Source organism: Pseudomonas sp. PVC-3-1, assembly GCF_057444315.1.
Map to the genome: position 1 here is coordinate 6,097,930 of NZ_CM172023.1, position 55,915 is coordinate 6,153,844.

At 63.4% G+C, this 55,915-nt stretch carries 51 protein-coding genes, 1 tRNA gene and 1 riboswitch (2 of these 53 running past the window's edge); of the genes, 34 read left to right on the top strand and 18 right to left on the bottom strand.

Annotated features, from left to right (window positions below):
• On the bottom strand, positions 1-539 hold the start of the coding sequence (locus AC2T4A_RS28110) for an alkyl/aryl-sulfatase (protein WP_486742321.1). The gene continues 1,435 nt to the left of window position 1, outside the view; the window shows 539 of its 1,974 coding nt (coding positions 1-539); the start codon lies at positions 537-539; its stop codon lies off the left edge, out of view.
• Positions 540-636: 97 nt separating this feature from the next.
• Here AC2T4A_RS28110 and AC2T4A_RS28115 point away from each other — a divergent pair, with 97 nt between their 5' ends.
• A complete protein-coding gene (locus AC2T4A_RS28115) occupies positions 637-1,545 on the top strand; it encodes a LysR family transcriptional regulator (RefSeq protein WP_416747418.1) in 909 nt (302 codons plus the stop codon).
• Between the two features lie 480 nt (positions 1,546-2,025).
• Here AC2T4A_RS28115 and AC2T4A_RS28120 read toward each other — a convergent pair whose 3' ends face one another.
• Positions 2,026-2,283 (bottom strand): DUF1145 domain-containing protein, encoded by a 258-nt coding sequence (locus AC2T4A_RS28120; protein ID WP_045209740.1) that lies wholly within the window; start codon positions 2,281-2,283, stop codon positions 2,026-2,028.
• Positions 2,284-2,549: 266 nt separating this feature from the next.
• A riboswitch (guanidine-I (ykkC/yxkD leader) is annotated at positions 2,550-2,648 on the top strand.
• Positions 2,649-2,706: 58 nt separating this feature from the next.
• On the opposite strand from AC2T4A_RS28120, the gene AC2T4A_RS28125 reads away from it, so the two are divergent.
• The 13 genes from AC2T4A_RS28125 (at position 2,707) to AC2T4A_RS28185 (ending at position 18,534) form a co-directional block, all read left to right on the top strand.
• On the top strand, positions 2,707-3,771 hold the full coding sequence (locus AC2T4A_RS28125) for a putative urea ABC transporter substrate-binding protein (protein ID WP_416747416.1): 1,065 nt from the start codon (positions 2,707-2,709) through the stop codon (positions 3,769-3,771).
• Between the two features lie 113 nt (positions 3,772-3,884).
• Complete coding sequence (locus AC2T4A_RS28130; protein WP_486742322.1) at positions 3,885-4,700, top strand: ABC transporter permease; 816 nt, start codon at positions 3,885-3,887, stop codon at positions 4,698-4,700.
• A complete protein-coding gene (locus AC2T4A_RS28135; protein ID WP_486742323.1) occupies positions 4,697-5,503 on the top strand; it encodes an ABC transporter ATP-binding protein in 807 nt (268 codons plus the stop codon). The genes AC2T4A_RS28130 and AC2T4A_RS28135 overlap by 4 nt, the downstream gene beginning before the upstream one ends.
• 10 nt (positions 5,504-5,513) lie before the next feature.
• Positions 5,514-6,233: an urea amidolyase associated protein UAAP1 gene (locus AC2T4A_RS28140; protein ID WP_478377205.1), complete on the top strand. Its 720-nt coding sequence runs from the start codon at positions 5,514-5,516 to the stop codon at positions 6,231-6,233.
• An 11-nt stretch (positions 6,234-6,244) separates the two neighbouring features.
• Positions 6,245-6,880 carry an urea amidolyase associated protein UAAP2 gene (locus tag AC2T4A_RS28145; protein ID WP_416747408.1) on the top strand — a complete coding sequence of 212 codons (636 nt, stop codon included), beginning with the start codon at positions 6,245-6,247 and terminating at the stop codon, positions 6,878-6,880.
• A gap of 265 nt (positions 6,881-7,145) precedes the next feature.
• Positions 7,146-10,961 (top strand): 5-oxoprolinase/urea amidolyase family protein, encoded by a 3,816-nt coding sequence (locus AC2T4A_RS28150; RefSeq protein ID WP_486742324.1) that lies wholly within the window; start codon positions 7,146-7,148, stop codon positions 10,959-10,961.
• Between the two features lie 213 nt (positions 10,962-11,174).
• Complete coding sequence (gene atzF / locus AC2T4A_RS28155; RefSeq protein WP_486742325.1) at positions 11,175-12,983, top strand: allophanate hydrolase; 1,809 nt, start codon at positions 11,175-11,177, stop codon at positions 12,981-12,983.
• A 242-nt stretch (positions 12,984-13,225) separates the two neighbouring features.
• Entirely contained in the window at positions 13,226-14,299 is a 1,074-nt protein-coding gene (locus tag AC2T4A_RS28160) for a DUF2157 domain-containing protein (RefSeq protein WP_416747402.1), read from the top strand.
• Entirely contained in the window at positions 14,296-15,132 is an 837-nt protein-coding gene (locus tag AC2T4A_RS28165; RefSeq protein WP_486742326.1) for a DUF4824 family protein, read from the top strand. The genes AC2T4A_RS28160 and AC2T4A_RS28165 overlap by 4 nt, the downstream gene beginning before the upstream one ends.
• 98 nt (positions 15,133-15,230) lie before the next feature.
• Entirely contained in the window at positions 15,231-15,458 is a 228-nt protein-coding gene (locus AC2T4A_RS28170) for a cysteine-rich CWC family protein (RefSeq protein WP_486742327.1), read from the top strand.
• The gene (locus tag AC2T4A_RS28175) at positions 15,458-16,153 is read left to right on the top strand and encodes a pseudouridine synthase (RefSeq protein ID WP_486742328.1); all 696 of its coding nucleotides are present in this window, start codon (positions 15,458-15,460) and stop codon (positions 16,151-16,153) included. Before AC2T4A_RS28170 ends, AC2T4A_RS28175 begins: the two co-directional genes overlap by 1 nt.
• Positions 16,154-16,360: 207 nt before the next feature.
• Complete coding sequence (locus AC2T4A_RS28180) at positions 16,361-17,413, top strand: L,D-transpeptidase (RefSeq protein WP_478377212.1); 1,053 nt, start codon at positions 16,361-16,363, stop codon at positions 17,411-17,413.
• Positions 17,414-17,787: 374 nt separating this feature from the next.
• Positions 17,788-18,534, top strand: a complete 747-nt coding sequence (locus tag AC2T4A_RS28185) for a murein L,D-transpeptidase catalytic domain family protein (RefSeq protein ID WP_416747393.1) — start codon at positions 17,788-17,790, stop codon at positions 18,532-18,534.
• A gap of 143 nt (positions 18,535-18,677) precedes the next feature.
• Here the strand turns inward: AC2T4A_RS28185 and AC2T4A_RS28190 are convergent, their stop codons facing one another.
• Together AC2T4A_RS28190 and AC2T4A_RS28195 are read right to left on the bottom strand one after the other, a co-directional pair.
• Positions 18,678-21,551: an HD domain-containing phosphohydrolase gene (locus AC2T4A_RS28190; RefSeq protein WP_486742329.1), complete on the bottom strand. Its 2,874-nt coding sequence runs from the start codon at positions 21,549-21,551 to the stop codon at positions 18,678-18,680.
• Positions 21,552-21,554: 3 nt separating this feature from the next.
• Complete coding sequence (locus AC2T4A_RS28195; protein WP_486742330.1) at positions 21,555-22,388, bottom strand: substrate-binding periplasmic protein; 834 nt, start codon at positions 22,386-22,388, stop codon at positions 21,555-21,557.
• A 500-nt stretch (positions 22,389-22,888) separates the two neighbouring features.
• Between AC2T4A_RS28195 and AC2T4A_RS28200 the strand changes: the two genes are divergently transcribed.
• The 3 genes from AC2T4A_RS28200 to AC2T4A_RS28210 all read left to right on the top strand — a co-directional run bounded on the left by AC2T4A_RS28200 (position 22,889) and on the right by AC2T4A_RS28210 (position 24,649).
• Positions 22,889-23,782: an alpha/beta fold hydrolase gene (locus AC2T4A_RS28200; RefSeq protein ID WP_486742331.1), complete on the top strand. Its 894-nt coding sequence runs from the start codon at positions 22,889-22,891 to the stop codon at positions 23,780-23,782.
• Between the two features lie 151 nt (positions 23,783-23,933).
• Positions 23,934-24,007: transfer RNA gene (locus tag AC2T4A_RS28205), tRNA-Gly, on the top strand.
• Positions 24,008-24,220: 213 nt separating this feature from the next.
• Entirely contained in the window at positions 24,221-24,649 is a 429-nt protein-coding gene (locus AC2T4A_RS28210) for a hypothetical protein (protein WP_486742332.1), read from the top strand.
• A 7-nt stretch (positions 24,650-24,656) separates the two neighbouring features.
• Here AC2T4A_RS28210 and AC2T4A_RS28215 read toward each other — a convergent pair whose 3' ends face one another.
• The 5 genes from AC2T4A_RS28215 to AC2T4A_RS28235 form a co-directional block, all read right to left on the bottom strand.
• A complete protein-coding gene (locus tag AC2T4A_RS28215) occupies positions 24,657-25,682 on the bottom strand; it encodes a phage integrase (RefSeq protein ID WP_486742333.1) in 1,026 nt (341 codons plus the stop codon).
• Positions 25,682-26,977, bottom strand: a complete 1,296-nt coding sequence (locus tag AC2T4A_RS28220) for a hypothetical protein (protein ID WP_486742334.1) — start codon at positions 26,975-26,977, stop codon at positions 25,682-25,684. Before AC2T4A_RS28220 ends, AC2T4A_RS28215 begins: the two co-directional genes overlap by 1 nt.
• Positions 26,978-27,607: 630 nt before the next feature.
• On the bottom strand, positions 27,608-27,997 hold the full coding sequence (locus tag AC2T4A_RS28225; RefSeq protein WP_480448070.1) for a hypothetical protein: 390 nt from the start codon (positions 27,995-27,997) through the stop codon (positions 27,608-27,610).
• Positions 27,990-28,205, bottom strand: a complete 216-nt coding sequence (locus AC2T4A_RS28230) for a hypothetical protein (protein ID WP_480448071.1) — start codon at positions 28,203-28,205, stop codon at positions 27,990-27,992. The genes AC2T4A_RS28225 and AC2T4A_RS28230 overlap by 8 nt, the downstream gene beginning before the upstream one ends.
• 22 nt (positions 28,206-28,227) lie before the next feature.
• Entirely contained in the window at positions 28,228-28,443 is a 216-nt protein-coding gene (locus AC2T4A_RS28235; RefSeq protein ID WP_003146175.1) for a hypothetical protein, read from the bottom strand.
• Between the two features lie 692 nt (positions 28,444-29,135).
• Between AC2T4A_RS28235 and AC2T4A_RS28240 the strand changes: the two genes are divergently transcribed.
• From AC2T4A_RS28240 to AC2T4A_RS28255, 4 genes are all read left to right on the top strand, one after another.
• Positions 29,136-30,689 (top strand): type I restriction-modification system subunit M, encoded by a 1,554-nt coding sequence (locus AC2T4A_RS28240; RefSeq protein WP_486742335.1) that lies wholly within the window; start codon positions 29,136-29,138, stop codon positions 30,687-30,689.
• Positions 30,690-30,691: 2 nt separating this feature from the next.
• Entirely contained in the window at positions 30,692-31,900 is a 1,209-nt protein-coding gene (locus AC2T4A_RS28245; RefSeq protein WP_486742336.1) for a restriction endonuclease subunit S, read from the top strand.
• 15 nt (positions 31,901-31,915) lie between these two features.
• A complete protein-coding gene (locus AC2T4A_RS28250) occupies positions 31,916-35,098 on the top strand; it encodes a type I restriction endonuclease subunit R (RefSeq protein ID WP_486742337.1) in 3,183 nt (1,060 codons plus the stop codon).
• A gap of 207 nt (positions 35,099-35,305) precedes the next feature.
• Positions 35,306-35,773: a hypothetical protein gene (locus AC2T4A_RS28255; protein WP_480448073.1), complete on the top strand. Its 468-nt coding sequence runs from the start codon at positions 35,306-35,308 to the stop codon at positions 35,771-35,773.
• A 411-nt stretch (positions 35,774-36,184) separates the two neighbouring features.
• Here the strand turns inward: AC2T4A_RS28255 and AC2T4A_RS28260 are convergent, their stop codons facing one another.
• On the bottom strand, positions 36,185-36,355 hold the full coding sequence (locus AC2T4A_RS28260) for a hypothetical protein (protein WP_371318959.1): 171 nt from the start codon (positions 36,353-36,355) through the stop codon (positions 36,185-36,187).
• Between the two features lie 281 nt (positions 36,356-36,636).
• Here AC2T4A_RS28260 and AC2T4A_RS28265 point away from each other — a divergent pair, with 281 nt between their 5' ends.
• From AC2T4A_RS28265 to AC2T4A_RS28280, 4 genes are all read left to right on the top strand, one after another.
• Positions 36,637-36,870, top strand: coding sequence for a cold-shock protein (locus tag AC2T4A_RS28265; protein WP_486742338.1), 234 nt, complete (start codon positions 36,637-36,639; stop codon positions 36,868-36,870).
• Between the two features lie 225 nt (positions 36,871-37,095).
• A complete protein-coding gene (locus AC2T4A_RS28270; RefSeq protein ID WP_486742339.1) occupies positions 37,096-38,940 on the top strand; it encodes a sensor domain-containing diguanylate cyclase in 1,845 nt (614 codons plus the stop codon).
• A 115-nt stretch (positions 38,941-39,055) separates the two neighbouring features.
• The gene (locus AC2T4A_RS28275) at positions 39,056-39,352 is read left to right on the top strand and encodes a type II toxin-antitoxin system RelE/ParE family toxin (protein WP_486742340.1); all 297 of its coding nucleotides are present in this window, start codon (positions 39,056-39,058) and stop codon (positions 39,350-39,352) included.
• Positions 39,349-39,645, top strand: a complete 297-nt coding sequence (locus AC2T4A_RS28280) for an addiction module antidote protein (protein WP_486742341.1) — start codon at positions 39,349-39,351, stop codon at positions 39,643-39,645. The genes AC2T4A_RS28275 and AC2T4A_RS28280 overlap by 4 nt, the downstream gene beginning before the upstream one ends.
• 39 nt (positions 39,646-39,684) lie before the next feature.
• Here the strand turns inward: AC2T4A_RS28280 and AC2T4A_RS28285 are convergent, their stop codons facing one another.
• Both AC2T4A_RS28285 and AC2T4A_RS28290 read right to left on the bottom strand, forming a co-directional pair.
• Positions 39,685-40,905, bottom strand: coding sequence for a cytochrome c biogenesis protein DipZ (locus AC2T4A_RS28285; protein WP_486742342.1), 1,221 nt, complete (start codon positions 40,903-40,905; stop codon positions 39,685-39,687).
• Positions 40,906-40,985: 80 nt separating this feature from the next.
• Entirely contained in the window at positions 40,986-41,258 is a 273-nt protein-coding gene (locus tag AC2T4A_RS28290; RefSeq protein WP_486742343.1) for a DUF2790 domain-containing protein, read from the bottom strand.
• A gap of 224 nt (positions 41,259-41,482) precedes the next feature.
• Between AC2T4A_RS28290 and AC2T4A_RS28295 the strand changes: the two genes are divergently transcribed.
• The 4 genes from AC2T4A_RS28295 to AC2T4A_RS28310 all read left to right on the top strand — a co-directional run bounded on the left by AC2T4A_RS28295 (position 41,483) and on the right by AC2T4A_RS28310 (position 44,902).
• Positions 41,483-42,223 carry a response regulator gene (locus AC2T4A_RS28295; RefSeq protein WP_138521520.1) on the top strand — a complete coding sequence of 247 codons (741 nt, stop codon included), beginning with the start codon at positions 41,483-41,485 and terminating at the stop codon, positions 42,221-42,223.
• A complete protein-coding gene (locus AC2T4A_RS28300) occupies positions 42,220-43,530 on the top strand; it encodes an ATP-binding protein (protein WP_478377225.1) in 1,311 nt (436 codons plus the stop codon). Before AC2T4A_RS28295 ends, AC2T4A_RS28300 begins: the two co-directional genes overlap by 4 nt.
• A gap of 124 nt (positions 43,531-43,654) precedes the next feature.
• Positions 43,655-44,293, top strand: coding sequence for a hypothetical protein (locus AC2T4A_RS28305; RefSeq protein WP_486742344.1), 639 nt, complete (start codon positions 43,655-43,657; stop codon positions 44,291-44,293).
• A gap of 93 nt (positions 44,294-44,386) precedes the next feature.
• Positions 44,387-44,902: an HvfX family Cu-binding RiPP maturation protein gene (locus AC2T4A_RS28310; RefSeq protein ID WP_478377231.1), complete on the top strand. Its 516-nt coding sequence runs from the start codon at positions 44,387-44,389 to the stop codon at positions 44,900-44,902.
• A 515-nt stretch (positions 44,903-45,417) separates the two neighbouring features.
• Here the strand turns inward: AC2T4A_RS28310 and AC2T4A_RS28315 are convergent.
• The 5 genes from AC2T4A_RS28315 to AC2T4A_RS28335 form a co-directional block, all read right to left on the bottom strand.
• The gene (locus AC2T4A_RS28315; RefSeq protein WP_486742345.1) at positions 45,418-45,840 is read right to left on the bottom strand and encodes an organic hydroperoxide resistance protein; all 423 of its coding nucleotides are present in this window, start codon (positions 45,838-45,840) and stop codon (positions 45,418-45,420) included.
• 12 nt (positions 45,841-45,852) lie between these two features.
• Complete coding sequence (locus AC2T4A_RS28320; RefSeq protein ID WP_486742346.1) at positions 45,853-46,626, bottom strand: HvfC family RiPP maturation protein; 774 nt, start codon at positions 46,624-46,626, stop codon at positions 45,853-45,855.
• Entirely contained in the window at positions 46,619-47,464 is an 846-nt protein-coding gene (locus AC2T4A_RS28325; RefSeq protein WP_416751547.1) for an HvfB family MNIO-type RiPP peptide maturase, read from the bottom strand. Before AC2T4A_RS28325 ends, AC2T4A_RS28320 begins: the two co-directional genes overlap by 8 nt.
• 61 nt (positions 47,465-47,525) lie before the next feature.
• Complete coding sequence (locus AC2T4A_RS28330) at positions 47,526-48,050, bottom strand: HvfA family oxazolone/thioamide-modified RiPP metallophore (RefSeq protein ID WP_416751545.1); 525 nt, start codon at positions 48,048-48,050, stop codon at positions 47,526-47,528.
• Positions 48,051-48,572: 522 nt separating this feature from the next.
• A complete protein-coding gene (locus AC2T4A_RS28335) occupies positions 48,573-48,950 on the bottom strand; it encodes a RidA family protein (protein ID WP_017519416.1) in 378 nt (125 codons plus the stop codon).
• Positions 48,951-49,400: 450 nt separating this feature from the next.
• On the opposite strand from AC2T4A_RS28335, the gene AC2T4A_RS28340 reads away from it, so the two are divergent.
• The 5 genes from AC2T4A_RS28340 (at position 49,401) to AC2T4A_RS28360 (ending at position 55,543) form a co-directional block, all read left to right on the top strand.
• Positions 49,401-50,729, top strand: coding sequence for an OprD family porin (locus AC2T4A_RS28340; protein WP_416751543.1), 1,329 nt, complete (start codon positions 49,401-49,403; stop codon positions 50,727-50,729).
• Between the two features lie 368 nt (positions 50,730-51,097).
• Positions 51,098-51,442: a hypothetical protein gene (locus AC2T4A_RS28345; RefSeq protein ID WP_416751541.1), complete on the top strand. Its 345-nt coding sequence runs from the start codon at positions 51,098-51,100 to the stop codon at positions 51,440-51,442.
• A gap of 203 nt (positions 51,443-51,645) precedes the next feature.
• Entirely contained in the window at positions 51,646-53,316 is a 1,671-nt protein-coding gene (locus tag AC2T4A_RS28350) for a sensor domain-containing diguanylate cyclase (RefSeq protein WP_486742347.1), read from the top strand.
• Between the two features lie 384 nt (positions 53,317-53,700).
• Positions 53,701-54,504, top strand: a complete 804-nt coding sequence (locus AC2T4A_RS28355; RefSeq protein ID WP_416751537.1) for a gamma-glutamyl-gamma-aminobutyrate hydrolase family protein — start codon at positions 53,701-53,703, stop codon at positions 54,502-54,504.
• Positions 54,505-54,769: 265 nt separating this feature from the next.
• Complete coding sequence (locus AC2T4A_RS28360) at positions 54,770-55,543, top strand: SDR family NAD(P)-dependent oxidoreductase (RefSeq protein WP_486742349.1); 774 nt, start codon at positions 54,770-54,772, stop codon at positions 55,541-55,543.
• On the opposite strand, the gene chrA is transcribed toward AC2T4A_RS28360, so the two are convergent.
• A protein-coding gene (gene chrA / locus AC2T4A_RS28365) for a chromate efflux transporter (RefSeq protein WP_416751532.1) crosses the window boundary here: on the bottom strand, positions 55,540-55,915 show its end. The gene runs 821 nt beyond the window's last position; the window shows 376 of its 1,197 coding nt (coding positions 822-1,197); the start codon falls outside the window, past its right edge; its stop codon occupies positions 55,540-55,542. The genes AC2T4A_RS28360 and chrA overlap by 4 nt on opposite strands.

Sequence of the window (55,915 nt, forward strand, 5' to 3'; positions counted from 1 at the left end):
TTCACCCCACCGAAATGGTCGGCGTGGGCGTGGCTGTAGATGATCGCGCGAATCGGCTTCTGCCCCAGCTCCTGGCTCACCAGGGCGTAGGCAGCCTTGGAGGTCGCCGGGGTGGTCAGGGTGTCGATGACGATCCAGCCGGTCTTGCCTTGGATGAAGGTGATATTGGCCAGGTCATAGCCGCGCACCTGGTAGATACCGTAGGTGACCTTGAACAGACCGTAGCTGAGGTTCAGCTGCGCCTGGCGCATCAGGCTCGGGTTGACGCTGGCGATGTCCTTGGCGGCCTTGATGAAGTCGTAGTCGCCCAGCTGCCAGGCGACGCTGCCGTCATCGTTCTTGATGATGAGGTTATCGGGGCGCTTGATCAGCCCCTTCTCCACCCGATCGAAATCGGCGCGATCACCGAAGGGCAGTGACTGGCGCACCTGCTCCTGGGCGGCCTGGGTGAAGGAAGTCGCGGGCTTGGGCTGTTCGGCGGCGAGCAGCAGGCCAGGACAGAGGCTGGCGACCAGCACGGCAGCGGAAAGACGGGACATCGGAGGACTCCGGAATTTGTTGTTGTGCTCGCACTATGCCGGCCGTCGCGCTAATAATTCCAATGCATTCCAATTTCACTATCAATGCAGGAAGCGCATGAGCGATCTCCGCCAGCTACGCCACTTCGTCGCCCTCGCCGAACACGGCCACTTCGCCCGTGCCGCCGATGCGGTGAATCTTAGTCAACCCGCTCTGTCGCGAAGCATCCAGACGCTGGAAGGCCAGTTGAGCTGCCAACTGGTGGACCGCAACCCGCGCGGCGTGACCCTCACGGCCCACGGCCGACTGGTGCTGGAACACGCCCGCCGCCTGCTGGCCGGTGACCGCGCGCTGAAGAATGCGGTGCTGCAACTGGCGGACCTGGAAACCGGCGAACTACGCCTGGGCGCCGGCCCCTTCCCCGGTGCGCGGCTGCTGCCACAGGTATTGGCGCGCTACAGCGGCGCGCACCCCAAAGTGTCGATCCTGCTCTCCATCGAGAACTGGGGCGAGCTGCAGCAACGCCTGCTGGACGACGAGTTGGAACTGTTCGTCGCCGATTACCGCGAACTGGAGGGTGACACTCGTCTCGATATCCTGCCGCTACGAGAGCATCGCGGCGTGCTGTTCTGCCGACCAGGGCACCCCTTGCTCGGAACCCCGCCGACGGTCGAGAGCGTACTCGACTACCCGTTGGCCGGCCCGCGCCTGCCGCGTGACGCCCACGAAGGCTTGGCGCGCACCTTCGGCCGCGAGCAGCCGCTGAGCGTGCAATGCGATGACGTACTGATGCTCAAGGAGCTGGTGAAAGGCAGTGACGTACTGTGCCTGGCGACCTGGGACGTGGTCGCCGCGGATGTGCGAGCCGGAAACCTCGCCACTCTGCCCTGGCCCAGCGGCGAAGTAGCTGGGCGCGGCTCCGCCTACGCCCTGGTGCGCCATGCCAGCCGCAGCCTCTCGCCTGCGGCCAGCCAGTTCGTCGAGTTGTTGCTGGAGGAGGATGCGGCGTTCAACACCGTGTCTTGAGCGCAATCAGCGGGCAGCAGGAAAGGCTCGGCGCAAATGCTTCCTCCTCACCCCGGCCCTCTCCCTCAGGGAGAAAGAGCCGCCCGTACCATCTGATGCCGAGGTTTCACCCTGCACCGAACGGTCTCTCTCCCGCTTGAGGAGCGGGGCGCGCCGCCAGGGTCGGGGTGAGGGGCTCTGGCTCGACCTTCACCGACGCCACCCGTGTTGTGGGCCGCCGTAGTAAACCGTTGGCGGTGCCGGCTGGTAGTAGCGAGGCCCATCCCGCCAACCGCCGTGACCGTGTCCCGGCGGCGGAAGAATCACGCAGCCAACCAGCGGTAGAAACAACAGTGCAGCAGCAAAGATACGACGCATGGCGCCTCCATCAAGCGAGCCGGCCGCCCCGCCGGGATGCGGGGAGTACATTCTTCCGGTCTCGCAAGATCAGACATGCATGTCAGAAGGCGGTGCCACAGGCGAAGGTAAAGCTTGGGTAAATCAGCCGTTTACAGTTTCCAAACGGCGAAGCTTGCGGCTCTGCAGGTGCAGCACGCCAAACAGCAGGACCTGCACCTTCTCGGTGACCGAACGCCGGCGCGCCAGCAACAGCACCTCGCCCACATGCACCACCAGCAGGATCGCGGAGAGCCACAGCAGCGGGCGATGCAGCTCGCCGAAGGGATAGATCAGGTTGAGCACGGCGGCGACCCAGAACATGGTCAGCGCACCCTTGGCAAAGCTCAGCAACTCGGACATGGCGATGGATTCCTCAAGGTGAAGGTCGCAGCAGTCTGCCGCCGGCCACGCCCGCCACGCTCCTGCCTTTCGACTGGCCCGCGCACCAGGAAGCGGCGCCACGCTTCATTTGAGGGCAGGCGCATGCCCTCGCGTGCACCGAAAAACATCCACCACTCCACCGCAGCCCTTCTGCCCCGGCACTTTCGCCAACTTGGCACGCTGCTCGCTTTGACTCGGCTGTGCAGGAACGATCCGAAGCACTCGGACAGCGGCACCACAATCTGACAATGGATGACTAGGGTTCCGGCTCGCGAGGCGAGTGACTGGTCCGAGAGTCATCGACCTCCAGCGAGGTTACACGGCGGGACAAAAGCCCGGGAGACGAGAGCGACACGTGCCGCCCGACTCCTGCCCGCCCGACAACCGACCTGGAGACTCTCCATGCGCAAGCCCCTCCTCTCTGCCCTATTCGCCGCCGGTCTCGCCGCCTTCTCTCTCTCGGCCTCCGCCGCGCCGAAGAACAGCTTCAACCTCTGCTGGACCATCTATGCCGGCTGGATGCCCTGGGAGTACGCGGCCAGCCACGGCATCGTCGACAAGTGGGCGAAGAAGTACGGCATAGAGATCAAGGTCACCCAGCTCAACGACTACATCGAGTCGATCAACCAGTACACCGCCGGCCAGTTCGATGGTTGCACCATGACCAACATGGACGCCCTGACCATCCCCGCCGCCGGTGGCGTCGACTCCACCGCGCTGATCGTCAGCGACTTCTCCAACGGCAACGACGGCATTGTCATCAAGGGCGAAGGCAAGACCCTGGCCGACCTCAAGGGCATGAACGTCAACCTGGTGGAGCTTTCCGTCTCCCACTACCTGCTCGCCCGCGCCCTGGAGAACGCCCGCCTGAGCGAGAAGGACGTGAATACGGTGAACACCTCCGACGCCGACATCGCCGCCGCCTTCAACACCGACGACGTACAGGCCGTTACCACCTGGAACCCGATGCTCGCCGAGGCCCGCGCCAAACCGGGCACCACCGAAGTGTTCAACTCCAGCCAGGTCCCCGGCGAAATCATGGACATGATGGTGGTCAACAGCGCGGTGCTCAAAGACAACCCGGCGCTGGGCAAAGCCCTGACCGGCGCCTGGTTCGAGACCGTCGCGCTGATGCAGGGCGACAGCGCCGAAACCCGCGCCGCGCTGGAACACATGGCCAAAGCCTCGGGCACCGACCTCGCCGGTTACCAGAGCCAGCTCGCCACCACCAAGCTGTTTGCCACGCCGAAGGAAGCACTGGCCTTCGCTACCAGCCCGAAACTGCCGGCGACCATGGACAAGGTCGCGGCCTTCTCCTTCGCCCACGGCCTGCTCGGCGAAGGCGCCAAGAGCGCCGACGCGGTGGGCATGAGCTTCGCCGGTGGGCTGTCCACCGGGGATGCGAAGAACCTCAAGCTGCGCTTCGACCCGACGTACGTGCAGATGGCGGCGGACGGCAAGCTCTGACGCTCTTCGTAGGAGCGAGCTTGCTCGCGAACGGCGTTTCGCTTGGCGCTAAGGCGCCGTGCGGTTCGCGAGCAAGCTCGCTCCTACAGGTTATCGACCAACAGGTACGAAGCATGCGCCTGATCAACCGAACCCCCGACCGCAGCGGCCGCCTGTTCCTGGTACTGCTGCCCTTCGCCCTGCTGCTGTTCGCCTACTTCACCGGGTCGGCGTCACGGCTGGCGGAGAACCCCAACGACAAGCTGCTGCCCAGCGCCGCGCAGATGGCCGACGCAGTCAAACGCCTGGCCTTCAACGAGGACAAACGCACCGGCGAAGTGCTGTTCTGGAAGGACACCGGCGCCAGCCTGCAACGCCTCGGCCTGGGCCTGGGTATTGCCGCCCTGCTCGGCCTGGTGCTGGGCATCGCCGCCGGCAGCGTGCCGCTGTTCGGCGCGCCGCTTTCGCCGCTGCTCACTGTGCTGTCGATGATCCCGCCACTGGCAATCCTGCCGGTGTTGTTCATCGTCTTCGGCCTCGGCGAGCTGTCCAAGGTGGTGCTGATCGTCATCGGCGTCGCCCCCTGCATCGCCCGCGACATCGAACAGCGCGCCCGGGAAATCCCCCGCGAGCTGCTGATCAAGGCGCAGACCCTGGGCGCCAACACCTGGACGCTGATCCTGCGCGTGGTGCTGCCGCAACTGATGCCGCGCCTGCTGATTTCCCTGCGCCTGATGCTTGGCTCGGCCTGGCTGTTCCTCATCGCCGCCGAGGCGATCGCCTCCACCGACGGCCTGGGCTACCGCATCTTTCTCGTACGCCGCTACCTGGCCATGGACGTGATCCTGCCCTACGTGGTGTGGATCACCGCGTTGGCCTGGCTGATGGATTGGGGTCTGCGCGCCCTCACCCGCCGCGCCTTCCCCTGGTACGAAGGAGGCAAGGCATGAGCTTCATTCAAGTCCGCAACGTCTGGCAGGAGTACGACGGCAACGTGGTGCTCGAACGCCTGAATCTCGAGGTGAAGGAAGGCGAATTCTGCACCCTGGTCGGCGCCTCCGGCTGTGGCAAGTCCACCTTCCTGCGCCTGCTGCTCGGCCAGGAGCGCCCCAGCCGTGGCGAGCTGCTGCTCGAAGGCCAGCCGCTGCCGGGCGAGCCCGACCCGAGCCGGGGCGTGGTGTTCCAGCGCTACTCGGTGTTTCCACACCTGTCGGTGCTGGACAACGTCGCCCTCGGCCTGGAACTGCCGCGCTCGCCGCTGCTCGGCCGGCTGCTGGGCAGCGCCAAGCGCGAAGCCCGCGAACAGGCCGCCGCCCTGCTCGAACGAGTCGGCCTCGGCCATGCGCTCAAGCAGTATCCCAGCGCCCTCTCCGGCGGCATGCAGCAGCGCCTGGCCATCGCCCAGGCGTTGGTGATGAAGCCGCGCGTGCTGTTGCTCGACGAGCCCTTCGGTGCGCTCGACCCCGGCATCCGCAAGGACATGCACGCCCTGCTGCTGGAGCTGTGGCAGGAAACCCGCCTCACCGTGTTCATGGTCACCCACGACCTCGCCGAGGGCTTCAGCCTGGGCACTCGCCTGCTGGTTTTCGACAAGGTCCGCCACGACCCGCAGGCGCCCACCGCCTACGGCGCCCGCATCACCTACGACATCCCGCTCAACGCCGACCGCAAGGCCGCCCGCGCCGCCCTGCCCGAACCGCTCGCCGCGCGCCTGGAAACGGCCGCCGCTGCGCTGATCACGCCGGCCTACTAAGGAGCCCACCATGAATGACCTGCGTACCACCCTCTACGAAGAAACCGTCCCCGGCGGCGGCCACACCTCCTTCGTCCTCAAGCGCGGCCAAGTGCTGCGCCTGACCGACCTGGAAGGCGGCGGCAACGTCAGCCTCCTGCTGTTCAACGCCGCCGAGAAGAGCGAGCGGCTGAACCTGCCCGACAGCCTCAAGTGCCAGCACACCGCCAAGCTGACCGCTGGCCATTGCCTGTACTCGGACATGGGCCGCGTGCTGGCCGCCATCACCGCCGACAGTTGCGGCTGGCACGACAGCTTCGGCGGCGTGCTGAACGCCGCCGAGGTGCAGGAGAAGTACGGCGACGGCCGCTACCAGGAACTGCGCAACGGTTTCCACCGCAACGGCGTGGACAACCTGCTGGTGGAAATGGGCAAGTGGGACATGCGCCTGCAGGACCTGCTGATGTGCCTGAGCCTGTTCAGCCGCGTGGCCGTCGATGCCGACGGCTGCTTCCGCTTCAGCCCCGATAACTCCAGGGCAGGCGACTACGTGGAGCTTTACGCGCCAATGGACACCCTCGTCGTCCTCACCGCCCTGCAACATCCGCTGGACCCAAACCCGCAGTACGCCCCCAAACCCATCGGCCTGACCTGGCAGCAGGTCGCGTCCGACGGCATCAGCGTGCTCTGCCGTACGTCCCGCGCGGAGAACGGCCGCGGCTTCCACAACACCGAACGCCAGTACCTGTAAGGAGCGCGAGCATGCCCATCGTCCCCAGCGACAAACACCCCGAAGCCTGCGTCTCGCGCACCCTGATCGCGGCTGGCGAACCCAGCCTCACCGAACTCAAGGCCGGACAGACCCTGCGCATCCTCGACCTGGAAGGCAACCAGGCGGTAGACACGCTGTTCTTCAGCGCCGCCAACCCGCGCGAGCGCTACGACGTGCAACGCACCCTGCGCAAACAGGGGCAGGTCTACCTCAGCGCCGGCAGCGTGCTCTGGTCCAACCTCGGCAACCCGATGCTGACCATCACCGCCGACACCTGTGGCCGCCACGACACCCTCGGCGGCGCCTGCGCCCAGGAAAGCAACACCGTGCGCTACGCCCTGGACAAGCGCTACATGCACAGCTGCCGCGACAACTTCCTGCGCGCCAGCCTGCACGACGGCCGCCTGAGCAAGGCCGACATCAGCCACAACATCAACTTCTTCATGAACGTGCCGGTCACCGCCGAAGGCGGCCTGACCTTCGAGGACGGCATCTCCGGCGCCGGCAAGTACGTCGAACTGATCGCGCACATGGACGTCATCGTCCTGATCTCCAACTGCCCGCAGCTCAACAACCCCTGCAACGGCTGGAACCCGACGCCGGCGGAGCTGCTGGTATGGGACTGACCGCGCGTCTGCGCCGCTGGTTGTTCCTGCTCGCCCAGAGCCGCAGCGCCCAATGCAGCCCGACGCTGAGAACCTGTAGGAGCGAGGGGGACGCCATCGTTATTGCTCGCGAACGAACTCCGCCCCCGCGCCGGAGTTAAGCGGGGTTCGCGAGCAAGGGCTAGGCGCCCCCCTCGATCCTACGAAAAGCGCTTCAGCGCCATGGACGACCGTGGTGCACACCGAATCATGGCGGGACGGCCCGCCACCCCATGGGGACGCCCTCATGTTCGACAAGCTCCTGATCGCCAACCGCGGTGCTATCGCCTGCCGCATCCTGCGCACCCTGCGCGAGCTGCAACTGGACGGCGTGGCCGTGTACTCCGACGCCGACATGGCCAGCCTGCACATCCAGCAGGCAACGCAGGCCATCAGCCTCGGCGAGGGGCCCGCGTCCACTACCTACCTGGTAGTGGAAAAGATTCTCCAGGCCGCCCACGACAGCGGCGCCCAGGCTATCCACCCCGGCTACGGCTTCCTTTCCGAGAATGCCGCCTTCGCCGAAGCCTGCGAAGCCGCCGGCATCGCCTTCGTCGGCCCGACGCCGGAGCAACTGCGGGTATTCGGCCTCAAGCACACGGCCCGCGCCCTGGCCCGCGAACAGGGCGTGCCGATGCTCGAAGGCACCGACCTGCTGCCCGACCTCGAAGCCGCGTTGCTCGCCGGTGAAGAGGTCGGTTACCCGGTGATGCTGAAAAGCACCGCCGGCGGCGGCGGCATCGGCATGCGCGTGTGTCGCTCGGCAGACGAACTGCGCGACGCCTTCGACGCGGTGAAACGCCTGGGGCAGAACAACTTCAGCGACTCGGGCGTATTCATCGAGAAGTACATCGAGCGCGCCCGCCACCTGGAAGTACAGGTGTTCGGCGACGGCCAGGGCGAGGTGATCGCCCTTGGCGTGCGCGACTGCTCGGTACAACGACGCAACCAGAAGGTGCTGGAAGAAACCCCGGCGCCCAACCTGCCCGCCGGCATGGCCGAGGCCCTGTGCGCGGCGGCGATCCAGCTGGCGAAAGCCGTCAGCTATCGCAGCGCCGGCACCGTGGAATTCGTCTACGACAGCCAGGCGCAGCGCTTCTACTTCCTCGAAGTGAACACCCGCCTGCAAGTGGAGCACGGCGTCACCGAACAGGTCTGGGGCGTCGACCTGGTGCGCTGGATGATCGAACTGGCCGCCGGTGACCTGCCGCCCCTGGCCGAGTTGGCCGCCGCGCTGAAGCCCAGCGGCCATGCGATCCAGGCACGCCTTTACGCAGAAGACCCCGGCCGCGACTTCCAGCCCTGCCCCGGCCTGCTCACCGCCGTGCAGTTCCCGGCGGCCGACGGCAAGGCCCTGCGCATCGACACCTGGGTCGAGGCCGGCTGCGAGATTCCGCCCTACTTCGACCCGATGATCGCCAAGCTCATCGCCTGGGCGCCGACCCGCGAGCAGGCCAGCGCCGGACTCGACCGCGCCCTCGAAGGCAGCCAGCTCTATGGCGTGGAATGCAACCGCGACTACCTGCGGCAGATCATCAAAGACGCGCCCTTCGCCAGCGGCTCGCCCTGGACGCGCTGCCTGGAAGGCCTGCGCTACCGCGCGCAGACCTTCGAAGTACTCAGCGCCGGCACCCAGACCAGCGTGCAGGACTACCCCGGCCGCCTCGGCTACTGGGCCGTGGGCGTGCCGCCGTCCGGGCCGATGGACGATCGCGCGCTGCGCCTGGGCAATGTCCTTCTTGGCAATGCCGAAGGCGCTGCCGCGCTGGAAATCACCATGAGCGGCCCGACCCTGCGCTTCAACACTGACGCGGTCGTGGCCGTCACCGGCGCGGCGCTGCCGATCAGCCTGGACGGCGTCGAACAGCCGATGGATACCGCACTGCTCATCGCCGCCGGCTCTACGCTCAGCCTAGGCACCGTCGGCGGCGCCGGCGCCCGCAGCTACCTGTGCCTGCGCGGCGGCCTGCAGGTGCCGGATTATCTGGGCAGCAAGAGCACCTTCACCCTCGGCCAGTTCGGCGGCCACGGTGGCCGCGCCCTGCGCGCCGGTGATGTGCTGCACCTCGACACGCTGGAAGACGCGAGCCACGGCGACAGTCTGCCAGTGGCACTGCGCACCGACCTCCCGGCCGTGCGCAGCATCCGCGTGATCTACGGCCCCCACGGTGCGCCGGAATACTTCACCGCGGCCTACATCGAGACCTTCTTCGCCACCAACTGGGAAGTGCACTTCAACTCCAGCCGCACCGGCGTGCGCCTGATCGGCCCGAAGCCGGAATGGGTGCGCGAGAGCGGCGGCGAAGCCGGCCTGCACCCGTCGAACATCCACGACAATCCGTACGCCATCGGCGCGGTGGACTTCACCGGCGACATGCCGGTGATCCTCGGCCCGGACGGTCCGAGCCTGGGCGGCTTCGTCTGCCCGGTGACGGTGATCGAGGCCGACCTCTGGCAGCTTGGCCAGCTCAAGGCGGGAGACAAGGTGCGGTTCGTGCCCGTCGATATCTCCACCGCCCGCTCGCTGAGCCGCTCCCAAACCGCCGAATACCGGACTCCCTGTAGGAGCGAGCTTGCTCGCGAACGCATTCTGCCGGAGGTCCAGGAGCTGGGCGGGTTCGCGAGCAAGCTCGCTCCTACAGGAGAGTCCAGCTCCGGCAGCGCCGTTTTCCCCTCACCCCAACCCTCTCCCGGAGGGAGAGGGGGCAGTGCGGAGCTACCGGCGATTGCAGTGCTATCCGGCCAAGCGGACAGCCCCCTCTCCCGCGTGCAGGAGAAGGCGGGGAGTGAGGGTAGCCCGAGCACCGCGCTCACCTCCCCCATCGTCCTCGACCTCGGCCAGGACGACACACGCCTGGTCGCGCGCCTCGCCGGCGACACTCACCTGCTGCTGGAAATCGGCCAGCCCGAGCTGGACCTGGTCCTGCGCTTCCGCGCCCACGCGCTGATGCAGGCGCTGGAAGCCGAAGACCTCGACGGCGTAATCGACCTCACCCCCGGCATCCGCTCGCTGCAGGTGCACTACCAGCCGGAAACCCTCTCACTGGAAACCTTGCTGGAAACCGTCGCCGGCCTGTGGGACGCCGTCTGCGCCGCGCAGGACCTCAAGGTACCGTCGCGCATCGTGCACCTGCCGCTGTCCTGGGACGATCCGGCCTGCCAGCTGGCCATCGAGAAATACATGACCACCGTGCGCAAGGACGCGCCCTGGTGCCCGAGCAACCTGGAGTTCATCCGCCGCATCAACGAACTGCCGGACCTCGAGGCGGTGTATCGCACCGTGTTCGAGGCCAGCTACCTGGTGATGGGCCTGGGCGACGTCTACCTCGGCGCGCCGGTGGCCACACCACTGGACCCACGCCACCGCCTGGTGACCACCAAGTACAACCCCGCGCGCACCTGGACGGCGGAGAACTCCGTCGGCATCGGCGGCGCCTACCTGTGCGTCTACGGCATGGAAGGCCCCGGCGGCTACCAGTTCGTCGGCCGCACCCTGCAGATGTGGAACCGCTACCGCGAGGTCGCGGCGTTCGACGGCAAGCCCTGGCTGCTGCGCTTCTTCGACCAGATCCGCTTCTACCCGGTGTCGGCGGACGAACTGCTGCGCATCCGCCGCGACTTCCCGCTGGGCCGCTATCCGTTGCGCATCGAAGAAAGCGAGCTGCGCCTGGCGGACTACCAGCAGTTCCTCGCCGAGGAAGCCGCGAGCATTGCCGAATTCCGCAGCCACCAGCGTGCCGCCTTCGATGCTGAGCGCGAGCGCTGGATCGCCTCGGGCCAGGCACATTTCGAAAGCGAAGAGGCCGCCATCGACAGCGGCGAGGACGCCCCGCTCGGCGCCGGCCAGCACGCCGTCGAAAGCCACATCGCCGGCAACCTCTGGCAGGTGCAGGTGGAAGCCGGCGCCAGCGTGAAGGCGGGCGACATCCTGGTGATCCTCGAGTCCATGAAGATGGAAATTCCTCTCACCGCCCCGCGCGACGGCGTGGTGCGCGAAGTCCGCGTGCAGCCCGGCTCACCAGTGCGCGCCGGGCAGCGGGTGGTGGTGATGGAGGAGGCGTGAGCTGACACCGCAGATGTTGCGAAGCCCCCTCTCCCTAACCCTCTCCCTAAAGGGAGAGGGGACAATTCGGAGCGGGGTTGAAGCATTGATTCATCCTGGGACCACGGCCTGTCCGTGGTTCGAACCCGACACCGCGCCGGAGCGCTCTTCCCCCTCTCCCTTCAGGGAGAGGGCCGGGGAGAGGGCTGCCGGCCCCGCACAGGAACCCCAACCATGCCCATCACCTTCGACCTCCGCCTCGCCGCCCTGCGTGCCGCCTACCGCGAAGGCCGCGCCACGCCGCGCCAACTGATCGCCGGACTGCGCAACAAGGCCGCCGCACTGAACCCGGACTACCACCTGTTCATCCACTTGCTCAGCCTGGAAGAACTGGAACCCTACCTGGCCGCCCTGGACGACAAGTCGCCGGACAGCCTGCCTCTCTACGGCATCCCCTTCGCCATCAAGGACAACATCGACCTCGCCGGCGTCCCCACCACCGCCGCCTGCCCGGCCTTCGCCTACACGCCGAAAACCTCTGCGACGCTGGTGCAACAGCTGATCGACCTGGGCGCCATTCCGCTGGGCAAGACCAATCTCGACCAGTTCGCCACCGGCCTCAACGGCACCCGTTCGCCCTACGGCGAATGCCGCAACAGCGTACTGCCGGAGTACCCGTCCGGCGGCTCCAGCGCTGGCTCTTCGCTGGCGGTGGCTCTGGGGGTGGCGAGCTTCGCCCTGGGTACCGACACCGCCGGATCCGGCCGCGTGCCAGCGGCGCTCAACGGTCTGCTCGGTCTCAAGCCGAGCAAGGGCCTGCTGTCCAACCACGGCCTGGTGCCGGCCTGCCGCACGCTGGACTGCATCACCTACTTCACCGCCAGTGCCGCCGAGGCCAGCGAGCTTCTGGCTCTGACTGCCAAGCTCGATCCGCAGGACGGCTACAGCCGCGCCAACCCGGCGTGGAACGACGTCAGCGCCTTCGGTGCGCCCAAGCCATTTCGCTTCGGTGTTCCCCGCGCCGATCAATTGGAATTTTTCGGCTGCCACGAAGGCCCGGTGCTGTTCACCGACGCCCTCGACCAGCTCAAGGCGCTGGGCGGCGAGGCTCGGGAGATCGACTTCGCCCCCTTCCTCGAAGCCGCGCGCCTGCTCTATGAGGGGCCGTGGGTCGCCGAGCGCTACAGCGTGGCCGGCGAGCTGATCGAGCGCGACCCGCAGGCCGTGCTGCCAGTGATCCGCGACGTGCTGGCGAAAGCCCCCGGCGCCACCGCCGTGCAGGCGTTCCGCGCACAGTACCGGCTGCAGGAACTCAAGACGCAGTGCGATGCAATCCTCGCCGACCTCGACTGCGTGCTCACCCCGACCATCGGCCGCCCGGTGACGCTGGAGGAGTTGCACGCCGAACCGGTGAAACGCAACTCCGACCTGGGCTACTACACCAACTTCATGAACCTGCTGGACTACGCCGCCGTGGCGGTACCCAGCGCAATCATGGACAACGGCCTGCCCTGGGGCGTGACGCTGTTCGGCCGCGCCTTCACTGACCAATACCTGCTTGGCGTGGCTGACGCCCTGCAGCGCCAGCACAACCTGCCACTCATCGGCGGCAACGCCATCGCCCCGGCGTCCTCCGCCAACGCCGCGCGCAACGACCGTGCGCGCCTGGTGGTATGTGGCGCGCACCTCGACGGCCTGGCACTGAACTGGCAGCTGCGCCAGCGCGGCGCCCGCCTGCTGCGCACCACCCGGAGCGCACCGGCCTACAAGCTCTATGCCCTCGCCGGCGGCCCGCCGCTGCGCCCCGGCATGCTGCGCGTGGCCGACGATGGCGTGGCTATCGAGGTGGAAGTCTGGGAACTTCCCAGTGCCGAACTGGGCTCCTTCCTCACCGGCATTCCTGCACCGCTGGGGCTGGGCAAGGTGCAACTGGAGGACGGCAGCTGGGAAACCGGCTTCATCTGCGATGCCTGGGGCCTGGACGGCGCCGAGGACATCAGCCATTTCGGCGGTTGGCGGGCGTGGCTGCACAGCCACAGCTGAGCGGCTTTTCGTAGGAGCGAGCTTGCTCGCGAACAGTCTCCGCCACCGAGGTTTGTTCGCGAGCGAGCTCGCTCCTACAGGTCCGCGGCATCGTGGATGTGTGGGCGTAGAGGGTGGGCACCGCGCAGGAGCGGACTCCGTCCGCGATAGCCCGACCACGCGCAAATGGTTATCGGCAAACCCATGGAACCCCGCCGCGCCACCAGCTAGAGTCCCAGCATCACCCGCCGCAAGGACCGGCCATGCCCGACCTCAGCCACCAGCAGGCGCAGCACCGCGTCAACGATATCCTGGCGTTCGACCGCGAGCTGCGCCGCCTGCATGACGAAGGCGCGCTCGTCCTCGATACCACCCAGCGCGACCGCCTGCACGACCACCAGCAACGCCTGCTCGCCGATTACCGCGCGCGCTTCGACATCGACCGCGACAGCCAGGACCATCGCCTCTCGCTGGGCATGCGCATCGCCTCGTTCCTCGGCGCGCTGGCGCTGGCCGCGAGCCTGTTCTTCCTCTTCTACCAGTTCTGGGGCCTGTTCAGCGAAGGCGTACAGGTCGTCATCCTCATCAGCGCCTCGCTCATCAGCCTGTTGCTGACCCTGATCCTGCAGCGGCGCGACGCCTCCGGCTACTTCGCCAAACTCGGTGCCATGCTGGCCTTCGCCTGCTTCGTATTGAACGTCGTGATGGTTGGGCAGATCTTCAACATCACGCCGTCGGACAAGGCCCTGCTACCCTGGGCCGCCTACGCCCTGGTGCTCGCCTACACCTGCAACACGCGCCTGCTGCTGGCCGCCGCGCTGATCTGCGTGATGGGCTACGTCGCCGCACGGGTCGGCACCTGGAGTGGCGTCTACTGGCTGGATGTGGGCGAGCGCCCGGAGAACTTCTTCCCCGCCGCCCTGCTGATCTTCTTCGTTCCCTCGCTCATCGCGCAGAACCGCTTCGACGGCTTCGCCGCGATTTACCGGGTGCTTGGCCTGCTCGGGGTGTTTCTGCCGATGCTGGTGCTGGCCAACTGGGGCAGCGGCAGCTACCTGCCCCTGGGCTTCGCCACGGTGGAGAGCCTCTATCAGGTACTCGGCTTTATCGTCTCGGCGCTGGTCATCTGGCTTGGCGCGCGCCGCGAGTGGCCGGAAGTGGTGAATACCGGCCTGACCTTCTTCGTGATCTTCCTCTACACCAAGTTCTTCGACTGGTGGTGGGAGATGATGCCCAAGTACCTGTTCTTTCTCGTCCTGGGTCTGTGCGCGGTGCTGATCCTGCTGGTGCTGCGACGCCTGCGCCGGGCCCACGGCCTGCTGGGAGCTCGCCCATGAACTGGACACGCACCCATGCCCTGGCCGGCGGTGTCGGCCTGATCCTGCTGGTCAACGCGGTGGCCCTGGGCGGCGTCGCCTGGAACCGCTCCGGCGAGCCGGACAGCGTGCTGCCGCTCAGCCAGCGCGAGCTGCTGCGCAATAGCGACTGGTACAAGGAAAACAGCGGCCTGAGCCTGCGCCTGCGCTGGCGCACGCCCAGCCGGGACGAAGAGGCGCGGCAATACAGCCGTGGCTGGCAGCCCGCCCTCGATGGCCAGAAGATGGCCGAACTCGGCTTCGCCATGCCCGAACAGGTGGATGACAACAGCGCCCGACGCTTCGGCCGCCAGCAATCGCGCGATGCCCTGCTGGTGCTGGAGCTCAACGGGCCGCTGTACGAGCGCGAAGTGCAGCTGACCCGCAAGCGCCTCGATGAGGCGCGCCAGGCCGCCGATGCCGCGCCGCAGAATGCCCGGCTGGCGGACGAGCGCGACTTCATCCGCCGCGAGCTGGACAGCGAGGAGAAGACCGACACGCGCCTGCTGCTCAAGGACGTCGGCCTGGACCTGCAAACGCTGCGCGCACGCTATCCCGATCGGCAGCGCTACCTCATCGTCCACGGCCAGGTACGCCCCGTCTCCAACTACTACCAGCACATCTGGACACTCGGCGGCACCGCCACTGCCATCGGCACCGACAGCCTCAACGTGCCCTACCAGTGGCGCGAGCGCCTGGACCAGATCACCGCGCAGCCTCACCGGGCAGCAGACGGGCGCGCCCAGCCCTTCGTCGCCGAAGTCGCCTTCGGCCAGCGCCTGGAACCCTGGATCAAGAGCATCGACATGCCCTGACCGGCCCCCGCCGCGCCGATCCGAATCCGCTTGCGCGATGCCGGTCGGCGCTGCACCCTGTGCGCCCGCCTCACGGCCATTTCCCGCCCTGACCGGCCATGAACGACACCATTCCCGATCCCAGCCGCTGCCCGCTCTGCGGCCAATCCAATCGTTGCACCCAGGCCGACCCGGCGCTGCAGGGCCAGAGCTGCTGGTGCTTCGGCACGCGCATTGACCGCAACATCCTGGAGCGCATTCCAACCGAACTGGTCGACCGCGCCTGCCTGTGCCCCCGCTGCGCCGCCGGGCTTTCGCCGCAGAGCCAGGACGACGAGAACGCCTGATGCGCCTGGATCGCTTCATCGCCAACCTGCCCCACCTGAACCGTCAGCAAGCCCGCCAGTTGCTCGCCGAAGGCCGCCTGCGCGTGGATGGCAACGTAGTGCGCGATGGTCGTCACGAGGTGCGTGAGTTCTCCCGGGTGGAGTTGAACGAAGACCTGCTGCAGGCCGGCAAGCCGGCGCGCTACTTCATGCTGCACAAGCCCGCCGGCTGCGTCAGCGCCACCCGCGACGCCGAGCACCGCACGGTGCTCGACCTGCTGGACGAGCCGGACAAGCATGAGCTGCACATCGGCGGCCGCCTGGACTACAACACCACCGGCCTGCTGCTGATCACCAACGACGGCCAGTGGTCGCGGCGCATGACGCTGCCGGGGCGCAAGCTGCCCAAGGTCTACTACGTGGAGACCGAAGACCCGATCGACGAGCGCTACGTCGCGACCTTCGAGCAGGGCCTGTACTTCGCCTTCGAAGACCTCACCACCCTGCCCGCCCAACTGGAAATCCTCGACACCCGCGCTGCCCGGTTGACCCTGCACGAGGGCCGCTACCACCAGGTCAAACGGATGTTCGGCCACTTCCAGAACAAGGTCACCCGCCTGCACCGCGAGAGCATGGGCAGCCTCCAGCTCGATCCGGCGCTGCAACCGGGTGAATACCGCGCGCTGACCCCACAGGAAATTGCCGAGCTCGGCTGATCTGCACCGTGTAGGAGCGAGCTTGCTCGCGAACAATCTTGCCGGCGAGCACGGCGTCCGGGCAGTTCGCGAGCAAGCTCGCTCCTACATACCGTGCTCCGTTCAACGTTCCGAAAAGCCTTACGCAAACCGTTCAGCCCGGCGGTTTGCAGCCGCCGTCACCGCTTGGCTAAGCTCCCTGCCATGCCCGCGTTCCAAGGAAAGGTAATGAAGAAACTGTCGGTTGCCCTGCTGATCGCCCTGAGTGCCAGCGTCGCCTTCGCCAATCCGAGCAAGCCCTCACCGCTCTCGGACCTGCAGGCCGCACTGAAAACGCTCAAGCCCGGCCAGTTCCTCTGGTATCCGGAAATCTCCCCGGCAGGCCCGGTCACCCTGGTGGTCAGCCTCACCGAGCAGCGCGCCTACGTGTACCGCAACGGCATCGCCATCGGCGTGGCCACGGTGAGCACCGGCAAGAAGGGCAAGGAAACCCCCACCGGCGTGTTCTCCATCCTGCAGAAGAAGGTCGAGTACCACTCCGACCTCTACAACAGCGCACCCATGCCCTACATGCAGCGCCTGACCTGGGATGGCATCGCCCTGCACGCCGGCAACCTGCCCGGCTACCCGGCCTCCCACGGCTGCATCCGACTGCCCATGGCCTTCGCCAAGAAGCTCTACGAAGTCACCGGCTTCAGTACCACCACGGTGATCATCTCCGACGCCAAGAGCTCGCCCGTGGAGGTCTACCACCCCGGCCTGCTCGCGCCCATCGTCAGCGACGGCCGCCCCGCCGGCCCGCACGACGACAGCGGCATGGTGGTGCCGTTCTGGAGCGATCCGGGCGCAGAAAAGGGCCCGGTCTCCGTGCTGGTCAGCCGCGCCGACCGTCGCCTCTATGTCTACCGCGGCGGCCTGCAGATCGGCACCGCGCCGGTGGCCTTCGAGCACCCGGAAGAAAGGACCGGCGTCGCCGCCTTCTCCCTCATGGAGAAACCCTCCCAGACCGAGATCGACAGCGAGAGCCCGAACCTGCGCTGGACCAGCGTGCAGGTCAGCGACCCGCAGCGCGGCCTGACCCCCGCCGAGCAACTGGGCAAGTTCAGCCTCGACCGCGAATTCCTGCGCAGCCTGCTGGCCAGCATGGACGTCGGCAGCACCCTGGTGATCACCGACCTACCCTCCACCCGCGACATGCGCAGCAACCCTGACTTCACCGTGATCACCACCAACGACCGCAAGGCGGAACAGAAGCCGGTCAAGAACCAGACGGTGGAATGAGGAAATGGTCCGGGGCATTGCGGCACCGTCCTGGACCTCCCCTACAGCGCCTCATCATTCCACTGCACCCCACAGTGCCCATCCCCGCCGGACTGCCCAGCCTCACCTCCGGACAGACGGCCTCAAGCCCGCCCTGCCAGCCGCCGAAGAATCTCGAAACACAAAGAGTCCAGGCGCCTGCCGGGAGCGCGTCGATTCCCTCTGCCCTCCCGTAAACCGGCGCCTTCCGGTGGCAAATCGCAGCGGAAAGTTCGTAATTACCGACGGGCGGAACCATACTTGATCAAAAAACAACCACATCACTGATCAAAAATCGCGCACAATGCGGCGTTTCCCAGAAAAAACCATATCGATTCAACGGGAATGTTGTATTCATGCTGACTTTTTTGAAGTTACGGGGGTTCTTCCGGATTTCGCTCGCCAGTGCCGCGCTTTTCGCGATCGGTAGCTGGCAGACCGCGTCCGCTGCCCGCCTGCCCACGGCCGAGGAACTGCACCGCCTCGCGCCGGCGACCAATACCGAAACCCTGCGCCTGGCACTCAGCGCCCTGCAGTGCGCCAGCACCCAGTTGGGTGGCCAGAACCAATTGCTGACGGTGATCGACTACTCCAAGCCGTCCCGCGACAAGCGCCTCTGGGTCTTCGACCTGAAGCAGCGCAAGCTGCTCTTCGAAGAATGGGTCGCCCATGGCAAGAAGAGTGGCGACGACATGGCCACCTCCTTCTCCAACCGCCCGGAGAGCTTCCAGTCCTCCATCGGCCTCTACCAGACCGGCCAGACCTACAGCGGCAAGCACGGCCGTTCCCTGCGCCTGCTGGGCCTGGAGCCGGGCTTCAATGACAACAGCGAAGAGCGCGCCATCGTCATGCACGCCGCCGCCTACGCCGACCCCAAGGTCGTCCCCGGCCTCGGCCGCCTGGGCCGCAGCCTAGGCTGCCCAGCGGTGCGCCCGCAGGTGGCGCAGAAGCTGATCGACACGGTGAAGAACGGCAGCTACGTGTTCGCCTACTACCCGCAGCAGCAGTACCTGAAGACCTCGCAGTTCCTTGCCGGGCAAAGCTGCACCGTGGCGAAGAACCCACAGATCAACCGCTACGCCACCAACCTCGCCAAGCGCTGATCGACTCCCGCACCTGAAACGCAAACCGCCGGCTGATGCCGGCGGTTTGCGTTTGCGAGTGTTGCAGGGGCGAGCTTGCTCGCGAACCAACATCGGCGAAGAGGTGTTTCGCGAGCAAGCTCGCTCATACTTGAAGCCGCCAGCTACGCCTTCACCCCATCCAGGATCGCCAGCAACGCCCGCACATCCACGGCATCCATCTGCTCGGGGTGGAGGAAGCGCTCGCCGTATTCGCGGTAGACGCCCTGGCTGATGAACAGGCGGAACAGGTCGGCGTCAATGTGCTGGTCGCGTGCCATGAAGGCGAGGATCTTCAGCGATTCGGAGAGCGTCTTCGGTGCCTTGTAAGGGCGGTCGGCGGCGGTCAGGGCCTCGAAGATGTCGGCGATTGCCATCACCCGCTCCGGAATGCTCATCTGCTCGCGGGAGAGCTTGCGCGGGTAGCCGGTGCCGTCCATCTTCTCGTGGTGGTTGGCGGCGATGGTCGGCACGCGGCGCAGGTTTCGCGGCAGCGGCAAGGTGGTGAGCATCATCAGGGTCTGGACGATGTGCTCATTGATCTTGAAGCGCTCCTCGTCGTTCAGCGTGCCGCGGCGGATACCCAGGTTGTACAGCTCGCCGTAGTGGCTCGCGTAGGGCGGCAGGCGCATGTCGAAACCCCAGATGTTGCGCGGGTCGTCCTTCACCACCGGTGGCTTGCGCTCGCCCCAGGGCACGCGATGTTCGGGTTTGTCGGCGAGGAGGAATTCCTCCGCCGGCAGCGGCCGCTCCGGCCGGCCCTGCAGGCGTTCGGCCTCGTCGTGGGAGATGCCCAGGCGGTCGTCGAAATGGCGAAGCCAGCGGCGCTCGCCGATCTGCTTGAGGCGCTCGATGTCCTCGTCCTTCATGAACTCGCCGCCGACGTTGGCCTGGGCGACGAACGCGTAGTCATCGCGCAGCGACTCGTGCAGCGCATCCCGGCGGGCGGCGAGCAGGCCGATGTCACTCCCCTCGGCGATACCGCGCCAATAATCCAGCTCGATGTCGCGCCAGATCACCTCGAAGCGCGTGCGTACCTCGTGCAGGCGGTTGTACAGCGTCTCCAGCTTGGTGGCCTTGTCCACCACGTACTCGGGGCTGGTGATCTTGCCGCAGTCGTGCAGCCAGGCGGCGATCTGGAATTCGTAGCGCTCGGCATCGCTCATGCTGAAGCCGGCGTACTCGCCGTCACGCGAATCGATGACCTTCTGCAGCAGCAGGTCGGCCAGTTGCGGCACGCGCTCGCAGTGGCCGCCGGTGTAAGGGCTCTTGGCGTCGATGGCATCCGCCAGCAGCTTGATGATGGCGTCCAGCAGGCGCTGCTGGGCTTCGATCAACTGGCGGGTTTCGATGGCCACGGCGGCGGCGCCGGAGAGCTCCTCGACGAAGCGCTTGAAAGGTTTGCGCGGCTGACGGCTGTGGGCGCCCTCCTCAGCCAGTTGCAGGACCAGGATGCCCAGCAGCTCGTCCGAGCGGTTGCGCAGGGAAACCTCCAGGTACTGCCCCCGGTTCGCCAGCGCCAGGTCCACGCGCTCGGCCAGTTGGGTCTCGGTGAAGCCTTCGATCAGCATGGATTGCGGGTACTGCTCGCCGTTCACCGTGCACGCCAGGCGCAGCCGGCACTCGTCGTCGTCCAGCAGGTACACCGCGCCGCCCATCACGCCGGTGGCTTCAACCAGGCGCGAGAGCACGCCTTCGAGCATGCTTTCCAGGCGCGTCTCGCGGCTCAGGGTCAGGGTAATGGCCTGGAAGTTGTGGATGGTGCGCGACATGCTGCCCATCACGCTGCTCAGGTCGCGAACCTCGGCGATCTTCGACTCCACACCCACCGGCCGGGCAAAGTCGAAGGCCGCCAGCGCGCCGACCTGATCGGCCAACGCGGTCAGCGGGCGGGCGATTCGCCGGCCTATGTACCAGCCGATCAGCAGCAGGACGAGCAACAGCGTGCCGCTCCACAGGGCCTGGTTGAACAGCAGTTGCCTTGCGCCCGCCAACAACTCCACCGCGGGGATCGCGATCAGCACTTTCACTTCGTTGCTGGTGAAGTTCGACAGCGGCACCCAGATGCCGTACCACTCCTCGCCATTGACCCGGTATGCCTGGGGTGTGCCGGATGGCACCGATTCCGTGTTGAGCTCGCTCAGGCTCGGCACCTGCAACTCGGCGAGGGTGGCCAGACGCAGTTCCTTGCCTTCATGGACCATCAGCTTGGACAGGTCGGGATAGGCGATCACCGTGCCCTTTCCGTCCACCACCGCCAGTTCGGTATTGGCGGTCTGGCGCAGGTCGCCCATCTCGCCGCCCAGGTCGTTGACCGAGGCGTCCATGCCGATCACCGCGGCGCCATCGACGCTGCGGTGAGCCAGGGTCAGGCCGATCTCGCGGGTGGTGAAGAACACGTAAGGTTGGGTCAGCACCGTCTTGCTGGTCAGGCGCGCCTCGTTGTACCAGGGCCGCTGGCGGGGGTCGTAGTTGTAGTCGGGCCGCTCCTGCACGCGCAGCAGGCGCAGCTCGCTGTCGTAGAAACGCCACTCGCCGAGCAGGCCGCCCTGGCCGTTGAGGGTCTGGCTCTGCACCAGGTACTTGGCCGCATCCGGCGCCTGCAGCACGCGGCGCACCTCGGGCACCCGCAGCGCGCGTATGAGCAGGAACTCGCCGTTCGGGTAGCCGATGTACACCGCACTCAGGGTACGATTGGCGCGCAGGTTTTCCACCAGCATCGGCAGGCGATCGAGGCGCGCCGGCAGGTTGTCGGTCTGCGAGATCGGGTCGTGGGTCAGCAGGCGCAGCGCGCTTTCCGCCGGATCGATCAGGCGGCGGATACGCTCGTTGATGGTCGCGCCCAGCTGGCTGGCCGATTCCCCGGCCGCCGTCACCAGCGCACCTTCCACGCCGCGGTATCCCTGGATCAGCAAAGCACCCGCCAGCACCAGCATGCTGGCGATAATGGCGCCAGCCACCAGCAGTTGCAGCGGAATACCCCGTTCGAATGCCTTCATCCTTTACCAGCCTCTGTCCGTGGAGCTGTAGCGATATCCGCTGTCGAGCAGTCCTTCCGCCACCTGCGGCGGTACATTTTTACGCATGATCCGGGCCAGGGTTCCGTCCAGCCACAACGTTTCCAGCAGGCGCATCCATTCAGCGCTTTGCGCTGGGGTGAAGCGCTTGCGCGAGAGCATCAGGTTGTGGGGTGTCGCCGGCCCGGGCATCACATCTACCACATGAAAGCGATCACGTTGACGACGATCGCTCACCGCCCCTTCGAGGTTCATCTCGTGGCCGATCACGCCCTCGACGCCGCCGTTGAGCAACGCGGTGAAGCGGGTCGCATCGTCCTTGTACTCCAACACCCGCCCCTCGGCGCGAAGGATGCGCAACATGCCATCGATATAAGCGCCATGGCGGTAGCCGGCGATCACACCCAGGCGGGCTCCGGGCATATCGTGGAAAGCGTCCAGGCTGTTCATCTCGCCCAGGTCGTCACGCACGATCAGCTTGTTGCGCATGTACAGGTAGGGAAGCAGGTAGGTATAGGCACGCCGCTGCGGCGTGGCCACGCCGCTGGTGCCCATCTGCAGGTCGCCGCTTTCCAGCATGCGCCAGACTTCATCGCGAGGGCGGACGGACACCTCGAACTGGCAGCCGGTGCGCTTGGCCAGTTCGGCAATCAGGTCCGGGTCGATGCCGACGTCGTCGTGGAAGAACACCACGTTGCGGGTGAAGGCGACGGTGAGCGGTTGCTCGCAGCCGTAGCGGTCATCGGCCATGGCTTCCGCACACAGCCATGCGGCCGGCGCCAGGACCAGCAGTGGGACGAACGTTCGGTGAAATGCCATGGACCCGCTCCGCACGCGGTATCGGCCTCAGGGGGAGCACGGCACATTCGCTCGTCTTCGGCAGGGGGCGTTACAGCTATCACAAGAGTGTAATCCGGCTTCACCAAAGCGCCGGACAATCGCGCGGAGAAATGTCATTTCGTCGGATTTTGGCCAAACGATGTGACTCAAGCGCTCGGTGGCTGTTGCAGGTGCCAGACCACCCTGCTTAACTCTGGCTCAAGCGTGACCGATGAGTCACGCAGCGCAACCAACAATGATTTCCGCGGCAGCTGTTCCCCAAGCCGCACCTTCCCCCGCCTGATCAGAAGCCTCTATCCGCGCCCTCACGGGTTTCGGAGCGTCGTCTTTTGATGCCTTAAACCATTGAAAAAAAAGAAATTATTAACTTTCGTCGAGTGACATGAAGCTGTCACGTCAAGACGCTTTCCTCTGCCTGGGTACTTTCTTCGCATCCGATGGTGGATGCGCACCATGACCTGCGTCTGGAGGAATACGACATGAGGCCGGAAACCGCCGTCGTCGAGATTCAGCAACACCGGGTATACACGGAGTTTCACGCCAACAGGGAAGCGCGCCAGACCATCATCCTGGTCAACGGCTCGCTGGCAACCACCGCCTCCTTCGCGCAAACGGTGAAATACCTGCAACCGCATTTCAACGTGGTGTGCTACGACCAGCCCTACGCAGGCCGGTCCAAGGCTCACAACGACTGCCGCGAGTTCATCACCAAGGAGTATGAGGCGCAGTTGCTGCTCGGCCTGATCGAACACTACCGCGCCGACGTGGTGATGTCCTTCTCCTGGGGCGGCGTCGCCACCCTCCTGGCCCTGGCGGAACGCCCGGCGCGAATCCAGAAGGCCGTGATCAACTCCTTCTCGCCGCTGCTCAATGCCTCGATGCTCGACTACCTGCACCGCGGCCTGGACTACCTGTCCGCCTGCGACCGCACCAACGTCGGCAACCTGGTGAACGACACCATCGGCAAGTACCTGCCGCATCTGTTCAAGCGCTACAACTTCCGCCATGTCAGCGGCCTCGACGAGCACGAATACCAGCAGATGCACTTCCACATCTGCCAGGTGCTCAAGCTCAGCGCGGAGAGCTACATGGAGAAGTTCGCCGCCATCGACATCCCGCTGCTGTTCATGAACGGTGAGCTGGACATCTACACCACCCCGGCCGAGGCGAAGCTGTTCCAGCAACTGATCCGCGACTGCGAGTTCCGCACCATCCGCAACGCCGGCCACTTCATCGACGTGGAGCACAAGAAGGCCTGGCAGGACACCCAGGACGCCCTCCTGACCTTCCTCCAGCCGCAGCGCCACCCGGTACTGGCCAACTCCTACCTGCCCAGCAGCCAGGGCGTACCCATCGCCGCCATGGTGGGCTGATGCAGCCAGCGCACACAGCCGGGGGCCGGCCCCAGACCTTCCGCCCCCGGTTTTTCATCGTCCCACGTAAACACGAATGCGCTCCTGCGAGCCCGCCTGACCTATCGAGGCTTCACTAAGCCCCGCCCTTCTGGTAAAAAGGCACCCCCAAGCGGGCGTCGTATAATGGCATTACCTGAGCTTCCCAAGCTCATGACGAGGGTTCGATTCCCTTCGCCCGCTCCAGAACACCCTGCCTAACCCCTGAAATGCCTAGCGTTTCGGGGGTTTTGCGTTTTCGGGGCCCAGGGAAGTGTCGAAAAACTGTCGATGTCAGATGCTGCCACTTGGCCAGCAGCAGGCAACACAGTAGTCTCCGTTGTCACCATATTCCAGGGCCCCGGCATCCAAGCCAAAGCCCCCGAATAGAGATTCAACTCGAAACAATGGAGAGGGCTAATGGGGTACAACAAACAGGACGCGGCTGCACTGAATCTGGCCTCACAGGCAGGCTTCGACTCGCGGAAAATCGTTGAAATTAGCGACGACACTCACCAAGTGGCACATATTCACTGTCCAGCATCTCCAGCCTGTGAAAATCCGGCAAAGGTTCTTGCCGACGCTATTCAAGCGCTAGATCGATTCATGGAACAAACCACCGTCTGGATTGAGGTCCACGAGGGAGCGCCTATCCCCGAATACGTATATCAAGCCCTCGAACTGCTTGATGGCTACGCTCTTCGCATTTTTGTAAGCCAAGGAAAAGCTTCGACTCACGAGCCCGGCCAGCTGCTTGATGATCGAGTCTGCGATGCAGTCAGAGCTGCTAACTTCACGGGCGGCCTTTGGCACCCCATTGCAAATAGCTTTGTGTCTGCTTACCGCTAGATAGTCCTCAAGCTTCGGTAGCCGACGAATCCGAATGTGCGTCGGCCGCTGAAGAATGTAGAGGATTGAATCGTATCGCCTCCGACAGATGATCCTTCGACAAATGTGCGTATCGCATCGTCATCGAGAGCGACGCATGCCCCAGGATGTGCTGCAACGTCACGATGTGCCCGCCGTTCATGATGAAGTGGCTTGCAAACGTGTGACGTAGCACGTGGCTGGCCTGCCCTCTCGGGAGCTTGATCGACGTGGACAGCAGCACGATGCGGAATACGCCAAGGCAGTTGGTGAAAGGTCCGTAGGTCTGCCAATGCTGGCGAATCTCTTTTGCCAACCCTTCCGAGATCGGAACCGAGCGAACACGCTTCGACTTGGTGTTGGCGAAGATCACCGTATTGCCCTTCAACCGATCCAGGGTCAGTGCCTGCGCTTCTCCCCATCGAGCACCTGTCGCAAGGCAGATGCGAGCGACCATCTTCGGATGCGGCGACGTGGTGCGAGCATCGAGCGCGGCCAGCAGCTCGGATACCTGATGCTTGGTCAGATATGACAGCGGCTTCTCCTGAAGCTTCAGCGGGCGCATGCGTCCAACAGGATTTTCGTAGTCGATGGACCCTAGCTGCCGTAGCTCGTTGTACATCGACTTGAGGTAGCCAAGGCGGTTGTTGGCGTACTTGCCCGACATGCCTTTAGCGACCTGCAAGGAACGCACACGGGCCACTTTCGCCGGCTCCAGGGACACCGCCACCGGGTCACCCAAATCCTTCGCTATCAGCCGCAGAATCGCCACACAGCGCTTACCGTTCGCCAGAGTCTGGCCATGAAGTTCGTACCAGAGTTCGACCAGCTCGGAGAGCTTACGGCGGTCCTTCGGCTTGATCGTCCAGCCCGGGTTCTCGGAGCACTTCTGGCGGGCATTGGCCTCGAACTGCTGCGCTTCCATTTTGGTCTTGAACCGCTTGCGGAAACGCTTGCCCTTGATCGGCTCGACATCGACGAACCAACGGCCATCGGGGAGCTTGGTGATGCTCATCAGATGGCGTATCCCCGCCTCAAGTAGCGATCATTGATTAGCCCGCAGATGTGCTTTTCGAGGTCGCGAGTGCTGTAGCCCTTGGCGGTGTAGTGGTCTTCGATCACATGCCAGAAGGGGAGCGTTCTCCCGACCTCAAGTGCCTTTTTTGAGGGGATGCGCTCCCGCGCAATCAGGCTGGCGAACTGACCCAGGAACATCTCGCAGTTCTTGCCGGAGAAGCCCTGTGCGGTCTTGTAGTAGCGGCGATATTCGGTGCGCTCAATCAGCGGATCGGCCTCTACCTGGACCTTGGTATCCAGGGTGATCAGCGACCAGAACGGGTCGTACCACTTCGGGTCTTTCAGCAGCAGCCGGAAGCTGTCGCAGGCGTACTCCCACAGGCCTTGCAGGTGCGGGCATAGGCCGGCATAGGTGCGGCAGCCGATCACCTCTCCAGAGGACAATTTGGAGCCTTCGGAGAACTGCTGGACTATCGAGTGATGGAAGCGAAACTCGATACGCCACACGGTTTCCTCTGGGTTGTAGGCGGGCTCGCCATCACCGAAGGGGTCGCCATTCAGTGATGCCCATACGTTGCTCCAGTAATCGAGCTTGTCGGTTGCGCGTGCCTGGAGCGTCTTGTTGTAGATGCAGAGCTGCATACCGTTGGCCGAGCCGAACATGAAGGTCTCACCACGCCCATACACCGAGGCGTTGCCGTGGAACTCGATACGGTCGATGCCGCTGATCTGCCGCACACGAGTCGAACGACAGCGCATGCGCTCTACGATGTCCGCAGACGGCGTCCAGCCCTGCACATCCAGCGCGAGATGCACGGCGCACTGGTTCGTTTCGCAATGAGCGAGCACGGCACTAGCCAGGTCATCGAGCATGCCTTGCAGGATCGTAGGATCAGCCCCGTCCAGGGCGTGTGGAGACACCTCAATCTTGAGATGCGGCCCGATGTTCTCCAGCTTCACGTTGTGATTCTTGATCAGCAGGATCAGGCCCGTATCAGCGTTCTGCAGGCGGTACTGGTAGCCGGAGTCGCGCCCGACCCTGCCCTTGACCCACTGGTAGCCAGCGAACTCCACGATGTCTTCCGGCTCATCGAACAGCGCCATCACTTCGAGACGGATCATGCCGTTGTACAGCTGGCGGACCGTATCCACGCCGCAGCGCAGCAGCCGCACGCCGGACAGATCAGTGAACTTGGCCAGCTTGTCGTCGAAGAACAGGCGCCCCTCAGGCGACTCATAAATCTCGCCAGCGGACTTAACCGTGACACGGACTTGATGCTTTGGCTTGGTCATTGAAGTGCTCCAAATAGCTACGTAATGAAACAGTGATCAGTGGGTTATCCGACGTGTTACAGGGGCGTCGGCCGCGCCCTCCGGCAGGGCGCTCGTGCCTTACGCTACTTGCCGGGGGCGCGGCCAACGCCCGAGCTCTCGACCATCAGTAGGGAAACGCCACCGCAGGCGAGGAAGAACCCAGGGTCGAGAGCGCGCCCAGCAGGAAGGCCAGCGCCAACAGCACAAGGTCATATGTCCAATCGGGTAGTTGCATCGCGCTGCCTCCATTGCCTTTTCGCAGGCATGAGTTGGCCCGGCACGGATAAACAGGCGCGCTCGCCGGTTCATCTGCGCTATCGAGGTTTTGCAGTGGGATATGGGTATTGAATCAAACAGCCGGCAGCGCGACTAATCGTTTGAATTGATGGCTAGAAGCCCGATTTAGACGCACTGGAACGAATAGCAACGGAACAATATTCGGGGTCATGAGCAGGCATTTCGAGCCATCAGCTTTCTTGATGGCTGACGCCACCAACACACACCAAGGGCTCTGCCCTTGTCATCCCGCTCTTGCCGCCGAGGGCTCGGGAGCGCGGGGCGGAGAAGCTGCCCCACGCTCACCGGCCAAGGCTGGTAAAAGGCATGCGTTCAAGGGTTCGCTCCGCCCGTGCTTCCGTTCGCCGGAACGGTGGAGCTGTTCCGACGAGCCGGGAGCGCGGCCCTTGAGCGCGAGTCGTCAGGGTGGGTGACGCGGCCCAGTACGTTGCCGGAACCTTGCCGGTCGCGGTACCGCATCACCCGGATCGTGCGAATGTTTTCCCAGAAGGCTTCATCCGCGAATGCTTTTTCTGCTCCAGGCTTGAGGGTCAGGAAATGCGGCCCACCGCGCAGCCCTTCGGCGGGGAGCACAACACCAACGACACGTACCCAGCGCCAGATTGGGTCCGGCTCTTCATCGAACACCATTTCGATCAGGACGGTCTGGCCCAAGTAGCGCACTGCGCTCTGAGCATCCAGGGTGATGGGCGAGCTAGTCATGGTTGTAATCCCCCGCACCGAAGGTGGCCTTGCCGCGCTCCATGTCATCGCGGAAGCGGGCAAGGTTGATCATGCGGAAGCAGCCCATCTGGATACTCGGGACGGTGCCGTCTTCCGCCCACTGGGCCGCTTCGTCGTAGGACACGCTACACATCTCCGCGAAGGTGGCGATGCCGCACAGGTCCAGATTCCATCTCTCCTTGCTCACAGTCGTTCTCCTTTTACGTCGCTCATGCCGTCCACTCCTGTTCCAGCAGCCAAGCGCGGAGCAATGCACTGTTCACCACGCGCAGCTTGCCGAGCTTCACCGAAGGCAGGACGCCTCGATATACCCACGCTCGGGCGATGCCGTAGCTGATGCCGTTTCGGTCAGCCCATTTCTCGATGCGCTCCAAATCTTGCTGCGGCCCTACCAGGGCGCTGGGGTTCAGCTCTTCCAGTTCCATGCTCGTTCCGTCACTATTCGTCGCTATGCGTGCCGGTATGCATTTATGCACCCATACTGACGAAATATTCGTCATCGGCAGTAATACTAATGACGAATATTTCGTCTGACAAATATTTCGTCAGATATTTATAGAGCTTTTTGGAATGATCGAAGAGCGACTTAGAACTCTTGTTCGCTATCTTGGCGCTGCAAGGCTTGCAGAAGCGTCCGCGATAAAAAATCGCCGCCGCTGGCAGACAGTTGCGACCGATCTAAAGGTGAAGACCAGAATTGAGGACTTGGAGGAGTTGCTAAAAGCGTTCCCTCAATACGAACTCTGGTTGTGGAAGGGCGAGGTAGACCCTGCACGTGGACAGGTGGCACCTGGCTATGAGGAAGCGGATGCCAAATTAGCCAAACCCAGCGCGGGATAGAGCTAACCAGGAAGGTGGCACTGCGCTGGTTCAGCAAAGGACGTGGCTAATGTGGCAATTCGACCAATAACAATTGCCGACTAGTCAACTGGCAACGACTTTTTGAACGGCAGCTACCGACCCCAAGCAGCCCTTCGCAGAGGGCAGCTAGCGGCCAGAAGCGGCCACTAATAAAGAGACGCTACCAATCTGCAGCCAGGAGTTGCTTACAGCGCTGATGGAGTTCTGAGCTGCTGTAGTAAGCTCCTCGCATTTTTAGCACTGCCTGGAGACGACCTTGGTCAGCGGAGATGTGGAGAAGCGTTTGTGGGCTGTAGCAGACCAGCTGTGGGCCAACACGGGGCTGAGGCCGGGGGAATTCTCGGTGCCTGTTCTGGGGCTGATCTTCCTGCGATATGCCGAGAAGATGTACGCCGCTGCCGAAGAGAAGCTGGGGCCGATTGGCTCTGGTGGCCGCCGCAAGGTCAGCAAAGATGACTATCTGGCCGAGGGCGTGATCTTCCTTCCAGAGAAGGCCCGCTTCTCCTATCTGCAGACCCTTACCGAGGGCGATGTCATCGGTCTGGCGATCAACGAAGCCATGAAGGCCGTTGAGGAAGAGAACGTCGACCTCAAAGGCGCTCTGCCTCGCAACTACGTCCAGCTTGGCAACAAGGTGCTGCTGGAACTGATCAAGCTGCTTGGCCCGGTGGATCTCAGTGGGGACGCTTTCGGCAAGGTCTACGAGTACTTCCTGGGCAACTTCGCGCTGAAGGAAGGCCAAAAAGGCGGGGTCTTCTACACCCCCGAGTCCATCGTGAAGCTGATCGTCGAGATCATCGAACCTTTCCATGGGCGAATCTTTGACCCGGCTTGTGGATCGGGCGGTATGTTTGCCCAGTCGGCTGACTTCGTTAAGCGTCACCATAAGACGGCGATGGAAGAAATCTCCATCTTCGGCACCGAGAAAGAGCAGGTCACGGTCAATCTCAACAAGATGAACCTGGCTGTGCATGGCCTGTCGGGTGATGTGCGTATTGCCAACACCTACTACGAAGACCCGCATGAGGCCGTTACTCGTGATGGTGGGCGCTTCGACTTCGTTATGGCCAATCCGCCGTTCAACGTATCGGGCGTCGATAAGGAGCGTCTTGAGGGCGAGCTGCGCTTCCCGTTCGGTGTACCGAAGACAGACAACGCGAACTACCTGTGGATCCAGCTCTTTTACGCATCGCTGAACAGGAGCGGTCGTGCTGGTTTCGTTATGGCGAACTCGGCGGGCGATGCCCGAGGTAGCGAGCAGGTGATCCGGCAGAAGCTCATCGAGAGCGGCGCAGTCGATGTGATCGTTTCGGTTGGCTCGAACTTCTTCTACACCGTGACTCTGCCTTGCACGCTCTGGTTCTTCGACAGGGCGAAAGAACGTGATGCAGAGAGAGCAGACAAGGTTCTGTTTATCGACGCTCGCCACATCTACCGGCAGATCGACCGGGCACACCGTGATTTCATGCCTGAGCAGATCGAGTTTCTCGCCAATATCGTGCGCCTGTATCGAGGTGAGGCTCCAGAGCTAGACCAGGGAAGTGCAGAGTTGCTCGCCGAGAGAGAACTGGGCAATGGCTACGTGGATGTACCGGGGTTATGCAAGGTTGCTTCTCGCGAGGTGATCGAGTCTCAGGGGTGGTCGCTGAATCCTGGGCGGTATGTGGGGGCAGCAGCTAAGGTGGCTGAGGATGTGGACTTCATGGAGCGTTTTGAGGAGCTGGCTGAGGAGCTTGAGGTTCTTAATTCTGAGGCGCGTGAGCTGGAGGCCAACATAGCTCAGAGTATTAGTGAGCTTTTGGTGAAGTGATCATGCAATATGGAAATGAATTCTGGGGTATTGCCGCACTCGCTGACTTGGTCTCTATAAAGACTGGCAAGTTGAACTCCAATGCGGCAGTTGAGAATGGTGCATATCCTTTCTTTACATGCTCTCGCGAAACCTACAAGGTTGACACCTATTCCTTTGATTGCGAAGCAGTTTTATTGGCAGGAAATAATGCCAGCGGTGTTTATCCTGTAAAGTATTATAAAGGCAGGTTTGATGCTTATCAGCGGACGTATGTTATTCGCTCCGTAGATGAGCGCGTGCTGAATAATAGGTATCTATTCTATGCGCTGCAGCTTGAGCTTGATTTGTTGCAGTCTCTTTCAACAGGGTCTGCAACTAAATTCCTTACTCTAACAATACTGAACGCTCTTAAGGTGAGGGTTCCTAGCCTTAGCGACCAGAATCGTATCGTTTCCATTCTCGGTGCCTACGACGATCTCATCGAAAACAACAAACGCCGCATCGAGATCCTCGAAGAAATGGCGCGTCGGTTGTACGAGGAGTGGTTCGTTCAGTTCCGCTTTCCAGGGCACGAGGGCGTGGAGTTCAAGGAGAGTGAGCTTGGGCCGATTCCTGAAGGGTGGAGTGTTGTTAAGTTAGAAGAGATCTGCGACCTGATTACTGATGGAGCACATAAAAGCCCTCCGACTGCAGAAATCGGGATGCCCATGGCTTCGGTTAAAGACATGCATGACTGGGGTATTGATGTCTCGAAGTGCAGAAAGATATCTCAACCGGATTATGATGAGCTTGTAAAAAATAATTGCAAGCCGATGGTTGGTGATGTTTTGGTTGCGAAAGATGGAAGCTACCTAAAGCATATCTTTTCGGTCGACAAAGATCAGGATTTAGTTCTGCTGTCATCAATTGCAATTCTTCGCCCAATCAATAAGCCCGTATCGGATCTCTTGGTTTGTTTGCTCAGGCATCCTGAAACTATAGCCCGAATGAAGGGCTGTGTTTCCGGTGTTGCAATTCCCAGAATAATTCTGAAGGACTTTAGGAAATTCCAAGTTGTGCTCCCGAGCCAAGACCTTCAAGAAGCATGGTTAGCTACAGCAAGCCCATTGATGCGTTTATGCCGTAAGCTAGTAGATAAGAACGCCAACCTCCGAGCGCAACGTGATCTTCTCCTTCCCAAGCTAATCTCCGGTGAGATCGACGTATCCGATATCCCCATGCCGACCTAAAAGGAGTTCAGGCGCATGAGTCCAGCAGCACCGCATTCGAACGACTATTCCGAGGACACGTTAGTCGAGCAGCCAGCCATCGCGCTGTTCGAGTCTCTCGGCTGGGAAACTGGGAATCTCTACGCGGAGTGGACAGGTAGTTCCTCCAGCGAGGGTCGCCAGACCCAGCAGGATGTGGTGCTGGAGGGGCGTCTGCGGGCAGCACTCAGCAAGCTCAACCCTGACTTGCCCAGCGATGCCATCAATCTGGTGGTCGAGGAGTTGGCCCGAGATCGGTCCAAGCTGCTGCCGGTCAACGCCAATCAGGAGGTCTACCGGCTGCTGAAGGATGGGGTACCTGTCCCGGTTACCGATGAACATGGACACAACACGCTCAAGGTGGCCAAGGTCATCGACTGGGGCAATGTCGAGGAGAACGACTTCTTCCTCGCCTCCCAGTTCTGGGTGAAGGGGGACTACCACACACGGCGCACTGACCTGCTGGGCTTCGTGAACGGTATCCCGCTGTTGTTCGTTGAGCTGAAGGCGACGCATAAGACGCTCAAGGCCGCCTATGACGACAACCTCACCGACTACCGCACGGTCATCCCGCAGCTCTTCACCTACAACGGCGCACTGATGCTGTCGAACGGTTCTCAGACCGTGGTGGGAAGCACCTTCTCGCCTTGGGAGCATCTGTTCGAGTGGAAGCGGATCAACGATGAAGGTGAAAAGGGCGTTGTGTCCCTGGAAACAGCGATCAGGGGCATCGGTGAGCCTTCCAGGCTGCTGGATATCGTCGAGAACTTCACCGTCTTCGAGGACGTGGCTGGTGGTGTAATCAAGAAGATCGCCAAGAACCACCAGTATCTGGGGGTCAATAAGGCCATCGCTGAGGTCTGGCGTACCAAGGATCGGCCCAAGGATCAGGCTGGACAGCTGGGCGTCTTCTGGCACACCCAAGGCTCAGGCAAGTCTCTGTCGATGGTCTTCTTCGCTCAGAAGATCCTGCGCAAGATCCCAGGCAACTGGACGTTCGTGATCGTCACTGACCGCAACGAGCTGGACGAGCAAATCTACAAGACCTTCGCCGCTACTGGTGCTGTAGGTGAAGTTGAGGCACATGCCACCAGCGGCGCTCACCTCAAGCAGTTGCTCAGCGAAGATCACCGCTACGTCTTCACGCTGATCCAGAAGTTCGGCACCAAGAAAGGCGAGGTCTACCCGCAGCTCTCGGATCGCCAGGACATCATCGTCATCACCGACGAAGCTCACCGTTCCCAGTACGACACCCTGGCCATGAACATGAGGACGGCACTCCCTAATGCCGCCTTCCTGGGCTTCACCGGGACGCCGCTGATGGCCGGCGAGGAGAAGACCAAAGAGGTCTTCGGTGACTACATCTCGGTTTATGACTTCGGCCAGTCCATCGCTGACGGTGCGACGGTTCCGCTTTACTACGAGAACTGCATTCCCGAGATGCAGCTCATCAATGAGAACCTCAACGAGGACATGGCGGCGCTACTCGAAGAGGCCGAGCTGGACGAGGAGCAGGAGCGCAAGGTTGAGCAGGTCTTCGCCCGTGAGTACCACCTGATCACCCGAGAGGATCGACTGGAGGCAATCGCCAAGGATCTGGTGAACCACTTCGTCGGTCGTGGTTACCAGGGCAAGGCCATGCTGGTGTGCATCGACAAGGCCACCGCCGTCCGCATGTACAACAAGGTTCAGGATCACTGGAAGACGTATCTGGCTGACCTGAAAGCTCAGCTCGCAAAGGCTCCCAAGGAGCAGCAAGAGGAGTTGCAGCACAAGATCCAGGTGATGACATCGACCGACATGGCGGTGGTCGTCTCCCAAGGTCAGAACGAGGTGAAGGAGCTAGCCAATAAAGGGCTGGACATCATCCCGCACCGTAAGCGCATGAACGAGGAGAACCTGGGCGAGAAGTTCAAAGACTCCAAGGATCCTCTTCGGTTGGTCTTCGTGTGCGCCATGTGGATCACCGGCTTTGATGTGCCGTCTTGCTCGACCATCTACCTCGACAAGCCGATGAAGAACCATACCCTGATGCAGACCATCGCTCGGGCCAACCGGAAGTATCCGGGCAAAGAAGCAGGACTGATCGTCGACTATGTGGGTGTCTTCCGTAAGCTACAGGAAGCCTTGGCGATCTATGGAGGGGCTTCTTCTGGCGAAGGTGGTGAGGGTGAGCCAATTAAGAACAAGGCCGAGCTGGTCGAGTACCTGAAGCACCTGCTTGCCAGGGGGATCACGTTCCTGTCCGATCATGGTGTGAATGCCCAGGCCATCAAGGATGCTCCAGGCTTCGAGAAGGTGGCCAAGCTGGATGATGCAGTTGAGCAACTGATTGCCAATGAGGAAACCAAGAACAGCTTCATGAGTCAGGCCCGGATTGTGTCTCGGGTCTACAGAGCGATTCTTCCTGATCCTGATGCCAATGAGCTTGCTCCTGACGCTGTGCTGATCTCCGTGATTGCCCAGAAGATCAAGGCACTGGCCCCTCCCGTCGACATCTCCGAGGTGATGCAGCAGGTCGAGGAGTTGCTGGATCGATCTGTTGCTCCGGTGCCTTACATCATCAAGGAAGACGACGATCAGCCACTGCATGACCTCAGCCAGATCGACTTCGAGAAGCTCAAGGAGAAGTTCGATAAGGGGCGTAAGCGCACCGAGGCCGAGAAGCTCCGGGCCTTGCTGAGCATGAAACTGGAAACCATGCTGACCAAGAACCCCACTCGCAAGGACTTCATGGAGAAGTTCCAGAAGCTGATCGATGCCTACAACTCTGGCAGCCTGAACATCGAGGTGTTCTTCAAGCAGTTGGTGGATCTCACTGCTGATCTGCAGGTCGAGGATCAACGGGCTATTCGTGAGAACCTCTCTGAGGAAGAACTGGCTCTGTTCGACATTCTGACCAAGCCAGTGCCTGAGCTTGCGGAGAAGGAAAAGGCGCAGGTGAAGAAGGTCTGCAAGGAGCTTCTGGAGACCCTGAAAGCCGAGAAGCTGGTGCTCGACTGGCGCAAGAAAGACAGAGCCAGAAGTGATGTGCGGCGCACTCTGGAGATCGTCTTCGACCGGGGCTTGCCTGAGAGCTACGACGAGGAGATCTACAACAAGAAGTGCGAGCTGGCCTTCCACCACATCTTCACGAGCTACTACGGGGCTGGTGAGAGCGTGTACTCGGTTGCTCGGTAAGGCATTGGCGTGAGTCGCAGCAACTGATTATGTAGAAACTTTAGTCCTGACACTGTCTTTCCACGAGAGGCAGCTTTTGGCCGAAAGCTGCCTCTCGCAAGGAGCTGCTAATGGCGAAAGGGACCACGGCAAAGTGGCGTAGCTGTACGTGACAGCGCGATAAAGCTGCCGGTAAGCTGGTACGCCCAATGGACGGGGAGGCGAGAAGTGATCGGAAAACGAGTAGTCGAAGTAGCATTTTTGGTTGCCCTTCTTTGCTTTTGGATCGGCTACTGGATAACACCAGAGCTGATCCCCCTTCCCCTGCCTGAAACGTTGCTCAGCCCTAGAGTGGCTAACGCTATTGCTGTCGCAGCCAGCGCATCTCTCTTGAGCGCGCTCTTTTTCGCCGTGACTCGCAAAGAGGCGGATGCGATAGAGGTTTTTCGACCCTATGGGCTGGTGCTTTTCGGTGGGGCGGTATTTGTTCTTACCTTCACCTTTCCCTGGCTGTTCTTTGTTAACGGACCAAGCGGCTTAGGTGTGACAGCTTGGTTCTTCCGACTGGGGACGAGCGAAGCCCCCTCTTTCAGCCTCTACATTGCGCTCATACTGAGCCTCGGTAGCTTTGGGCTGTACCTCTTCACGATCGGGTTGAAAGCGTTCCTTTCAGTGTTTTCACCCCGGCTCAAGTGACTGTCTTTCTTGGCCCATGGCGAAAGCCAGCTGTCGAAAAAATGTCGAAATCAATGCAACACAAAGGCACGAATCCGAACCAGCAGCCCGCAGAGTTAGCCGCATAGCAACACATTGCGACGAACCGGCACTCCGGTCTCAAGGGTTCGATTCCCTTCGCCCGCTCTAGAATCCCAAACAAAAGCCCCCGGCAACTGACGTTGCCGGGGGCTTTTGTTTTCCGGCCCAGTCCTTTGGGCACCTATCAGAACGGTAGGTCGCTTGGGGCAGGAGAAGGAGATGGTTGCCACGCCATCCCATTACCTATTGCACTTCTCGCGAGCAGCAGTGACAGGCACCAAGCCGCGCCTGGGTGTGCGTCCCAAGAACCGTATCCGACGATACGGCCTTTGCGTTGCTACGGAGGAGGAATCAGGCGTCGGGCTTTTTCGGCCTCGCGATGGTGAATTCGGACCGCTTGTATGGCTCCTTGCGACCATGCTTGCCAGCGGGAATTTCCTGGATCTCTCCTCCTTTCGAAAGAAAAGCCGAGACTTTCTTGTCCAGCTCCAAACGTGCGCTTTTCGTCTCTGAATCGGACATCAGGTCACCCAAGGTGATGAGCCGCCAGATTGGCGACTAGGGGCCCACTATACGCGGGCAATCCGCGCCGCTTTGACCGCCTGACTGATTTCTGCAATTTCACGCAAAATCGCTACCTATTCCCCGCCAACTCTGTATGCTGCCCGCCTGCCTGCTCGGTTTAGCGGCATCCGTTTGATGATTTGTCTTCTTGATTCTCCATCCTTGCGGCCCCTTCACTTCGCATCCAGTCAGACCACGCATGTTGCTGGGTCTGATTACTTCCTGATTGGAGATTCATCATGGCAACTCGCCAAACCGGTATCGTCAAATGGTTCAACGCTGAAAAGGGCTTCGGCTTCATCACCCCGGAAAGCGGCCCGGACGTATTCGTCCACTTCCGCGCCATTGAAGGCACTGGCTATAAATCGCTGGATGAAGGCCAGAGTGTCAGTTTCAACGTGACTGCCGGCGCCAAAGGTCCGCAAGCTGAGCAAGTGCAAGTGCAAGTGCAAGTGCAAGTGCAAGTGATCTGACCGCTAGGGTCAGCAGAAGCCCCGCGAATGCGGGGCTTTTCGTTTCTGGCCATCCCGTCCCGGAGGCATCCACTCAGACTCACTGCGTCGCCAGGCTCGAAGCGTGTTCCCGTTCATTCAGGATCACGAAAGTAGACTCTGTGTTTTTGGCGGCAACAAACCAGGTCTTGTAGAATTTCCCACATCACCATCTGACCGATACCACCTTCAGTCCGGACTCTCTGTATGCCCGCTTCTGCATTGCACCGGCAGCTGATGTCCTGGCTCCTGCTTCCCTTTTTGCTGTTCACTCGCCTCGCTTGCGCAGGGACAGTGGTCGATGCTGCCGGCGTCACCACCCAGCCGCTGACGCTGACCACCTATGTCTCTGTCCTCGAAGACCCAACCGGCAACCTGACGCTGGTGGACGTGCAATCTCCCGAGTTGCAGACGCGCTTCCAGGGCGACCAGCCGCCGGGCAGCGCACTGGCGATGGGGTTCACTCGCTCGGCGTTCTGGTTGAAGTTGCAGCTGAGTAACTCCAGCGACGCGCCGTTGCAGCGGTTTCTCGTCGTGGAAAACCCGCGGGTGTCCCACGTGCAGGCAAGCATCCCGCAGGCGGACGGCTCGTATAAAACCGTCAACACCGGCAGCGATGTACCGCAGTCGAGCAAGGTCTACCCGAACCGTAATTTCGTCTTCCCACTGAGCCTGCCCGCGCACTCCGAGCAAACGCTTTACCTGCGGGTCGAGTCCAGTATCGGGCTGCTGGCGCCGCTGCAGCTGTGGCCGGTAAAGGCGTTTCACGCCTACGAGCGCGACGACTACACCGGCAAGGCGTGGTACTTCGGTATCGCCATGGCGATGATTCTGTTCAACCTGATGCTGCTGTTCGCCCTGCGCGATCCGATCTACCTGCTCTATGTGATTTTCGTGAGCTGCACGGCCGGGGCCTTGGCGATCAAGAACGGCCTGGCGCCGGACTGGTCGCTCCTCGGTGAACCGCTCAACTCCAACGTCATCTACTACTCCGGCGTGTCGCTGGCCCTTGCCGCGCTGCTGCTGTTCGCCCGGCGGATGATGCAGCTCGACCGCCTGCTGCCACGCCTGGACTGGGTGTTACGCGGGATGATCGCGCTCTACCTGGTCAGCCCGATTGCCTATGCGCTCGCGCTGCCGTATGTCTCGCGCGCGGGCATCCTGCTGAATTTCGCCACCGCGCTGATCCTGCTGCTGTGTGCGGCGCTCTGCGCCTTCAAGCGCCAGCGCAGCGCATTCTTCTTCATGGCGGCCTTCGCCCTGCTGATGCTCGGCGGCGCGATGACCTCGCTGCGCGCCATGGGCATCGTGCCGACCAATCTGTTCACCGTGGACGGTCTGCAGCTTGGCTCGGCGATGGAGATGATCGTGCTGGCCTTCGCCCTCGCCGACCGCTTCAACGTGATGCGTCGGGAGAAGGCGCGGGTGCAGGAGGAGTTGATCCGCGCCCAGCAGCAGCTTGTGGATAACCTGCGCACCTCCGAGCACGAACTGGAGTTACGCGTCGCCGAGCGCACCGACAAGCTGCGTGAGCTGAACAACCAGTTGGAAGCCATGAGCCTGACCGATGCCCTCACCGGCATCGCCAACCGCCGCCGCTTCGACCAGGTGCTGGACCAGGAATGGGGGCACGCGCGCCGCTCCGGCGAATGTCTGGCCCTGGCGGTGGTCGATGTGGATTGGTTCAAGCACTACAACGACCACTACGGTCACCCGGCCGGCGACGCCTGCCTGCGCGAGATAGCCCAGGCACTGGCGACCACGGTGAATCGTTCCACCGACCTGGTGGCGCGTTATGGTGGTGAGGAGTTCGTCTTCCTCGCGCCGATGACCGACCTTGCGGGTGTGCGTGGCATGGCGCAGAAGCTGCTGCAGGCGGTGGAAGCCCTGGCGCTGGCCCATGAGCTTTCCCCGTTGGGGCGGGTGAGCGTCAGTATCGGTGTGGCGGCGTCGGTGCCAGGCCAGGAAGCCTCCGCCGACGTGCTGGTAGCAAGGGCGGATGCGGCGTTGTATGAGGCGAAGAAGCAGGGGCGGAATCAGCTGATGGGCTGAGGGCAGCCGAGCACTCTATCGTCCTACGCCCTCTTCAGCCCTTTCATGGTGATCGCCGAACATTTCAGCTGCAGACTCGCTGGCACGACTGTATCCTGCTGGATACAGTCGCTGCATGACCTATCAGCTCAAGCAAACCGGCCAGTTCAATCGCTGGCTCTCCGGCCTTCGGGATGCCCGTGGGAAAGTCGCAATCCTGCGTCGGCTGGACCGTATCCGATCCGGCCATCTCGGCGACACGCGGTCAGTGGGAATCGGTGTCTCGGAAATCCGATTGGATATCGGTCCTGGCTATCGCGTGTACTTCACGCGCCGTGGCGATGTGGTGATTCTGCTGCTGTGCGGCGGAGACAAATCTTCCCAACAGCGGGATATCAAGCTGGCGCAGCAGCTGGCGGGAGACTTTCAATGACCGTTGAACTGAGCGACTTCGACACCAGCCACTACCTCGACAACGAGGAAGTCATCGCCGAATACCTGTCCCAGGTCCTGGCTGACGGCGATCCTGATGAGCTGCTGCTGGCCATCGGCAACATCGCCAAGGCGCGCGGGATGACCAAGATCGCCAACGACACGGGGCTGGGCCGCGAGAGCCTTTACAAGGTCTTTGCACCGGGCGCCAAGCCTCGCTTCGAGACAGTGATGAAGGTCATGCGCGCATTAGGTGTAGAGCTGCAGGCCAGGCCAGCTGGCAGCGGAAAGTAGGAGGAATGGAGCGGATATCCCATCCGCCCCATCGCTCACTCAAGCCCCAGCCTTCGCCCCATCCCGCTCCTTCAGCAACGCCTGAATCACCTGCTCCTGCTCGTCATACCCGCCCTCGCCGATCGACAGGTGACGAACCCGTCCCTGCGCATCGATGAAGTAGTGCGCCGGCCAGTACTGGTTGGCGAAGGCGTTCCAGATGCGGTACTGGTTATCCAGCGCCACGGGGTAGTGGATGTCGTGTTTCTCCACGGCGGAGCGAACGTTGGCGGGGATACGCTCGTAGGGATACTCCGGGGTATGCACGCCGATCACCACGAGGCCCTGATCCGCATACTTCTTCGCCCAGGCGTTCACGTACGGCAGGCTGTGCTGGCAGTTGATGCAGTCGTAGGTCCAGAAGTCGACCAGCACCACCTTGCCACGCAGGTCCGAAAGCTTCAGTTCGGGGCTGTTGATCCACTCCACCGCGCCGTGCAGTTCTGGAGCGGGGCCGAGGTCGGGCAGCCGTTCGGCGCCATGGGCCATGTCGCCGGGCATCAGTTGGCTGATGAGTGCGGGCACGCCGTCGATGACCTTGTGTTCCAGGCTGTTCACCAGTGTGGATGAGCTGCCCGAAGCCAATTGCGCGCTGGTGCCGCTGGCGATGCCGACCACGGCCAGCAGCGCGAGCACGCCGGTGGCGCGGCGCAGGCCTTCGATGACGGCCAGGCGCGGACGCAGGTGTTGCATCAGCCGGCGACCGGCGAAGAGCACGACGCCCAGCACAGTGGCGCTACCCAAGCCGTAGGCAAACAGCAGCAGGCTGGTCTGGGCGCTCGGGCCTTGCAGCATGGCGCCAGAGAGAATCAACCCCAGCACCGGTCCGGCGCAGGGCGCCCACAGCAGGCCGGCGGCGAAGCCCAGCACCCAGGTAGAAAGTGCCGGAGGAAGGCGGCGCGACTCGCCCTGCAGGCGATCACCGAGCCACGCCCAGGGCTTGGCCAGCCAGTCGCTGAAACGTGGCCAGAGCAGCGCTAGCGCGGAGACCGACAACAACGCCAGGGCAAACCAACGTCCCCATTCACTGGCGGCGATCACCCAGTTGCTGGAGACGGTCGCCAGGCTCGCCAGCACGGCAAAGCCGCTGGCCAGGCCGAGCAGCGTGACCCAGGGCGACCACGCCGGGCCGCCAGCGCGCTGCAGCAGCAAGGGCAATATGGGAAGGATGCAGGGGCTGAGCAGGGTCAGCGCCCCGCCGAGAAAGGCGATGAGCAACATGGGCACCTCGGTGGGCCGTCGGCCCGTGGGTCACGCTTGAGATAAACGCCGCGGCCTTCCGTGGCCACGGCCCAGGGGAATCAACCGCCTTCGTTGCAGTTGGTGGCGAACTTGCGGTAGGCCACGCTGTGCGGCTGGCCGTGGGAATCCAGGTAATCCATGCGGGCGTTGACGATGCCGCAGTCGAAGGGCGACGACGCCTCTTCCTGGATGGCGATGACCTGCTTCACGTCCAGTTTCTGGCCGTAGTGGTAAGGCTCGGCGGGCTGGGTGTCAGCGGCCTGGGCGCCGAAGCTGGCGAAAGCGGCAACGGCGGCGAAGAGGCAAGCGTTGGCGATCTGGATGGTTTTCATGGCGGTTCTCCTGTCCTGTGTCGGGTTTTGCCGGCGGGGCTGTCTGCCTCGCCGTTGGTGCCCATTTCACGTTCAGGAGGTATCGGGCTTGTGTCGCGCAAGCCCCTGGTTTGCCGCGCCGGGTATCGGCGGCGGCTCTGGATACAGTGGAATACAAAGCACGGAAGGCAAGCGCGACGCTGCGCTATAAACTCGCCTCAACCCACTACGAACGAGGCACCGGCATGGACCATGTCGATCACGTACTGATCGTCGACGACGACCGCGAGATTCGCGAACTGGTCGGCAACTATCTGAAGAAGAACGGCCTGCGCGTGAGCCTGGCGGGAGACGGTCGGCAGATGCGCGCCTTCCTCGATGCCAACTCGGTGGACCTGATCGTCCTCGACATCATGATGCCCGGCGACGACGGCCTGAAGCTGTGCCGCGAGCTGCGCGTGGGCAAGCACAAGTCCACCCCGGTGCTGATGCTCACCGCGCGCAACGACGAGACCGACCGCATCATCGGCCTGGAAATGGGCGCCGACGACTACCTCACCAAGCCCTTCTCCGCCCGCGAGCTGTTGGCGCGGATCAACGCCGTGCTGCGCCGCACCCGCATGCTGCCGCCGAACCTGCAGGTCAGCGAGGCCAGCCGGTTGATCGGCTTCGGCCGCTGGAAGCTGGACACCACCGCGCGCCACCTGCTCGACGAAGACGGCACCCTGGTCGCCCTGAGCGGCGCCGAGTACCGCCTGCTGCGCGTGTTCGTCGATCACCCGCAGCGCGTGCTCAGCCGCGAACAATTGCTGAACCTCACCCAGGGCCGCGAAGCGGACATCTTCGACCGCTCCATCGACCTGCTGGTCAGCCGCCTGCGCCAGCGCCTGCTGGACGACGCGCGCGAGCCGGCCTACATCAAGACGGTGCGCAGCGAAGGCTACGTCTTCGCCCTGGCCGTCGAACTGCTCGAGCCCAACGCATGAAATCCCTCCTGCACTGGCCACGCACTCTGGCCGCGCGCCTGGCACTGATCTTCCTCGCCGGGCTGGTGTTCGCCTACAGCCTGTCGTTCTGCTCCCAGTTCTACGAGCGCTACCAGAGCGCGCGCAACATGATGCTGGGCAACCTGGAAACCGACGTCAGCACCGCCGTCGCCCTGCTCGACCGCCTGCCGCTGGACGAACGCGAGCGCTGGCTGCCCATGGTGCAGCGGCCCAACTATCGCTATCGCCTGGACGGCGGCCAGCCCGGCGATCCGATGAACATGGCGCAGGCGCCCATGGCGGCGAGCTCCATCGCCGACGCTATCGGCCCACGCTACGGGTTGCGCTTCGAGACCATTCCTGGCCCTATCCCGCACTTTCAGGTGCACCTGAAGCTGGCCGACGGCATGCCGCTGACCATCGACGTGACGCCCAGGGGCGTGCCGGTTGCGCAGTGGCTGCCCTGGGTGCTGATCGTCCAGCTGGCGTTGCTGCTGTTCTGCACCTGGATCGCCGTGCGTCTGGCGATCCGCCCGCTGACGCGCCTTGCCCAGGCTGTGGACAACCTCGACCCGGACGCCCCCGCGCCCGAACTGGACGAGCGCGGCCCGAGCGAAGTCGCTTACGCCGCCCGCGCCTTCAACGCGCTGCAGGGACGCATCGGCTCCTACCTGAAAGAGCGCATGCAATTGCTTGCCGCCATTTCCCACGACCTGCAGACCCCCATCACGCGGATGAAGCTGCGCGTCGAACAGATGGACGACTCCCCCGAGCGCGAGCGTCTGTGGAGCGACCTGGAAGAAATGCAGCACCTGGTCCGCGAAGGCGTGGCCTACGCACGCAGCATGGACGGCGCCAGCGAGGCGGCGGTGAAGGTCAACCTCGATGCCTTCCTCGACAGCCTGGTCCTCGACTACCAGGACAGCGGCCAGGCCGTGGAACTGCAGGGCAACAGCCATGCCGTGCTGGAAACCCGCCCCCACGCGCTACGCCGGGTGCTCACCAACCTGGTGGACAACGCCCTGAAGTTCGGCGGCTCCGCCCAGGTGGAAGTCGAGCGCGATACCCAGGGCGTCGTGTGTGTTCGTGTACTCGACGACGGCCCGGGTATCCCCGAGGAGGAACTCGCCGAAGTGGTGAAACCCTTCTACCGGGTGGAAAGCTCGCGCAACCGCAGCACCGGCGGCACCGGCCTGGGGCTGGCGATCGCCCAGCAGCTGAGCCAGGCGCTGGGCGGCACGCTGACCCTGTCCAACCGCGCCAGCGGCGGGCTGTGTGTGCAGCTGGAACTGCGCCCTGCCAGCTAGGGCTTTGTACAGAGAGATACAAGACGGGCCTCGCCGGACACATCCGGGATAAAGCCCGTCGACAAGATGGCTCCACGAACAGCGGCGGCACCCCGCCCGCCGCGTTCCCCCAAAGGAGCCCGCCATGAACCGCCCCACCCAACCTGCCCGCCTGCATGGCTGGCGTCTGTTTTCCCTGCTGTCGCTGCTGGTGCTGATCGTCGCCGCCCTGGCCCTGTGGTCGCAGCCGCAATGGGTAGAAGCGCTGCGCAGCTCGATCCGCGTCACCGCCCGCACCTCCTTCGCGCTGTTCCTCGCCACCTTCCTCGCCTCGTCCCTGGCAGCACTGGTACCGAGCGACTTCACCCGTGGCCTGCTGCGCGAGCGACGCTTCCTCGGGCTGGCCTTCGCCTTCTCCCATGCCGTGCACGCAGTGCTGATCATCCTCTACGTGAAGTTCTTCCCCGAGACCTTCTGGCACGGCCGCAGTGCCGCCGCGAACATTCCCGGCTCCATCGGCTATCTGTTCATCACCCTGCTGGCCATCACCTCCTTCCCCTACGCGGTGAAACTGCTCGGCGCCCGCGTCTGGAAGGGCCTGCACAGCAGCGGAACCTGGGTGATCGCCGGGGTGTTCTTCCTGTCCTTCTACAAGCGCTTGCCGATGGGCTCCTGGTACCCGCTGGGCTTCGGCCTGATCTTCAGCGCCATCGCCTTCAAGCTCATCGTCAAGCTGGCCGTCCGCCTGCGCCGTAGCGCACGCCCCGCGCTGCCCAGCGCCTGATCCCGACGTCTGCCGCCACCGGGCGCCCCCCGCCCGGCCGCCCAAGCCTTGCCCCACAACCGATTGCCCAAACCATTGCCCTCGAGGTGCACCATGACCCTGCTGACCCTGAACCCGCTCAAGACCGCCTTCGAACAACTCGACCGCCTCGCCGCCTGGGGCTGGGACATCCCGCTGCGGCTGTTCCTGGCCTGGGAATTCTTCGAATCCGGCCTGGAGAAATGGCATGGCGACAACTGGTTCGAACAGATCCACGCCAGCTTCCCCTTCCCCTTCAACCACTTCTCCGCCGGCTTCGACTGGCAGGTGTCGATGTGGGCCGAGCTGATCGCGCCGATCCTCCTCCTGCTGGGCCTGGCGACCCGCTTTGCCTCGGCCTCGCTGATCGTCGTGACCCTAGTCGCCATCGCCGCAGTGCACTGGCCGGCACAGTGGTCGAGCCTCGCGGAACTGGCCCAGGGCTACTCCATCACCGACCATGGTTTTGGCAACTACAAGCTGCCGCTGATCTACCTGGTGGCGTTGCTGCCGCTGGTGCTCAAGGGCGCGGGAGCGCTGAGCGTGGATGGGCTGGTGCGTCGGTTCCGCGGAGCCTCACGGAAAGCCTGATCAGCCAGCGACTCGTTTGTTCCAGCAGCAACGCCCTCTCCTTTGGAGAGGGCGTTCTTGTTTGTCTGCGGAAAGTCCGTGCAGGGGAATGGGCGCCGACTTTTCCGGCGTTCGCGGGCATGGCCCACTCCTACAAGATGCGCATTACCCTCGGGTTGGCCTGCCAGTCTGGACTCCGCCGCGGTGATTGCAGGGCACATAACGCGCCAGCGCTACCTGCCGCAAGGCAATCGGCGGATAACCCGTTCCGGGTTATCCGCCCTACGTGCTGCCAGTGCTCGGCCGATGGCGATTGCACCGGGGGGCCAGACTGGCATCCCTCCCTATCCCCCGCCCTACGAGACTGACCCAGGCCCCCATCGGTGGGCAGAACTGTAGGAGCGAGCTTGCTCGCGAATGGTTCTCCCGGCGCCTTCCAGGCTGGGCAGGTTCGCGAGCAAGCTCGCTCCTACAGAAAAGCAAAAAGCCCGCGCACCGATGACGGTGCGCGGGCTGCGCGGTGGATAACGGATCGATCAGGGAATCACGAACCCCACCTCGATATTTCCGCGGGTGGCCTTGGAATACGGGCAGATCTGATGGGCCTCATCGACCAGCTTCGCCTTGTCCTCGGCGGCCAGCCCCGGCAGCTGCACGGTGAGCTGGGCGGCCAGGGCGAAGCCGCCGTCGGCGGTGTTGCCCAGGGAGACCTCCGCGTCCACCGCCACATCGGCCGGCAGGCGCACGTTCAGCTTCTGCCCGGCGCGGCGCAGGGCGCCGATGAAGCAGGCAGACCAACCGATGGCGAACAGCTGCTCGGGGTTGCTGCCGGGGCGGCCGGAACCGGGCGGGCTCAGGGGCAGGTCCAGTTCACCGTCGGTGGTCTGGCCGCGGCCATCGCGGCCGCCGGTAGTGTGGGTGTGGGCGGTGTAGATCACGGTTGCCAGGGTGTCAGTCATGACGCTTCTCCTTCAGGGGCGAGCCAATGGGGGACGACGTGGGGTGGTGCAGTTAGGGCGAGTGCCAAGCACCACGCCTTGTTCTTTCAGGCTGCGCAGCAGGGCGATGCCCTGCTCTTCGATGACGGCCAGTTCGATACCGGCGATTTCCGCCAGCGCCTGGAGATGTTGGCGACCGGTGAGCTGCCACTGTTGCAGCGACACCAGCAGAGCATGGGCCAGCGGCGCCAGGCGCGAGAAGTACACCATCAGGTCGGTACCACGACGGGCCAGCAGCAGCGTCGGCTCGGCAGGCGCTTGCAGCGGAATATGCTCGGGGCCGATGTGGCTGACCGGCCAGGCGTAGGCCAGCGGCTCGGCGAGGCTGGACAGCAGCGGCACGCCATCGAGCAGGTCTCCCTCCGGATCATGGGCGGGTTCGGCCTTGGCACTGAGCAGCAACGCGGTCTCGACGAATTCGTAGTGCGCCAGTTCGGCGACCCAGCCGGGCTGCTCGGTGCGGCCCTCCAGGTATTCGACGAACTCGCCGGCAACCTCTGTGAACAGTGGCGTCTGGCAGCGGAAGCCAGCGTAGAAGTCCTCCGTCAGCGCCTGCCATTGGTCACCCGGCAGGCTGGCGTGCAGCACCGGAAAGTTGCCGGCCAGCAGCGATTGCAGGTTGCCGAAGAACAGTTGCCGGTACACCGCCAGGCGCCGCGCCTCGATGCCTGGCGGTGGCTCGTTGGCCTGCGGGTCGCGGATATAGCGGGTCATGCGCAGTTGTTGTTCGCGCAGAGACTCAACCATGACGTACCTCCGGCTGACGGGCGACAGCTTGCAGGCCGCGGATGGTGTCCACTTCGTCAAGCAGTTCGGCCAGCGGCGGCATGTTGAAGTCGCGCTCCAGCAGGGTCGGCACCGTCCCCAGGTGCCGGTAGGCGCTGGCCAGCAGGCTCCAGACGTCGTCCTTCACGGCGGCGCCATGGGTGTCGATCTTCAGGTCTGGCGCTTCGTCGTAGTGGCCGGCGACGTGCAGGCAAGCGACCCGCTCGGCCGGCACACGGGCCAGGAATCCGGCGGCATCGTAGCCATGGTTGTGGGCATTGACGTAGAGGTTGTTGACGTCCAGCAGCAGGTCGCAATCGGCTTCATCGAGCACGGCGCGCAGGAAGTCGATTTCGCTCAGCGCCTGATAGGGCGCGGCGTAGTAGGAGATGTTTTCCACGGCGATGCGGCGGCCGAGGACGTCCTGCACTTCACGGATGCGGCTGGCGATGTGGCGCACGGCCTCGTCGGTGAAGGGCATGGGAATCAGGTCATAGAGGTGGCCTTCGTCGGAGCAGTAGCTCAGGTGTTCGCTGAACAGCGGCACCCTGTGCTGGTCAAGGAATTCGCGGACGCGGCCCAGGAACAAGTGGTCCAGCGGCTCCGGGCCGCCGAGGGACAGCGACAGGCCATGGCACGACAGAGGGAAGCGCTCGGCCAGGCGGGCCAGCCCCTCGCCATAGGTGCCGCCAACGCCGATCCAGTTGTCCGGCGCGACTTCGAGGAAGTCCACGGCGCGGTCATCCATGGTCAGCAGGTCGGACAGCATCGCGCGGCGCAGGCCGAGGCCGGCTCCTTGCAGGGATGCGGTAGTGGTCATGGCGATCTCCTTTGGCGAGGTGTCCTCCCCGGCCGATGGCGCGGGGAGGCGTCGGCGTGGCTCAGTTCTTGGCCTGGCTCAGTTTGCTGTACAGGTCGGACGGGAAAGGCTTGCCGTTGGAGTCGAACTGGTTCTTGCGGAACTGGTAGACCTCGGCCTCGGAGAGGTAGCCGTCGTGGTTGGCGTCGATGGCGTCGAACTCGGCATTGGCCTTGGGCGCCACGGCCAGCAGTTCGGCGCGGGAGACGCGGCCGTCGTGGTCGCTGTCGGTGCGGGCAAAGGAGGCATCGCCGCACTTGCCTTCACCACACTTGCCCTCGGCGCCAGTGGCCTTGGCCTGGGCGCCGTCGGCACCGCATTTGCCTTCGCCGCACTTGCCTTCACCCTGCTTCGCCTTGGCCTGGGTCTTGGCCTCGTTGGCGCCGCACTTGCCCTCGCCACACTTGCCCTCCCCAGCCTTGGCCGCAGAAGCCAGCTGATAGCCCTGCGGCAGGGCTTCGACGGCAAAGGCGGAGGACGCCATGTTCAGACCGCCGGCCAGGGCGATAGCGAGCAGGCCAAGCTGGGTTTTCGATGTACGGGTCATTGTGCTTCTCCAGATGCTGTGGCGCGTGCCGCGCCGGGTCGTGCCGCAAGGGCGAATCCCTGGAACGTTGCGCTGGAGGGTTTTCCCTGCCGAAGCGCTGTGTCGTTCGGGTAGGGCTATTTCGCCTTGGCGATGTATCACGGGCGTATCGGCGGCTGGAGGCTTTTGTATGCGTGTGTCCGCTCAGGGAGCGGCAGATACAAAGGAATACATTCGGCGGGGGGAGTTGGAGCGGGGCTGGAGCGGTTCGCGAGCAAGCTCGCTCCTACAAAAGCAGCATGGCACGGGCCTGTAGGAGCGAGCTTGCTCCTACCAAAGCAGAATGGCACGGACCTGTAGGAGCGAGCTTGCTCCTACCAAAGCAGAATGGCACGGACCTGTAGGAGCGAGCTTGCTCCTACGAAAGCAGCATGGCACGGACCTGTAGGAGCGAGCTTGCTCGCGAACCCACGGAATGACCATGCCGCAGCGGTGCGAAAAAAAGAAAGGGCCGCAAAGCGGCCCTTTCCAGAAGCAGGAAGTTCAGCTGGCGCGCTTGGCCGCGATGGCGGTGACTTCCACCTTCATGCCTTCCACCGCCAGTTCGGCGATACCCACGGCGGCGCGCACCGGGTAGGGCTTGGCGAAGAAGCGGCAATACACCTCGTTGAACGCGGCGCGGTCGGCCATGCTGGTGAGGTAGATGGTCAGGTGCAGTACGTGGTCCAGGCCGCTGCCGGCCTTTTCCAGGGCCAGTTGCAGGCTGCGCAGGGTCGCTTCGCTCTGGGCCTTGATGTCGCCCAGTTCCAGGCTGCCGTCTTCAAGGGTAGGGATCTGCGTGGATACCAGCAGGCCGCCGAAGCCGGCGACGTCGGAGGAGATGGATTCGGGGTCCGCGTCGGGGATGAAGGTAGGCGTCATAAGACAAATCTCTGCTGTCGGTGAGTGGGGCACGTCGCCGCACCAGGTGCGGCGGCCGGGTCGCGCAGCTTAGCCGCAACGCCCCGCCGCGCGCCATGTCACCGTGCCCGCAGCCCCCGGAAACAGTGACATTATTCATATCCACCGAACTTCCGAATTACTTGTGTCAACCCGACCAAAGTCCTGATTATTACAGTTTGAGACATAGACCTTTTCATAATCCGTTATTTAATCAGCGAACTCTTTCGGCATTATGACGTCGGCTCTCCCGCGTCTGGAGCAATTCGCGGGGGAATTCAAAGCCAGTTAACTGCAACAATGCCAACGCAACTTCCTGCGACTTTCCGCCGTGGTCAATCCATGTTCGGATTCATTGTGCCTGCCTATAAAAACGTCCGGCTCTCACGCACTTCATCGAGCCGGTCCTCCAAGACTCTAGGGGCAATATCCATGAAGCACCTCAAACGCAGCGCCATCGTCCTCGCTGTTTCCGCCGCCGCCAGCCAGTTCGCCAGCGCCGAACCCTTCGTCACCGACCAGGCCGATGCCAAGGGTTTCGTCGAGGACGCCAAGTTCGATGTCCTGCTGCGCAACCAGTACTACGACCACGACGGCAAGAACGGCGCGGGCGACAACCGCGACTGGACCCAGGGCTTCCTGGCGAACTTCTCCTCCGGCTACACCCAGGGCACCGTCGGCTTCGGCGTGGATGCCTTCGGCTACCTGGGCATCAAGCTCGACGCCGGCGGCGGCCGCGCGGGTACGGGCAACCTGCCGGTAGGCAACGACGGCAAGCCGGACGACGACTACGGCAAGGCCGGTGGCGCGCTGAAGGTGCGCATCTCCAAGACCGAGCTGAAATTCGGCGACATGCAGCCGACCTCCCCCGTCTTCGCCGCTGGCGGCACCCGCCTGATTCCGCAGACCGCATCGGGCTTCAACCTGTTCAGCAGCGAAATCGAAGGCCTGGATCTGGAAGCCGGTCACTTCACCTCCGGCACCAGCCCGGTCACCACTGCCCGCGACGGTGGCCTGTGGGCAGCCTATGCTGTGCGTGAAACCAGCGACGTCGACTTCCTCGGCGGCAAGTACGCGATCAACGACAACCTGAGCGTTTCGTTATACGGCTCCGAGTTCAAGGACATCTGGCGCCAGTACTACGGCAACCTGAACTGGGTGCTGCCGGTGGCCAATGACCAGTCGCTGGCCTTCGACTTCAACATCTACCGCACCAACGACGAAGGTCAGGCCAAGGCAGGCGAAATCAGCAACACCACCTGGTCGCTGGCCGCCGCCTACTCCTTCCTGCAGGCGCACACCGTCACCCTGGCCTACCAGAAGGTCCACGGCGACACCCCGTTCGACTACGTGGGCTTCGGCGACGATGGTGCCGGTGCCACCGGTGACTCGGTGTTCCTCGCCAACTCCGTGCAGTACTCCGACTTCAACGGTCCGGGCGAGCGCTCCTGGCAGGCCCGCTACGACCTGGCGATGGATACCTACGGCGTACCGGGGCTGAGCTTCATGGCCCGCTACATCAACGGTACCGGCATCGACGGCAGCCACGCCGATGCGGATGGCGCCTACGCCGGTCTGTACGGTGAGGACGGCAGCCACCACGAGACCGACCTGGAAGCCAAGTACGTGGTCCAGGGCGGTCCGGCCAAGGACCTGTCCTTCCGCCTGCGCCAGGCCTTCCACCGCGCCAACGCCGACCAGGGTGAGGCCGATAACAACGAGCTGCGCCTGATCGTCGAATATCCGCTGTCGATCCTGTAATTCAGCACGGATATCCAGCTGAATTATTGACCGGGGCAACTTTCGGATTCGTCTGAAAGTTTGCCCCGTGTTCGGGCGAGATTATTACGCCCATGCAGAAAGTCTCTTCCCGGAATGGCGGTTTATCCCACGGATGCAACTTTCTAGAATTACCCCATCTTCCCGCTTCCGCACTTTCCCTGCGGAAGACAACTCCTGACGTTGATATTGTGATTGCTCCTTCGACGTCCTTCGAGCCGCTCCTCTGGAGCGGCTTTTTTTATGCCCGAAAATCCCCACTGAACAAAAAGTGAGCGACCACCGAGCGAAGCGGTCCAACTCTGCGACAACGCGTTGTTTCCCTACGCGAACCACGGAGGCACCTCACCATGAGCGCAATGACCCTCGAAGGCTGGTGCAAGACCACCGCCGAGCAGAAGCCCACGCCGCTGGAAGACATCCGCTTCTACCTGACCGACGACGATCGCCTGCACCTGGAACAGGCCGAGGTGTACCTGCAGGAGAACGGCCAGCGGGAAATGATGGTCGATGCCGACCTCAACACCCTCGACCTGCACATGCCCGAAGGCTTCGGGCCGCTGGCCGACTGCATGTTCCGCGTGTACCTGGGAGGCGTGGAGCATCGCGGACAGTTCCACCTGGTCGGTCATCGGGCCAGCGACGGCAGCCTGATCTACACCAACGCCGTACTGATCGACCAACTGATCAACTGACCCAGCGCGTGCTTCAGCAACCTCCACCCCGCACTGCCGGGCGGAGGTTGCCGATGCACGCTCGTCGCTCTTGTCGCAGGCGGAGATTGTGGCCGCAGACCTACCCGTGATTTCATAAAGCCACCTGCGTCCGCCTGCCGCATGACCGGCGTGGCTGACAATCCAGAACGACGCCCATCCTCCGTTGAAGAAGCTACTATCGGATGCGAACTTCCAGTAAACCTGGGGTAAAGGAGTACGGGCGATATGACGGCCTGTTGCGTCTCGCTCGTCATGCCGGTGGCAATTGCGCCGTCCTGCTCATCGACATGCGCGGCCAGTTGCTCGGCCAGCTCGGCATCGACGGTGCCGGCGCCCTCTCCCTCGCCACCCTGCTGTCCCTCAATGCCACCACCCGTCCTCTGAGCCACCAGGGTCAACTCCTGAATCTGTTGAGCAGCCAGACGCTGCGCGACCAGGACGGATTCCCGCAGGCACGCCTGCTGCTGCTTGGCGAGGGCGCCAAGATGCTCAGCCCGGAACAGCAGACGCTGCTGGCCGACGTGCTGGAACTGGGCGAAGCCCTCCTCGACCGCGCCCGCGCACCGCAGAAGGAAAGCGAGCGGCGCATGGCCCTGGCGGTGGACGGCAGCGGCACCGGCATCTGGGACCGTCACGTGCCCACCGGCGAGATCCATTACTCCAGTGCCTGGAAGTCCCTGCTGGGCTATGGCGAGGACGAGATCGGCAGCCGCATCGAGGACGCCTACACTCGCGTTCACCCCGAAGACCTCGAGTACGTGCAGAACACCATGCGCGAACACTTCGAGGGCCGGAGCGAGGCCTACGAAGTGGAGCATCGCCTGCAGCACAAGGACGGCCACTACATCTGGGTATGCAGCCGCGGCAAGGTGGTGGAGCGTGACGCCGCCGGCAACGCCCTGCGCATGCTCGGTACCACCACCGACATCACCGCCCTGCGCGGTATGGCCGAGCAACTGCGCGAGAGCGTGGAACTGCTCACCGACCTGACCAATGAAATTCCCGGCATGGTCTTCCAGTTTCGCCGGCGGCCCGACGGCACCGGCGCCTTCCCCTATGTCAGCGCGGGGGTGATGGACATCTACGGCATTCCGGCCGAGCAGATGCAGCACAACTCCGTATTCCTGCGCGACCTGATCCACCCCGAGGACCTGCCCGCCTGCCTCGCCTCGCTGGAAACCTCCGCGGCCCACCTGCAACCCTGGCGGCACGAATACCGCGTGCAGATTGCCGGACGCGGCACGCTCTGGCGCCAAGGCAACGCGCACCCCAAACGCCTGCCCGACGGCAGCCTGATCTGGCACGGTTTCATCACCGACATCACCGAACGCAAACGCATCGAAGCAGAACTGCAGGTGCTGGCCACCACCGACTTCCTCACGCAGTTGCCCAATCGTGGCCATTTCATGCGCCTGATCGAGGCGGAACTGGGCCGAGTACAGCGCTCGACGACGCACAACGCGGCGATCCTGATGTGCGACATCGACCACTTCAAGGCAATCAACGACCGCTGGGGTCACGCCGTGGGTGACGAAGCCCTGCGCCACTTCGCCAGCATCCTCGGGCGCGACATCCGCCGCGTCGACTTTGCCGGGCGAATGGGCGGCGAGGAATTCGCCGTGGTGCTGGGCGACGCCGACATCGCCGCCGCCCAGGTCTTCGCCCAGCGCCTGCAGCAGCAATTGCTGGAGCAACCGCTGATGCAGGGCGGCCAGCGCATCCCGCTGAGCATCAGCATCGGCATCGCGGCACTGGAGGCCTCCGACGCCTCCGCCGAGGCTGCACTCTCACGCAGCGACAGCGCGCTCTACCGGGCCAAGCAGAACGGCCGCAACCGCATCGAGCACCACTGAAGGCAAACCCGCGAGGCAGAGCGTGCCGCCGGCGCGGGCGTTGCCGATCCTGAACGGCCGCCGTGAAAAAGCGTGCAGAATTTTTCACCACAATGAACCAGCGTTTTAAATAATGGACTTTTCAGCACGTCTGGATATTTATAAAAATCCTTTAAAACCAATTACTTGCAATAATTGTCCGACAAGATTTCGGCCATTATTTTTGACGCTCGTCGTCGAATTCGTTTGACATATTTAACGGCTCTGGCAGGCTGGTAGGCAGGTTTCGACCGGGAAACTTCGCCTTCTGTGCGCTCCCGGCAGTGCTCGGGGCCTCAGGTAGCGCGCCTTTCCGCTGCGCGCCTGCACAAAAACGATGGGCTGCAGCCCGTCCAAAGGTGACATATGTCCAACAGCAACATTGGCAACAAGAAACAGACTCTCCGTAAACCCGTCGTCCTGATGTCCATGGGCAGCCAAGAGCGCAAAGGCCACGACTATCAGGTAATGACCCACAAATACATCGTGCCCCTGGTTGAACAGTCCGATTGCGTGCCAGTACTGGTACCGACCTGCTGCGGCATCGAAGACCTCGAGCAATACCTGGACATGGCCGACGGCGTGTACCTGACCGGCGCCGGCAGCAACATCGATCCGACCCTGTATGGCCAGGAGAACGAAACTCCCGGCAAGGGCCAGGACAAGGACCGCGACAACTTCGACATCCCGCTGATCAAGGCCGCCATCGCGCGTGGCCTGCCGATCTTCGGTATCTGCCGCGGCATGCAGGAAATCAACGTGGCCCTGGGCGGCGATATCTACCAGAAGGTCTACGCCGAGCCCGGCTTCAATGACCATCGCGAGAATCCCGAAGACCCGGTCGACGTGCAGTACAGCCAGGTCCACGGCGTGCGTCCGCAAGCGGGCAGCTGGCTGCAGAAGCTGCTGGGCGACGAGATCCGCGTCAACTCGCTGCACGGCCAGGGCCTGAAGAACCTGGGCAAGGGCATCGAAGCCATCGCCCACGCTGAAGACGGCCTGGTCGAGGCGATTCACGCTCCGACCCTCTCGCCTTTCCTCTTCGCGGTGCAGTGGCACCCGGAATGGCAGGCAGCGAAGAACCCCGACTCGGTGAAGATCTTCCAGGCGTTCGGTGATGCTTGCCGCGCGCAGGTGAAGAAGAAGCAGGCTCGCGCACTCGCTGCCTGATTCGCTTCCCGGTCATGAAAAAGCCCGGCCCTTGAGCCGGGCTTTTTCGTTTCTGCTCACTCTAGGAGCCAGCTTGCTCGCGACAGCTCTTGCTCCGGCATTGGGCGGTTCGCGAGCAAGCTCGCTCCTACATGAGAAAGCGCAGCTCGATAAAAAAGCGCAGCTCGTCATTCGCGCTGCGAATGGCGCGCCCTGCACGCCCTTGAGGGCTGCGCGGGCTAACCTTGGCGGTCAGCGATTCCGCTTGATCAACGAAGGAACAGCCATGAGCGACGACCTCTTCTCCCTGGCCGGCAAGACCGTCCTGATCACCGGCGCCTCCAGTGGCATCGGTGCGCACCTGGCGCATGTAGCCGCCCGTGCGGGTGCCCGCGTGGTGTTGGCGGCACGTCGCACCGAGCGCCTGGCGCAGCTGGCTGAGGCCATCCGCGCCGCGGGCGGCGAAGCCCATGCCGTGGCGCTGGATGTGACCGACCGCGCCAGCGTCGAGGCCGCCTTCGACAGCGCCGAGGCACAGTTCGGCGTGGTCGACGTGGTGCTCAATAACGCCGGCATTGGCAACGGCCAGCGCGCGCTGGAGGTCAGCGAGGAAGACTGGCGCGCCATGCTGTCCACCAATCTCGACGGGGTCTGGCGCGTCGCCCAATGCGCAGCGCAGCGCCTGGCCAAGGCAGGATGCGGCGGCAGCATCGTCAACATTGCCTCGATCCTCGGCCTGCGCGTGGGCGGCGGCTACAGCCATTACTGCGCGGCCAAGGCCGGCGTGGTGCAGCTGAGCAAATCCCTGGCGCTGGAACTGGCGCGCTTCAACATAAGGGTCAACGCCATCGCGCCCGGCTACTTCAAGACTGAAATGAACGACGCCTACTTCGACAGCGACAAGGGCCAGGCCTACATCCGCGACACGGTACCGATGCGCCGCCTCGGCCAGTTGCAGGAGCTGGAAGGCCCCTTCCTGCTGCTGGCCAGCGATGCCGGCGCCTTCATGACCGGCGCCGTGCTGGCCGTGGACGGCGGCCACCTGGTGAGCAGCCTCTAGAACGAATCGACCAGGGCCCCACCCAACGCACCCAGCAGCACCAGCGTCCAGGGGGGCAGGCGGCCACTGAGCAGCACCAGAAAGGCCAGCGCGACCAGGGAGATGTCGAGCAGACCAACGATGGTCTCACTGCCGATGGGATGGATCAGCGCCGCCAGCAACAGACCGACCACGGCGGCGTTCACCCCGGCCAGCGCCGCGCGCAGACGACGCTGGCGGCGCAGGCTCTCCCAGAACGGCAAGGCGCCGAGCACCAGCAGGAACGACGGCAGGAAGATCGCCACCAGGCAAAGCAGCGCACCTGCCACGCCGCCCGGTTCAGCGATGGCAGCACCGAGGAAAGCGGCGAACGTGAACAGCGGCCCCGGCAAC

What these genes read in the sequence shown, in the direction of transcription:
- AC2T4A_RS28150 (WP_486742324.1), top strand. Translation starts at nt 7,146, where the DNA reads ATGTTCGACAAGCTCCTGATCGCCAACCGCGGTGCTATCGCCTGCCGC.
- AC2T4A_RS28185 (WP_416747393.1), top strand. Translation starts at nt 17,788, where the DNA reads ATGCTGACTTTTTTGAAGTTACGGGGGTTCTTCCGGATTTCGCTCGCC.
- AC2T4A_RS28325 (WP_416751547.1), bottom strand. Translation starts at nt 47,464, where the DNA reads ATGACCACTACCGCATCCCTGCAAGGAGCCGGCCTCGGCCTGCGCCGC.
- AC2T4A_RS28345 (WP_416751541.1), top strand. Translation starts at nt 51,098, where the DNA reads ATGAGCGCAATGACCCTCGAAGGCTGGTGCAAGACCACCGCCGAGCAG.
- AC2T4A_RS28320 (WP_486742346.1), bottom strand. Translation starts at nt 46,626, where the DNA reads ATGGTTGAGTCTCTGCGCGAACAACAACTGCGCATGACCCGCTATATC.
- AC2T4A_RS28115 (WP_416747418.1), top strand. Translation starts at nt 637, where the DNA reads ATGAGCGATCTCCGCCAGCTACGCCACTTCGTCGCCCTCGCCGAACAC.
- AC2T4A_RS28215 (WP_486742333.1), bottom strand. Translation starts at nt 25,682, where the DNA reads ATGAGCATCACCAAGCTCCCCGATGGCCGTTGGTTCGTCGATGTCGAG.
- AC2T4A_RS28235 (WP_003146175.1), bottom strand. Translation starts at nt 28,443, where the DNA reads ATGGAACTGGAAGAGCTGAACCCCAGCGCCCTGGTAGGGCCGCAGCAA.
- AC2T4A_RS28140 (WP_478377205.1), top strand. Translation starts at nt 5,514, where the DNA reads ATGAATGACCTGCGTACCACCCTCTACGAAGAAACCGTCCCCGGCGGC.
- AC2T4A_RS28130 (WP_486742322.1), top strand. Translation starts at nt 3,885, where the DNA reads ATGCGCCTGATCAACCGAACCCCCGACCGCAGCGGCCGCCTGTTCCTG.
- AC2T4A_RS28300 (WP_478377225.1), top strand. Translation starts at nt 42,220, where the DNA reads ATGAAATCCCTCCTGCACTGGCCACGCACTCTGGCCGCGCGCCTGGCA.
- AC2T4A_RS28310 (WP_478377231.1), top strand. Translation starts at nt 44,387, where the DNA reads ATGACCCTGCTGACCCTGAACCCGCTCAAGACCGCCTTCGAACAACTC.
- AC2T4A_RS28355 (WP_416751537.1), top strand. Translation starts at nt 53,701, where the DNA reads ATGTCCAACAGCAACATTGGCAACAAGAAACAGACTCTCCGTAAACCC.
- AC2T4A_RS28315 (WP_486742345.1), bottom strand. Translation starts at nt 45,840, where the DNA reads ATGACTGACACCCTGGCAACCGTGATCTACACCGCCCACACCCACACT.
- AC2T4A_RS28285 (WP_486742342.1), bottom strand. Translation starts at nt 40,905, where the DNA reads ATGTTGCTCATCGCCTTTCTCGGCGGGGCGCTGACCCTGCTCAGCCCC.
- AC2T4A_RS28275 (WP_486742340.1), top strand. Translation starts at nt 39,056, where the DNA reads ATGACCTATCAGCTCAAGCAAACCGGCCAGTTCAATCGCTGGCTCTCC.
- AC2T4A_RS28200 (WP_486742331.1), top strand. Translation starts at nt 22,889, where the DNA reads ATGAGGCCGGAAACCGCCGTCGTCGAGATTCAGCAACACCGGGTATAC.
- AC2T4A_RS28250 (WP_486742337.1), top strand. Translation starts at nt 31,916, where the DNA reads ATGAGTCCAGCAGCACCGCATTCGAACGACTATTCCGAGGACACGTTA.
- AC2T4A_RS28335 (WP_017519416.1), bottom strand. Translation starts at nt 48,950, where the DNA reads ATGACGCCTACCTTCATCCCCGACGCGGACCCCGAATCCATCTCCTCC.
- AC2T4A_RS28295 (WP_138521520.1), top strand. Translation starts at nt 41,483, where the DNA reads ATGGACCATGTCGATCACGTACTGATCGTCGACGACGACCGCGAGATT.
- AC2T4A_RS28210 (WP_486742332.1), top strand. Translation starts at nt 24,221, where the DNA reads ATGGGGTACAACAAACAGGACGCGGCTGCACTGAATCTGGCCTCACAG.
- AC2T4A_RS28340 (WP_416751543.1), top strand. Translation starts at nt 49,401, where the DNA reads ATGAAGCACCTCAAACGCAGCGCCATCGTCCTCGCTGTTTCCGCCGCC.
- AC2T4A_RS28330 (WP_416751545.1), bottom strand. Translation starts at nt 48,050, where the DNA reads ATGACCCGTACATCGAAAACCCAGCTTGGCCTGCTCGCTATCGCCCTG.
- AC2T4A_RS28180 (WP_478377212.1), top strand. Translation starts at nt 16,361, where the DNA reads ATGAAGAAACTGTCGGTTGCCCTGCTGATCGCCCTGAGTGCCAGCGTC.
- AC2T4A_RS28195 (WP_486742330.1), bottom strand. Translation starts at nt 22,388, where the DNA reads ATGGCATTTCACCGAACGTTCGTCCCACTGCTGGTCCTGGCGCCGGCC.
- AC2T4A_RS28165 (WP_486742326.1), top strand. Translation starts at nt 14,296, where the DNA reads ATGAACTGGACACGCACCCATGCCCTGGCCGGCGGTGTCGGCCTGATC.
- AC2T4A_RS28305 (WP_486742344.1), top strand. Translation starts at nt 43,655, where the DNA reads ATGAACCGCCCCACCCAACCTGCCCGCCTGCATGGCTGGCGTCTGTTT.
- AC2T4A_RS28360 (WP_486742349.1), top strand. Translation starts at nt 54,770, where the DNA reads ATGAGCGACGACCTCTTCTCCCTGGCCGGCAAGACCGTCCTGATCACC.
- AC2T4A_RS28170 (WP_486742327.1), top strand. Translation starts at nt 15,231, where the DNA reads ATGAACGACACCATTCCCGATCCCAGCCGCTGCCCGCTCTGCGGCCAA.
- AC2T4A_RS28145 (WP_416747408.1), top strand. Translation starts at nt 6,245, where the DNA reads ATGCCCATCGTCCCCAGCGACAAACACCCCGAAGCCTGCGTCTCGCGC.
- AC2T4A_RS28125 (WP_416747416.1), top strand. Translation starts at nt 2,707, where the DNA reads ATGCGCAAGCCCCTCCTCTCTGCCCTATTCGCCGCCGGTCTCGCCGCC.
- AC2T4A_RS28260 (WP_371318959.1), bottom strand. Translation starts at nt 36,355, where the DNA reads ATGTCCGATTCAGAGACGAAAAGCGCACGTTTGGAGCTGGACAAGAAA.
- AC2T4A_RS28135 (WP_486742323.1), top strand. Translation starts at nt 4,697, where the DNA reads ATGAGCTTCATTCAAGTCCGCAACGTCTGGCAGGAGTACGACGGCAAC.
- AC2T4A_RS28290 (WP_486742343.1), bottom strand. Translation starts at nt 41,258, where the DNA reads ATGAAAACCATCCAGATCGCCAACGCTTGCCTCTTCGCCGCCGTTGCC.
- AC2T4A_RS28265 (WP_486742338.1), top strand. Translation starts at nt 36,637, where the DNA reads ATGGCAACTCGCCAAACCGGTATCGTCAAATGGTTCAACGCTGAAAAG.
- atzF (WP_486742325.1), top strand. Translation starts at nt 11,175, where the DNA reads ATGCCCATCACCTTCGACCTCCGCCTCGCCGCCCTGCGTGCCGCCTAC.
- AC2T4A_RS28225 (WP_480448070.1), bottom strand. Translation starts at nt 27,997, where the DNA reads ATGACTAGCTCGCCCATCACCCTGGATGCTCAGAGCGCAGTGCGCTAC.
- AC2T4A_RS28160 (WP_416747402.1), top strand. Translation starts at nt 13,226, where the DNA reads ATGCCCGACCTCAGCCACCAGCAGGCGCAGCACCGCGTCAACGATATC.
- AC2T4A_RS28120 (WP_045209740.1), bottom strand. Translation starts at nt 2,283, where the DNA reads ATGTCCGAGTTGCTGAGCTTTGCCAAGGGTGCGCTGACCATGTTCTGG.
- AC2T4A_RS28270 (WP_486742339.1), top strand. Translation starts at nt 37,096, where the DNA reads ATGCCCGCTTCTGCATTGCACCGGCAGCTGATGTCCTGGCTCCTGCTT.
- AC2T4A_RS28190 (WP_486742329.1), bottom strand. Translation starts at nt 21,551, where the DNA reads ATGAAGGCATTCGAACGGGGTATTCCGCTGCAACTGCTGGTGGCTGGC.
- AC2T4A_RS28245 (WP_486742336.1), top strand. Translation starts at nt 30,692, where the DNA reads ATGCAATATGGAAATGAATTCTGGGGTATTGCCGCACTCGCTGACTTG.
- AC2T4A_RS28280 (WP_486742341.1), top strand. Translation starts at nt 39,349, where the DNA reads ATGACCGTTGAACTGAGCGACTTCGACACCAGCCACTACCTCGACAAC.
- AC2T4A_RS28175 (WP_486742328.1), top strand. Translation starts at nt 15,458, where the DNA reads ATGCGCCTGGATCGCTTCATCGCCAACCTGCCCCACCTGAACCGTCAG.
- AC2T4A_RS28350 (WP_486742347.1), top strand. Translation starts at nt 51,646, where the DNA reads ATGCGAACTTCCAGTAAACCTGGGGTAAAGGAGTACGGGCGATATGAC.
- AC2T4A_RS28220 (WP_486742334.1), bottom strand. Translation starts at nt 26,977, where the DNA reads ATGACCAAGCCAAAGCATCAAGTCCGTGTCACGGTTAAGTCCGCTGGC.